Below are 57,671 nucleotides of genomic sequence, written 5' to 3' on the forward strand. Positions count from 1 at the left end.
GGCGGACCGTCCACGGCGGGGTGGCGAGGACCGCCGGGACCGCGCCGGGCGCGGCGACGGGACCGGCGTCGACGTGCAGCAGCGCCCGGACCCGCGCCGCCGCCGGCTCTCCGAGGTCCGGCAGCAGCCGGGTGGCGCGGGCCGGGTCGGCGCGGACGTGCGCGGCGAGGAGCACGTCGACCGTGGGGTGCGCGGGGCCTTCGGCGAGGCGGCGCACCGCCCGGTCCGGGAACCGGCGGATCGCCGCGGCGAGGGCCGGCTGGACCGGCCGCCAGCCGGAGCGCTCCGCCAGCGCGTCGAACGCGGTGTCGGTCGGGAACGCGGCCAGGATCCCGGCCGTCCACGCCACCGGGTCGGCGGACAGCGCCTCGGTGCGCAGCAGGTGGAGCAGGACCGGCTCGAGGTCCGGCCCGATCGCCGCGGCGAGGGTGAGGATCGTCGGCTCGTCCCAGAACAGCCAGTGCGGCGCCACCACCCGCAGCAGGACGTCGAGCTGCCCGCGGGTGCCGGCGGCTGGCAGCAGCAGCCGGCAGAACGTCTCGTCGGTGGCGTCGGCGAATGTCGCGCAGTCCTTGTCGACCCAGGTGGTCACGGTCGGGGCGAGCAGCGACGCCGTCACCCGGCGCAGCGGGCGCGGGTCGTCGCGCAGGGCGGCGAGGTCGGCCACCACCGCCGCGTGCTCGTCGGCGTCGGCGGCGGCGAGGTGCGCCCGCAGCCGCAGCGCGAGCCGGGTCCAGATGTCACGCAGGAACGCCTGCCGGGGGCTGTCGGGGGCGGCCCAGGTGACGAGGTCGGTCGCGCCGGTGCGGCCGGAACCGGCGTACAGCCCGGCGACCTCGGCGACGACCCGCGCCGTGTGCCGCACGCCGGCGCCGGACACCCACACGTCGACCAGCGAGTCGAACGCCGCCTGCGGTGCGCGGGCCGTGCGCCGGGGCAGCGCGGCGACGGCGACGGCCGCCCCCAGCGGTGACGCGGCCGCGGGGCGTGCCACGAACTCCAGGCCGGCGGCCGCGATCGGCGCGGGTGTCTCGGGGTGCCCGAGGACCGCCGGCAGCCGCGCCACGGTCCGGTCGAGCTCCCCGGCGAGGTCGGTGTCGACGGCCGGCGCCACCGTCAGGGCAGGCCCGGGGGCGCCGCGACGCGGGACGACGTGCCGCGACCACGCCGCCGGCACCTCGAACACGTCCTCACCGGAAACGCCTGCCATCACGAGCCCCCCGTCGCTCGAACCCCGACGGCGCCACCATAGCGAGACCCCCCGACAGAAAACGGGGCGTTGTAGCGTACGGATCATGTTCAGTGTTCCACTCGCCGAAGGGGCGGACCTGCGGCCGCTCGAGCCGTGGCAGGCCGCGGAGTTCCTCGCGCACATGGACCGGGCGCGGGCGACCGTGGACCCGTGGATCGCGTGGGCCGGGGTCAGCACCGACCTGGACTCTGCCACGGCGACGCTGCAGCGGTACGCAGATCTCGCCGCCCGCGACGCCGGCAGGCTGTTCGGGATCTGGCTGGACGGGACGCTCGTCGGGGGCACCATGTTCGTGGCGTTCGACGCCGAGGCGGGCACCTGCGAGCTCGGCTGCTGGCTGGAGCCGGCCGGGCAGGGCCGGGGACTCATCACCCGCGCGACGCGGGTGCTCATCGACTGGGCGGTGCACACCCGCGGCATCCACCGCGTCGAGTGGCACTGCCGGCCGGACAACGTCGCCAGCAGTGCCGTCGCCCAGCGGCTCGGCATGCGCCTGGACGGTGTGCTGCGGGAGGTGTACCCGTACCTCGGCGTCCGCCACGACCTGGAGATCTGGTCGCTGCTGGCAACCGAGGCGCGGCAGGCCGGCTGACACAGCGAAGGGCGGCGGCCCGGGTGGACCGCCGCCCCTTTCCAGCTACGGCAAGGACCGCGAGGAACGCTCCACGTCGGAGGACCCCGACGATGACTCCGGCGGCGAACCGGACTCCACCGAAGGCGGCGGCGATTCGGGCTCCGGCGGGTGGCGCAGGCTGAACACCACCGACGCCGCCAGGACGACCACCACGACCGCCAGGCTGACCAGCGACGGGATCTCCGGGATCGCGGTGCTGATCGTCTTGTGCGCGGCCTGCAGGATCAGCTTCACGCCGATGAAGGCGAGAATGATCGCGAGGCCCTTCGACAGGTACCGGAAGCGGTCCAGCATCCCGGCCAGGAGGAAGTACAGCGCTCGCAGGCCCAGGATCGCGAACGCGTTGGACGAGTACACGATGAACGTGTCGTCGCTGACCGCGAGGACGGCCGGCACGCTGTCGACGGCGAAGACCAGGTCGGCGGCCTCGATCGCGACCACCACGACCAGCATCGGGGTGGCGACCCACTTCGCGGCCTTCTTGACGAAGAACCTCGCGCCCACGTATTCGTCCTGCACCGGCAGGATCTTGCGCACCAGCCGGACGGCGACGTTCGTGCTCGGGTCGTAGTCGTCCTCGCTGTCCTTCACCAGCTTGTACGCGCTCCACAGCAGGATCGCCGCGAAGACGAACAGCACGACGGTGAACTTGCTGATGATCGCCACGCCGGCCGCGATGAAGATCGCCCGGAAGATGAGGGCGCCGATGACGCCGTAGAACAGCGCGCGGTGCTGGTACTGCTTGGGCACGGCGAAATAGCCGAAGATGAGCGCGAACACGAACAGGTTGTCGACCGACAGGCTCTTCTCCAGCAGCCAGGCGGTGGTGAACTCGACGCCGGCCTCCGCGCCCAGGGTCGCCCAGACCAGGCCCGCGAACGCGAGTGACAGCGTCACCCAGACCGCGCTCCAGCGGGCCGCCTCGCGGAAGCCGATGACGTGTTCCTTGCGGTGGGCGAAGAGGTCGACGGCGAGCATGACGACGACACCGATGCCGAACGTCGCCCACAGCCAGATCGGCACATCGAGCATGATGCCTCCAGATGGTCACTCGTCTGGGTTCCAGCGTCGCTCGTGATCGGGGTGCCGCGCCGGGTCCGTCACCGGACAATCCGCCCGGCGTACGTTGCCGACGACCGGCAAAGAAGGGCTCAGCCCTCCAGGGCCGTGGCGGGCCAGTCGAGCAGTCTCGCGGCCGTCACCGCGGCGTGCAGGGTGAGCCGCTCGGCAGGGTCGGTCGGGTCTCTCCCGATCAACTCTGCCACGCGCGCCAGGCGGTAGGTGACGGCCCGCACCGACAGGTTCAACCGGGCCGCTGTCTCGGTCGCCACGCAGCCCGTCGCGTAGTACGCGTCGAGGGTCTCGATGAGGTGACCGGCGCCGCCGCGGGCCCGGGTGAGCGGCGTCAGGGTGCTGCGGACCAGGTCGTGGACGGCGGGCAGGTCCTGCAGCAGCACCCGGTAGATGGTGAGGTCCCGCGCGTCGACGACGGGCTGCTCCAGGCCGAGGCGGTCGGCGAGGTCCAGGGCGTACCGGGCCTCGTCGTGGCTGGTGCGCACCGCCGCCGCGCCGATCCTGGGGCTGCTGACCGCGCCCCGCCACGAACGGGTGTCGCGCCCCGCCCTGGTCTGGCTGTCCAGCTCGCGCACGACGACGTCACGCACCGACTGGACCGCGGCGGCGTCGGGCGCGGCGAACACGCAGACGAGATCACCCGACCGGATGAGCACGAGCGGCTGGGCGTCGCCATGGCGGCCCTGCAGCGCCCGTTCGAGGCGCCCCGGGGTGGCGGCCGTGTCGGGGCCGCCGAACCCGGCCGGCCGGCGGACGACGAGCACGGCGACCGGCCCGGACAGCGTCAGCCCGATGTCGGCGGCCGGCCCGGTCGCCTCGATCGCCAGCTGCCCGCCGGCGAGCAGCGCCTCCATCACGTCGTGCTTGACCGACTCCTGCAGCCGGATCACGTCGGCGCGGGCGAGCTGGAACCCCTCCACGAGCGCCGCGACGCCGTCGTCGGCGGCCCGCAGCACGGCGAGGGCGGCACCCCGGACCCGTTCGGCGTCCCCGGCGGCCACTTCCGGCACGTCCCGCCACAGCCGCCACGCCGCCGACAGGTACAGGTCCACCAGCGCGCGCAGCGCCACCCCCTGCACCGCCGCCCGCCGCCCGGACGCCGCGCACGCCTCCAGCTCCCTGCGCCGCAGCCGCCGGGAGGCGTCGGTCGCCGCGACGACCGCGGGCAGGAACCCACCGAGCAGCGCCGGGTCGACCCCACCGGCGTCACCGGACGCGGCGGCGGCGATCCGGTCCAGGTCGGGCACGTCGCCGTGCGACCGACGGGCACCCACCATCCGCTCACCCCACAAACCGTCCGCCCGGGCGAACCAGGCGCAGAAGCCCGGGCGAACCAGGCCCAAGAAGCCCGAGCGGCCAGGCCCAAGCAGCCTGAGCAATCAGGCTACAAGCCGGTCAGCCGCGGGCGACGCCGATGCCGAAGAGGACGGCGATGCCGAGGGCGCTGCGCGGGGCGTACGGCCCTCGCCACAGGCCGCCGTGCGCCGCCGCGTACGCCTCCTCCTGCCACGGGTGGGTGCCGGCGGGGCGCGGGGCGTGCAGGTCGTGCACGAGCAGTGCGGCCATCAGCGTGTTGCTGGTCGCCGGTTCGAAGATCTCGATGCCGAAGCGGTGCGCGCCCGCGTACGCGGCGGCCAGGAGCCGGTTCTTCAGCACGCTGCGGGTGCGGGTGGCCGGGGCGACCGTCAGCGACACCGTGGCCCCGGCGGCGCGTTCGTGTGCCGCCCGCCACCGCTGGAGCCGTTTGGCAAGGGCGTAGTTGGGGCCCTGCTGCGGCACGAGGCTGTCGTTGATCCCCGGGTACCGGCCGGCGGGGTAATTGGGGGCGAGCAGCCGGCCGCCGCTGAGGACCCGCAGCGGGCCACGGAGCCGGCCGACGCCTTTCGCGCCCGCGTACCGGCGGCCGGACTCGTCGACGGCGTCGTCGGGCACGGCGAACACGTCGGTCGGCGTGGCCAGGAACGCGAGGGCCAGGTCGGGGCGCAGCGAGCGCAGCCGCACGGTGAGCGCGTCGACGGCCATCGCGACCCGGACGTTGAGCGGGCCGTCGGCGTACACGTAGTTGCCCAGCACCGGCGCGCCGTCGACGTCGCCCAGCCAGTCCGCGACCCGGCGCAGGTCGTGCAGCAGGTCCGCGCCGGCCCGCTGGTGCAGTTCACCTTCCGCAGCGCCGGCGACGGGCACGTGCAGCCGGCCGCCGGAGCGGTGCGCGGTCTCCAGGAGCCGCTGCCAGATCGCGGGCCGGGGCAGGTCGACGGCGACGACGTCGGCACCCCAGCGCAGTAGCGCCGTCAGCGGCCCCATCTCCGCGCCGGCGCCGAGCACCACGACCGGCCGGCCCTCCAGCGCCAGCCACTGCGGGTTGGCGGCGACGGTGCGCAGCGCCTCCGCGCACGACACCTCGATGACGCCGCCGGCGACCCAGGCGTCCAGTTGCCGCTCGAGGCTCGCGCCGTGCAGTCGTTCGCCCCGGTACGGCACGACGAGCTCGCGCCGCACCTCCCCCGACCCCGCGACGGTGACCGTCCGCAACGGGTCACCGGCCGGCGCGTCGAACGCGGCTTCCAGGGGTTGCTCGGCGGTGTCGGGGCTCATCCGGTACCGCATCCGCGAACGCAGCGCCGCGAGCCCGTCGGCGGCCACGGTGAGTGCCGCCTCGCGCGAGGGCAGCCCGGCCTCGACGAGCCGGTGGAAGTGCCGCAGGTAGTCGCCGCGCCAGTCCCTGGTGGCCGCGGCGTCGGCGGCCCAGTCGGGTGCCACGGACCGCAGCGCGTCGGCGACGACCGCCCGGCCCAGCGCCGACGTGCTCGGTTTCCCGTCGACAGTGGGGATGACGACCCCCGTGGGGACCTGCGGCGCGTCGCTCATGGCGGACAGTGTGCACCGCAACCGCGAAGGCCGCCCAGGACGGGGGTCCTGGACGGCCTTCGGCACCGGGGGGTGGCTTACTTGACGGTCACGTGCAGCGCCGGGGGTGGCTACTTGACGGTGACGGCGAAGCGCGGGTCGGCGGCGATGCGCTGGAACGCGGTCAGCGCCTGCGGGGTGTCGTCGACGCGGATGTCGTGGCCGGACTGGTCGCGGGCGGTCTCGAAGTACACGAGGCCCTTGATCGCGGGCATCGCGGCCAGGTCACCCAGCACCGTGTCGAACACATTGGCCTTGTTGACGCCGGCGACCTTGGCGGACGAGTCGTACACGCCCCACTCGGCGACCATGACGGGCTTGCCCGGGTGCTTCGTGGTGGCCCACGTGTAGAAGCCGGGGTACTTCGAGGTCTGGTTGCCGGTGGTGCGGTTCATCAGCGAGGTGAAGTCACCGCTGTGGAAGCCGCCGGGCTGCGCGTTGAGGTAGGAGTCCACGCCGATCCAGTCGATGACGTCGTCGCCCGGGTACAGGTCGGCCCACCACGGCGAGTTGTTCCACTTCTCGTAGTTCATGTACGCGATCGTCGACACGGCGTTGGTGACGCCCGCGGCGCGCAGGCGCAGGATCGTGTGCCGGTACATGGCGGCGAAGTCCTTGGCGGTCATGCCCGACCCGGCCTTCGGGTTGACGTCGTTCTCCGGCTCGTGGTGCAGCACCAGGAAGAACGGCTTGGTGAAGTTCGCCTTCAGGTAGGCGGCCTCCTTGTCGATCCGGGCGTCCTGGGCGCCGGCGGCGACCTTCGCCCAGGTGCTGCCGTAGGCGACCTTCCAGTTGAGCATCAGGGTGCGGGGCTTCACCGGGTCCGCGGTCATCGCGACCTCGTCCTTGGTCGGGAAGAGCTCGTTGCCCTTGTGGTAGGTGTGGTAGATCGCAGCGGTCCGGCCGGTCTTGCGCTCGAACGTCTTGAGCGCCTCGTCCCGCGCCACGTCGGAGAAACCGCCGGCGGCCGCGCCCCACAGCACCCCGCAGGACGGGACGAGCTTCGCGTTCACCGTGCACTGCGAGCCCGCGGCCGTGGCAGCGTCGGCGGCGAACGCGGCCTGGCCGGTGCCGGCACCGGCGAGCACGCCGGCTGCGAGGACACCGAACGGCAGGAGCCGGCGGACGGCACGACGGATACGGTCGGAGTTCAGCGTGGCGAACGTCAAGTCGAATCTCCCCTGTCTTGGCGTCGGGCCCCGGCGGCCTGACCTCCATAAGATTCCGGGGCGGCCGGAGCGCCCCCGGTTCGCCGCGGGTTGCCGTTGGGGTGCCCGCCCCACGCTCAGACCGTCCACAGTGGACATCCATTCGGGGGACGCCCGAGGGGCCCGGGATGCCCGGAGGTTGCCGGAACGGTGCCGCCACCGGCGGATGTGACCCCGGTGGGGCGTTGCGACCGCGGTGCCCGGATCGAGGTGCCGCGCAGCACATCGGACAAGTGCGCACGCATCCCCACAGACCGGCCGCACGGGCACGCCGGAACGCGGGTGCGGCCCCTACACTCCTCGCGATGATCACCGGCCGGTTGCGACCTGGCCGGCCGCACCGGGGAGGAACATTGACGTTCGCATTGACACGGCGCTCCGCCATGCTCGGCGCCGTGGCCGCCACCGCGGCGGTGGCCGCGCCCACGCTCACGCTGGGGCAGCGGGCGGCGCGGGCGTCGACGGCCGGGCTGCCCGGCCGGATCACCTTCAAGCGCGGCTCGGACATCTGGATCGCCGACGCCGACGGCAAGAACGCCCGCCTGCTCGTGGCGGGCACGCTGATGGGTTCGGGCAACTGGGCACCCGACGGCAGCCGCTTCGTGTACGCGTCGGCGAACCACGGGCCGTCGTCGATCCGGCCGGACGGCACCGGCAACCAGTCACTCACCCCGGGCACCGGCGGCGACTCCGTGTTCGATCCGGTGTACGCCTACGGCGGCCGGTACGTCATCTACAGCAACTTCTCGAAGCTGTCGATCGTCAACGCCGGCGGAACCTCACGAATCGGCGAGCAGCTGATCAGCGTGCCGGATGACGGCAGCTACTACGGCGGCGCCGCAGTCGCGAGCGACGGCACCGTCGTCTTCCACCGGTACTTCGTTGGCAACGGCGTGCCCGACATCTACCGCATCGACGGCTTCACCACGATCACGAAGATCATCGAGCGGGGGATTGAGCCGGACTTCTCGCCGGACAGCACGAAGATCGCGTTCCGCCGCACCACCGACGGCACCCTCGAGAACCAGATCTGGATCGCCAACGCGGACGGCTCGAACCAGGTGCAACTGACCACCGTCGCCAACACCGGCAGCACCGCGAACTCCACCCCGGTCTGGTCGCCCGACGGCCAGTCCATCCTCTTCAGCAGCGACTCGCTGATCAAGCGGATCGACGTGGCCAGCAAGGCCGTCGTCACGATCACCGAGGGCTACGGCCCGTCCTGGCAGCCGGTGACCACCAACGTCGTCGAGCGGGTCTGGGGCCAGACCGCGCTGGAGACCGCGGTCGCCACGTCCCGGTACAACTGGGCCGACCACGGCGTCGACGACGGCCTGCGCGCGCCGGCGAAGGCCGTCGTGCTGTCCCGCGACGACCTGTACTTCGACGCGCTCGGCGGCTCCGCGCTCGCCGTGAACAAGCAGGGCCCGCTGCTCATCACGCCGAGCGACTGGCTGCACCCGTCGACCCAGGCCGAGCTCCAGCGCGTCCTCGGCGGCTCCGGCACCGTCTACCTGCTGGGCGGCACCGTCGCTCTGACGGCGAAGGTCGAGATCCAGGTCAAGGCGCTGGGCTACCAGATCGTGCGGCTCTGGGGCCAGGACGAGTACGCCACGGCGGTCGCGGTCGCGAAGGCGATCACCCCGAACCCGGACGCGGTCATCGTCGCCACGGCGCTGAAGTACTACGACGCCCTCGCCGCCGGCGCCGCCGCGGGCGCGAACCCCGGCACCGTCATCGTGCTCACCGCCGGCGACGCCATGCCCGCGGCGACCGCCGCGTACCTCAACACGCTCAACCCCGACTACCAGGCCGCCGGTGGCACCGCGATGATCGGCGTCGGCGGCCCCGGCGTGCGGGCGCTGCTCGGCGGGTACCAGAACAACCAGATGCCGAGCTGGCCGGACGAAATCGACTACTTCCCCGTCTTCGGCGCCACGGAGTTCGAGACCGCGATCGCGGTCGCCGAGTTCTTCTTCGACCCGCCCCGCACCGCCGCCGTCGCCACCGCGTCGACCTGGTACGACGCCCTCACCGGCGGCGCGATGATCGGCGCGAACCTCGGCCCGCTGCTGCTGTCCACGCCGGGCACGCTCAGCGCCGCGACCCGCGACTACTTCGCCCGCAACTCCTCGTCGCTGAAGTACGCGACGCTGCTGGGCGGCCCGCTCGCGCTGAACGACGCTCTCATCGCCCCGCTGGGCAACGCCATCGGGGTGCCGGGCAACTACGAGTACGTCCAGTACACCGAGACGTTCACGCCGGCGGCCCTGCGGGCGAAGACCCTCACCGCCGGCGGCGCGCAACGCCACGCGCTCGCCGGCGGCAGGTCCGGCACCGCGATCCCCGGCACCAAGCGGCGCAGGCCCGAGACGGCCGGCGGCTGAGCACCCCACCGGGCTGGTGTGTCGTGGACGCGCCGACCCGGTCGGTATCGTTGCCGCCATCACCGACGGCAGGAGACCGCGTGCACATCCGATTCGACGTCCCGGCGGACCCGGCGTACGCCGCCCGGGTCGCCACCGTGCTCAGCGACGTGTACCTGCGCAAGTACCGGTACATCGGCTTCGGGCTGATCGCCGTCGGGCTGGTCGGGTTGTGGGTGCCGATCGGCGGCCGGGACTTCGACGCGAGCCCGATCTTCACGATGATCGTGGTGGTCGGCGTGCTGTCGATGCTGTTCCCGGTCTGGGCGCGGTATGCCGCCCGCAAGCGCCTCGACGGCCTGGCCGTCGACGGCGGCTACGACATCAACGACGACACCGTGACGATGCGCAGCGGCACCGAGCACGGCGACCTCGACTGGGACGACGTCACCCGGGTGACGGAGTTCCGCGGCTTCTGGGTGCTGTTCACCGGCCGGACCCCCTACACGGTCATCCCGCAGCAGTTCATGTCCGCCGCCGACCAGGAGACCCTGCGCGGGTTCCTGGCCGAGCGCGACAACCTCCCCAGCTCCCCCGCCTGACCCACCTGACCGCCTCCGCTGACGTCAGACCCTTCGGGTGCAGGTGAGCGTGATCGTGGTGTCCGTCGGCACCTGCGCGCCGGCGGCCGTCGACTGCCGCGTCACCGTCCAGTTCTGCGGCAGGACCACGTCGGGGTCCCCGGCGTCCTGAGAGCCGAACCGGACGTCGCTGAACCCGAGCCGCTCCAGCTCGATGCGGGCCGCGGCCGCGTTCTTCCCGACCAGGACCGGCACCACCGCCCGCACCGCCGCCCCGGACGTCGCCGTCGCGGCGGGTGCGGTGCCTGCCGCCGGTGGTGTCGTGGCGGGCGTGACCGCGGGCGCCGGGCCCGACGAGGTGGTCGCCGCGCCGCCGGTACCCCCTGAGTCGACCGCTGCGGACGTCGCCGCTCCCGCGGCCCGGTCGCTCCCACCCGGGTCCCGGCCGGCGACCGCCAGCCCGGCCGCGACCGCCACGACCACGATGACCGCGACGACTGCGCCGACGACGACCCGGCGCCGACGCTGCCACGGCGCGTTGGACGGCTGCTCTGGAGAGGTCACCGCCGGATTCTGCCCCGCCCGCGCCGGCACGGCAATCGGGGGACGAGCGGGGCAGCGAAACCGCCGATCCGCGCTCTAAGCTGTGCCGCCCTCATCACTCCACCCCCGGAGGAAACCCCTATGTTCACTGCCGCACCACCGCTCGCCGCGCTCGAGATGAGCGCGGGCACCGAGCTGGCCTACGTCGGCCTGCTCGCGCTGAGCGGCGTGATCCTGCTGATCGTGGGCGCCATCGGCCTCGGCCTCAAGTCGACCGGCCAGCGGGTGCTCAACCTCGTGCTCGGCGTCGCCTTCCTCGGCTACGCCGTGTACATCCTCGGCTTCACCGGACCCGGCGACACGATCATCATCGCCTGGTACGTGTTCGTCGTGCCCGTGCTGCTGATCATCAACGTGGTGAAGGCGGTCCGCGCCCGCAACAACGCGTAGCACGGCACCGGCCGTCCGTCCGGCACGGCGGACGGCCGGCCCGGGCTCAGCCTGCACAACCCGGCCTTTATGACCGGCCGTCACTACCCAGCCTTCACGACCCCAGCCTTCACGACCCGGCCTTCGGCACGGTCAGCGGGAGGTCCTTGCGGTCGGGGGTGCGCAGGTCGCCGTCGAACACGCGCAGCGCGAAGGAACCCTCGCCCGGCACGGGCCACCCGAACACGAACTCGACGGACTGGTCCCGTCGCTCCTCGCCGTCGGCGAGGTGGAACGCCGGATACCGCTCGGGCGCGCGGACGCTGCCGTCCGGCATCACCAGCCGCAGCCCGTCGGGGCCGACACCGGCGTAGCGGGTGCCGCTGTAGGAGACGTTGAACGAGCAGCCGATCGCCCGCTCCTTCGCGCTGACCTGCCGGTGCGCGTCGAGGAAGTCGCCGCGCAGCTCGCAGGTGACGTCGGTGAACGTCAGCCCGTCGGTGACGACCCTGGCTGGTGCCAGGATCTGCGCGGGCGGCAGGGTCGTGACGGCGGCACCGGCCTTGAACGGGACCTGCGAGGTGAGCCGGTCGTTGTCGCCGACGGTCAGCACCCCGTCGGCGAGGCGCACCGCGCCCCTGACCGGGAACGCCATGACGGCGTCGGCGTCCGAGCGGGCGCCGACCCGGCGCGTCTCGACGTAGTTGCCCTCGACCGCCGTGTCGCCGAACCGCACCGTCATCGGGACCGTGATGTGCAGCAGGTCGGCGTCCTCCCGCCCGCGGTTGCCGACCTTCAGCTCGACCCGCACGGGCCCGTCGGCGCCCGGCTCGTAGGTGACGGCGACGAAGTCGATCCGAAACCCGGCGTAGAAGGCGGTCTTGTCCAGTCGCAGGCTCTGCTTGCCGCCGTTGCCGGCGCCGTTGCCCGCGGTGCTGCCGGCCGTGCTGCCGGAGGAGCGGTCGCCCTGCCCGTCGTCGGACCCGTCCCAGTCGTGCTGCCAGGCCAGCAGCAGCGCCACGACGACCAGGACCGCCACCGCCGCGCCGACCGGTCCGGTCCGGCCGCGTCCCGGCGTGACCACGCGGTGCGGCACCGCGGCCGGCGGCGCCCCGTGCCACCCCGGTGCCTGCGGCGGCTGTGTGGACGAGGGCGCGGGCGGCGGCTGCGCGGGCGACGCGAACGGCGGCGGGGTGGTGGTGGTCGTCGTCGTCGCGTGGGTGGCCGGGGGTGGGGCGAGGGGGTGGGCCGAGGTGCTCGGCAGCACGGCCGCGGGCGGCACCGGCTCCGGCACGGCCGGGACGTGCACGCTGCCCAGCGCGACGACCAGCTCCGGCTGCTCGACCAGGGTCGGCGCCACCGCGAAGCGCCGGTGCAGCAGCGTCGCGACGAGGGGGATGCGGCTGGAGCCGCCGACCAGGTACAGCCCGTCGAGCCGGGCCACGCCGGCCTGCGCGGCGAGGGCGGCGAGCACGTCGACCGTCCGTGTCAGCCAGGGCCCGGCGACGGCCTCGAATTCCTCCCGCGACAGGTACGCGTCGACCTCGAACCCGGGCACCCGCACGACCGTCGACGCGGCCCGCGACAGCTGCTCCTTCGCGCCGCGCACGTCGTCGCGGAACGCCTGCAGCACCCGCCGCCCGGCCGGGTCCGCCGGCTCGACGAGCCGCCGCCAGCGGCGGGGTTCGCGGGCACCGACGGTCGCGCCGAGGTGATCGACGAGCGCCGCGTCGAGGTCGATCCCGCCGACGTTCTCCAGGCCGGTGGTCGCCACGACCGACCAGCCCGGCGCGTCGTGCCGCAGCAGGGTGACGTCGAACGTGCCGCCGCCGAGGTCGTACACGGCGACGACCGCGCCCGCACGGACCGGACGGGACAGCCCGGCCGCGTGGTGGACCGCGGCCGCGACCGGCTCGGGGACCAGCGACACGTCCGGCAGCCCGGCCCGCCCCGCCGCCCGCAGCAGCACGTCGCGCCGCCGCGCGGCCCACGACGCCGGATACGTCAGCACCGTGCGGGCCGGCGGCCCGCCGAGCACCCGGGCGGCCTCCGCCGCGACCCGCCGCAGCGGCGCGGCGACGAGCTCCTCGACCTCGTATTCGACGCCGCCGAGCAGCACCCGGCCCTCGTCGACCCGCAGCTTCGGGTTGGGCTCGAACCGGCTCGGGTCCTGCAGCGCGCCACGCTGCGCGTCGCGCCCCGTGAGCAGCCCCCCGTCGGGGGCGGCCGCCACGGCCGAGACCAGCAGCGGCGAGGCGTCGAAGAGCAGCGGCGTGTCACCGAGGACCGCCACCGTGTGCGTGGTGCCGAAGTCGATTCCCAGCACCGTCCCACCCAGAGGTGTCACGGCCCGTGATGCTAGCCGACGCCCACAACCCCGCCGGGGCGCCGAACTGACGTCACGCGCCGGCGGCCGCGGCGGGTCAGGCGCTGATCAGGGTGAGTGTGAGCGTCGCGGTGTACGTGCCCTTCGGTGCCGTGTCCGGCATCCACAGCGCCATGCCGGCGGCGATCTGCTGGACGCCCAGGCCGCTGCCCTGCGGCGCGGCGGCGAGGACCGTGCCGGGCTCGGCGAGGCCGGTGCTCGACGCCTGCTGCAGGGCCGGCGCGGCCGGCGGCCCGGCGACCGGGGCGCCCTCCGCGTCGCTGCCGAGCGGGACCAGCGCGGGCGTCCAGCCGAGGTTGCGGGCCGGCACGGTCGTCGCGCCGTTGACGAAGTCGGTGGCCTGCCCGGCGAGGGTCCACCCGGGCATGCCCGGCCGGCTGTCGTCGACCGAGACGCCGCCGAGGGTACCGGTGAAGACCCACGCGTGCCGGTGACCGGTCGGATCCGTCGCCTGCGCCGGGTGCCCCAGGACGAGGTTCGTCGGCAGCGGCGCGTACCCCTGCACGCCGAGCGCGGCCTGCACGCCGAGCGCGGCCTGCCCGCCGAGCGCGGCCTGCCCGCCGCAGATCGCGTGGTCGAGGAAGTCCGCGAAGGTCTGCCGTTTCTCCGAGGTGATCCGCTGGTCGTTCGCGGCCGTCGGCAGGACGGCGTACGTGTACGACGACAGCGGGTAGGCCCGGCGGTCGGCGTTGGTGTAGACGTCGTCGAGGCGCTGCATCAGGTACTGCGCCACCCCGTCGGACCCGTTGAACGCCACCGCCGCACCGCGCCGCGGGAAGAACTCCGTCGCCGTCGCGTCGCCGCCGTTGAACGGCCCCCACAGCTGCGGGAACCGGGCGGCCAGGTACGCGGTGAACTGGGCGCTCTCGTCGGAGCCCTCGGCGTGCAGCACCGGGATGATCGGCACCGGCGGGAACCGCCGCCCGTTGTTGTCCGCGGTGACCGCCGGGTCGCTCCAGTCGGTGATCTGGTTGGTGAAGGTCTTGGCGATGGTCGCCCCGGACAGGCGGAGGTCACGCACCTGCCGGTCCCCGACGACGAGCCGGTACGACAACGCGGTGCCCCCACCGAACAGCGGCACGTAGGCGTAGGGGCGGCTGCCCGGCCGCACCGGCCCTCCGGTCACCGCGAAGTCGGTGGCGAACGCGCGGACACACACCCCCGCCGGGCCGCCGGGTGGTCAGCAGGGGGCGTTGGACGCGCCGTTGCCGGCCTTGATGAGGTACCGCCCGGCGGGCTGGGACAGCACGTACGTGACGTCCCAGCGGGTGCAGGTCTCCGCCGGCCGGCCGACTGGGCCCTTGCCGGAGTCCTGGCGGCTGCGGAACGTCAGCCGCGCCTGCAGCACGCCCTTGCCGGTCGTGTCGGCCGCCACCGACCGCAGGGTGATGTCGTCGTCGTAGCTGGTGGCGACGTCGTCGCTGAACTTGGCCACCGACTTCGGGTTGTTCGGGTTGACGATGCCGGCCGGGTCGTAGACCGACAGCGCGGCGGCGTAGTCGTGGCTGTTGATCCCGGTGAAGTACGTGTCGAAGACCTGCGCCACGTCCCGCGCGACGGCCGGGTCGAGCCCGTCGGCGACGGTCACCACGCCGACGGACCGGACCGGTTCCGGGGCTGTGGACTGGTACTGCGGCGTGAGCTCGTCCACCGGCGTGGAAGCGGCCCGGGTCCGGGGTGCCGTCGTGACCGGGTCCACCTGGGCCTGCTCCGCGACGGGCGGCGGCCCGGGCTCCTCGTCGTCGCTCCTCGTCGCGACGGCCCGGAACCCGACCGCGCCGACCACGACGACCACGATCGCGAGCAGCGGCACCAGCCAGGGCCGCCGGCGGGTCCGCGGGATGCCCTGCACCGGGACGGGTTGCGCCACGGCGCGCCGCAGGGTGACCGGCTGGTCCGGCACCTGCTCCGGTGGCGGGGCGGCGGCCTCCGGCTCCGGCCACGACGCCGGCTCCGGCCAGGACGCCGACTCCGCCCACGACGCCGGCTCCGCCCACGACGACGCCGGTTGCGGGACGGCGGGCGGCTCCGCCCACGACGCCGGTTGCGCCCACGACGACGCCGGTTGCGGGGCGGCGGGCGGCTCCGGCCACGCCGCGCGTGGGGCGGCGGCGGCCGGCCCCGGCGGCGGCTTCGTCATCACGACGGCCGATGACGGTTGGGGCGCGCCGCAGACCTCGCAGCTTTCGACGCCGGCATTGCGGGTGCCGCAATCCGAACAGGTCCACATGCGCTCAAGGTAAGCGCGAGGTCACGTTGAGCGGGCATCGGTCGCATCGGCAGAGATGGCACGTCGATCGTCGTCGCCGGCACCCGGACGGGCACCGTCACGCACCGTCCGTCCGGGCGCACGAACCGCCACGACGATCTGCGGCCCCGGTCCCCGCACGGCGGCGGGGGCCGGGGCCGGGGCGGCTGCGGCTACTTGGGGGTGGTGGGCGAGTCGAGCCAGGTGTTGATCAGCGCCGTGAAGTCCTTGCCGGTCTGCTTGTTGACGAAGGCGATGAACGACGCCCGGTCCTGCGTGGTGTTGCGGTGCTGCTGCGCCCACTCGCGGGCGAGGGCGAAGAACGCGTCGTCGCCGAGCTGCTTGTGGATCTGGTGCAGCATCAGCGCCGGGCACGTGTAGACGTTGCTCTCCGCGAAGTTCTCCGCCTTCGGGCTGCCGGGCGGGCCGAGCTTCGCGCGCAGGCGGCTGTCGACGCCGCGGGCCCAGTCCTCCCACTGCTTCGCGGTGATCTTGTCCCGTTCGTTGGAGTGCAGGTGCTGGACGTACGTGGCCCAGCCCTCGTTGAGCCACAGGTCCGTCCAGCTGGTCGGGCCGACCGTGTTGCCGAACCAGTGGTGGGCGTACTCGTGCAGCAGGTCGTCCTCGAAGTACCGGGCGATCTCCGCCGTCTTCGTGGTGCCGTAGTCCGGGGTGCCCATGGTGACCATCTGCGCGGTCTCCATCGCGGACGCCGACGGGACCATGACCACGCCGCCGCTGGCGAACGGGTACGGCCCGAACCGCTGCTCCAGCCACGCCAGCAACTGCGGCGACTTCTTGATCACCGGGAGCAGCTTGTCGTCCGTGCCCTGCCGGTACCAGTAGGTGAGCGGGACGCCGCGCGGCCCCTCCGCCGTCTCCTTCTGGTACTTGCCGACGGCGAGCGTCGTCAGGTAGGTCGCGACCGGGTCGGCGGCGACGTACCGGAACGTGTTGCCCTCCTGCGGCTTGGCGGCGCCGGTGGCCACCGCCGACCACCCGGCCGGGACCGTGACGGCGATGTCGTAGAGGGCCTTGTCCGACGGCTGGTCGTTCGACGGGTACCAGGTGGACGCGCCGTACGGCTCCTGCATCGTCCACAGCCCGCCGTCCTTGGCGACGGTGAGCCCGAGCGGCTCGGTGTCCGTGCGGTGCGACGGCATCGGCACGGTGGCCGGCGTCCCGTGATACTTCACGACGAGCGTCGCGTACGCGTCCTTGGCGACGGTGCCGGGCACGGTGAGGTCGTTGTCGGCGATCGTCCCGGCGACGGTGGCGCCGTTGAGCGTGACCCCGTCGAGGGTGTACGCCTGCGTGAAGTCCAGCCGGACCGCCGTCAGGTCGCTCACGGCCCGCAGCCGCAGGGTCGCCGTCCCGGTCAGGGTCTTGGTCTCCGGCGCCCAGTCCAGTTCGAGGCCGTAGTGCAGGACGTCGACGTCGGCGTGCCCGTACGCCGGGTACAGCGGATCGGCGACCGGCGTGGACCGCCCGGCGGCCCAGGCGGTGTAGTCCGGACCGGCGGGGCTGGGGGCGGCCGTGACGCTGGGGCTCGGGTCGGTGGTCGGGGACGGGTCGGGTGAGCAGCCGGCGATGAGGGCAACCAGCGGCACCGCGAACAGAAGGGGTCGGCGCACCGCAAGATCGTAAACACGAGCGGCCCTCGCCTGCTGTCCCGCCGGGTGGCGGTCCTGTGGAGGTTCGGTAACCGTTCGGTGCCGGATCGTCCCGCCGGGTCCGGGACTGGGACTGGGATCGCACGCTCGCCGCGGTGTGCGAGCCGGGAAACCTGCTCGGCCGCTGCGTCGGCGGCCCGCAATGAAACACCGCGCATCAGGTCCTGGACGGTCGCGCACCCGGTGCGGGCCGGGCACGCGACCGCATTTCCGTGGAGGCTTGTGGCCACACCTGGCAATCGGGTATGGTCTTGCCTACGCGGCGTTACTCGCGACTAGAGGAGTTTTATCCAAGTCGTTACTTCGATAATGACGGGCACCACGATGGCCGCTACGTAAGTGGCTGCTGCGAGAAATCCTAAGATCACCGCGCCAATGTAGATCACCGGCGCCCGCAGTCGTCACGTTGCGCAACCACGAGTGGGTTGCAAATGGTTTAGATGAAGTTTAATTCGTCAATTCATTCATGTTTGCAGGAGCCGGCGGCGTAGTTCGCCGACGACCGGGTCGTCGAGGTCCTCGGTGAGCCGGAGACCCTCCACGCGGGCCATTCCCGCCGCGCGGCTCCGGCCCGCCGCCTGCAGGACGTCGGCGAGCACCGCGGAGGCCCGGCAGCGCAGCAGCGGGTCGTCCAGCCCGGCGCCGATGGTCAGCGCGCCGCGGGCGCTGCGCTCCGCCTCGTCGAGCCGTCCCAGCAGGCGTTCGACGTCGGCCGTGGTCGCCAGGATGTCTCCTAGCGCCGCTTCGTCCCTGGTCAACGAGTGCAGGTCCAGGGCGAGCCGGCAATGCCGCAGGGCCGCCTCGTGCCGGGCCGTCTCCAGGTAGAGCGTGGCGAGCGCACCGTGGGTGACGGCCTGCCCGCGAAGGGACTCGAGCCTGACCCGGAGGTCGAGCGCGCGCAGGTAGGCGGTGGCGGCCTCATCCTGCCGGCCGCTCATGCGGTGCGCGTCACCGAGCCGGTGCAGCGCCGCGGCCTCGGTGTGGTGGTCGGCGCGGGTGTGGGCGATGTCGACCACCTGGCCGAGCGTCTCGGTCGCGGCCGCGACGCGGTCCAACTTCAGGTTCACCGTGGCCAGGTTGTGCAGCATGTACGTCACCGCGTCCTGGTCGCCGGCGCGGTGCGCCATCTGCAGCGCCTCCTCGAACAGCGTGAGCGCCTGACGGTAGGCGTGCAGCGCGAAGTGGGCCGACGCGAGGTTGCTGGTCGTGCCGATCCGCCCGACCGGATGGCCGTCCCGCTCCGCGGCGACCTTGGCGTTCGTGAGCAGCTCGAGCATGTCGCTCTGGCGTTCGAAGCGGTCGAGGATCTCGTACATCACGCTCGGCAGCTGCCACGCGTGCCGGTGGAATCCGTTGTCCAGGGCCCACCTTGTCAGCACGGCCACGTTGTCGCGTTCGGCCTCGCACCAGGCCATCGCCTCGGCCGTGGTGCCGAACGACTGCGGTTCGGGGTCGGTGGGGCCGGGCAGGTCCGGGACCGGCGGCGAGTTGGGTTCGAGCCGCGCCGCGGCGTTGGCGGCGGTCAGGACGGTCCAGTCGAGGAGGCGGAGCATGGCGGCCCGGCGCCGCGGTGCGGGCTCCTCCTCCGCGGCCCGGGCGGCCGCGAACCGGCGGACGAGGTCGTGGAACCGGTACCTGCGCACGCGTTCATAGCTGATGAGATGCGTCCTGGCGAGCGCGTCGAGCAGCCGCTGGACCTTCGCCGGCGGCACCCCCAGCAGCGCGCCGGCCGCCTCGGTGGCGATGGTGCGGCCCGGGTGCAGGCCCAGGACGCGGAACGTGCGCGCGAGGTCCGGCGCGAGGGCGGTGTAGGACCAGGCGAACACCACCGCCAGGCTGGCCTCCTCGTCGCCGTCGCTGTCCATCAGGTGCCCGGCGAGGTCCTCGACGAGGTCACCGATCGGCACGCACGGGCGCGCCGCCACGTGCTCGCCGATGATGCGGACCGCCAGGGGCAGGCCGCCGCACAGCCGTGCGAGCGACTGGACCGCGGGTTGCTCCGCCCCGGCCCGCGACGGTCCCACCATGCGGCTGAGCAGGGCGACGCAGTCGGGCTCGGGCAGTGGCGCGACCGTGATCGCGCGGACCCCGTGCCGGACCACCAGGCCGGTCAGCCGGTTGCGGCTGGTGATGACGGTGACGCAGGTGCCGGACGTGCTCAGCAGCGCCCGGGCCTGGTCGGAGTCCAGCACGTTGTCCAGGACGATGAGCATCCGCCGGCCGCTGAGCAGCTGGTTGAGCCGGTCCCGGCGCTGCTCCAGGCCGACCGGGACCCGGTCCGCGGGCACGTCCAGGGCGCGCAGGAACCGTCCGAGGGCCTCGGCCGGGTCGACCGGCGGGGCGTCGCCGTAGGCGTTGGCGTCCAGGTACAGCTGGCCGTCCGGGAACCGGTCGCGGCGGTGATGCCCCCAGTGGATCACCAGGGTGGTCTTGCCGACGCCGGGCATGCCGGAGACCGCGACGACGCTGCCGTGCGCGGTCAGGTCGTCGAGCTCCGCGAGCAGCTCCTGCTGGCCGACGAAGTCGCCGACGTCACCGGGCAGCTGCCGCGGCCCGGCCGCCGGGTCGTGCGGCGCCGGCCCCGCCTCCCGGTCGGCCCGGGCCGGCGCCGGTGACCCGACCGCCGGGTCGGTGCGCATCTCCCGGCGGAACCGGCGGCGGAAACCGGCGATGAACGCGCGCGCGTCGTCGTCGTGCCCGGTGGCGGCGAGGGCGGAGACCCAGTGCCGGGCGAGCACCTCGTCGAGGGGGTTGGCCCGCAGCAGGGGCTCCAGCCGGGCGAGGGCGGCATGGTGCCGGCCGGTCCGGACCTGGCCGCCTGCCAGGGCCTTCTCCGCGTCGAGCAGCTCCTCGCGCATCTGGCGGCGCAGGTGCTCCGACGGCGCGCCGTGCAGGTCGGCGAGCGGCTCGTCGCGCCACATGCCGACCGCCTCCTCCAGCAGGTCGACCGAGCGCTGGGACTCGTGCCCGCTGGCCCGCGCCTCGCGCACCAGCCGGCGGAACCGGTGGAAGTCGATCAGGTCCCGGTCGACCTCCAGCCGGTACGCCTGCATTCCGGCCGTCCTGACCAATGCGCGGGGCAGGTCCACCCGGTTCAGGACCGCCCGGATCCGGCTTGCCATTGAGTAAAGGCTGCCGCGATACTCCTCTGGATCACCGCGATCCCACAAATGCTCCACGATGGTGTCGACGGCGACCGGTTCACCGACGTGATAGAGCAACAGGGCAAGGAGCCCGCGCTGCTTCGCGGCGCCTATCGAGATCCGCTCCCCGCCGGCGTGCAACGCGGTGGAGCCCAGAATCACAAACCGCACCGACCGCCCCCTTTGCTTGCGTCGACCCCCGTTCCATTGTGCGGCAACCGTGCAGTTCGTAACCGATGGAATTGGCGTTGCTCAAGATCCGACAAACCGCATCCAGTGGACATTCCTGCGCATTGCAAGTTACCTGCAATGTAACTGCTCATCGCCTGACAACCAATTTCGTCCAGCGTCGTGGTCACCGCTTCCAGATCGAGTTCCGGAGGTTCGAAGTGACCAACTGCGACTGGCTCCCAACGCCCACAGACATCGACGCTCAGAGATGGCAAACTGTCCCGTGCATTCGCACGGTACTCGCCGTCGTGCACACGATGGTGAGCTGCCACCGGATGCTCGACGTGATGGAATGCGTGGAGACCGACACCCGGATCCAGACGGTGTGGACGGTGGCCCCGGACGCCTTCCGGCGCGGGTGCGCCGAGCATCTGGAGCGACTCGGCGCGCTCGTGGTGCCGTGGCAGCAGGCCCAGCGGACCCGGTTCGACCTCGCGGTGGCCGCGTCCTCCGGCGGGCTGCCGGCGTTGCGCGCCCCGCTGCTGGTCATGGCGCACGGCGCCGGCCGGGGCAAACGGGTCCGCCCGGGCGGGCGGGGCACGCCGGCGACCGGCGAGCGGCAGGTCTACGGCCTGGACGCCGGCCGGCTCAGCCACGACGGCGAGGTGGTCGCCTCGGCCCTCGCGCTGGCGCACGAGACGGAGCTGGAGATCGTGCGCCGGCAGTGCCCGGCGGCGCTCGCCGTGACCGTCGTCGTCGGCGATCCGTGCCTGGACCGCCTTGTGGCCAGCGCCGGCCTGCGGGAGCGGTACCGGCGGGCCTTCGGCGTGGCACCGCACGAGCGGCTCCTCGTCGTCAGCTCCACCTGGGGCCGGGACGGGCTGTTCGGCAGCGTGCCCGAGCTGCTGCCCCGGCTGATGCAGGAGGCGGCCGGGTCCCGGTGGCGGGTCGGCGCACTGCTGCACCCGGCGGTCTGGACGGCGCACGGCCACCGGCAGGTCCGGGCCTGGCTGGCCGAGTGCCGGGCGGCCGGGCTGCTGCTGGCGGACCCGGCCGAGGATTGGCGGGCGCTGCTGCTCGCGGCGGACCGGCTCGTCGGCGACCACGGCTCGGTGACCGCCTACGGCGCCGCGCTGGGCCTGCCGACCCTCCGCCTCGCGCCCTCGCCGGGCGGCGCCGGGCTGGACCCGGCCCGGGCCCTGCTGCCCCAGGCCGACGCCGCCCCGCCCGCCGACCCGCGGTCCGCCGCCGCCGCGCTGACCTCGCGGCCCGGTGAGGCGCACCGGTTGCTGCGCGGCACGATGTACCGGCTGCTCGACCTCGACGAGCCCGGCCGGCACCGCAGTCCCGCCCCGGTGGCCGTGCCCGCCTGGGAGCGCCGGTGAACCCGCCGGTCGTCGTGGTGCCCGACGGCCCGGACGACCCGATGCTGCCGCTCGCCGACGTCGTGGTCGCCACCGCCCGGGCGGACTGGTTCACCCGGCTCCCCGGTCTGGCGCTGGTACTGGTGCCGGGGCGGGAGGGGTACACCATCCACCGCCGCGACGGCATGCGGGTGTTGCGGGCCGGGCCGGTCGGCGACCCCACCGCCGCGGCGGGTGCCGCCTACGCGGCCTGGCTGGCGGATCAGGGCGCCGTGAGCAGGTCCAGTTGACGCCGGACCTGGCCGGCCCGGCGGGAACCGGCCGCCTCGAAGATCGCACCGGCCTGCGTGAAATGGCGGATCGCGAGCGCGGTGTCCCCGCGGCGGCGGGCGATGCGGCCCAGCACGTCGAGGGCCGCCGCGAACTCGAACTCGGAGCCCAGCTCCCGCAGCCGCACCGCCGCGCCGGTGGCGATCCGCTCCGCCTGCGCCGGCTCGTCCCGGCCGAGGTGCGCGGCCGCGAGCGCGACGGCGGCCCGCGCCGCGTTGTGGGGATCGGCGTCGGCGAGCGAGTCGTGCGCCTCGCGCAGCAGCGGCAGCGCCTCGTCCGGCCGGCCGGTCCCGGTGAGCACCGAGCCGAGCCTGACCAGGGTGAGGGCGGTGGACCGGTGGTCGGCCAGGATCCGCCGGATGGCCAGGACCTCGGTGTACACCTCGATCGCCGAAGCGGTGTCGCCGGCCTCGGCGCGGATCTCGGCGAGGCCCTCCACGGCGTCGGCGTGGCCCTGTTCGTCGCCGATGCCGCGGTACAGCTCGATCGCCGCGCCGGTGTGCCGCAGCGCCGCCGGCAGGTCCCCGGTGACGGCGCTGACCCGGCCGAGGCGTTTGAGCATGACGGCCTCGGCCCAGCTGTTGCCCCACGCGCGGGCCGCCTCGACGCCGATGCGGTCCACCTCGAGGCGGTCGCGGTAGTACTTGCCGTGCAGGAACAGCGGCCACAGCGCGTACGCGAGGTGCCAGGCGAGCTCGGCGCGGCCGAGGTCGTGCGCGACGCGGACGGCGTCGACGAGCGTGCCGCGCTCGCGTTCCAGCCAGGCCAGCGCCGCGGCGCGCCCGTCGGGCACCGGCACCGCCGGGGCGCCGGACCGGTAGGGCAGCCGCCGCCGGTACGGGGTGAGGACCCCGTCGGCGGCGCCCGCGGCGGCCAGGCACCATTCGAGCATCGCCAGCCGGGCCGCGGCGGGCTCGTCCGCGCCGGACTGCTGCCGGGCATGCAGCCGCACCAGCACGTGGAACCGGAACCGGTCCTGGTCGACCTCCTGGAGCAGGTTGGCGTCCAGCAGCCGCTCCACCCCGCCGCCCGGCGCCAGCGCCGCGGCGAGGTCCGGGCCGAAATCGCGCCCGGGATGCCAGGCGAGGCGGCGGTACAGCGCCGCGGTGGCGGCGTCCAGCGACCGGTAGGACAGGTCGAACGTGGCCCGCACCGACCCGCCGTCGGGCACCGCGAGGGCGCCGAGACGGCCGGGCTCCCCGGCGAGCTCGGCGACGACCCGCCCGACGGACAACGCCGGCCGCGCGGCGAGGCGGGCCGCCGCGACGCTCAGCGCGAGGGGCAGGCCGCCGCACAGGTCCGCCAGTTCGGCCGTCGAGCCCGGCTCCCGGTCGACCCGCTGCCGGCCGGCAGTGGCGGCGAGCAGCGCGACTGCGTCGCCGGCGGGCAGCGTGCCGACCCCGATCAAGTGGGCACCGTCGGCGACCAGCCCGGCCAGCCGGTGCCGGCTGGTGACCACCACCAGGCTCGACGGCGACGCCGGCAGCACGGCCCGCACCTGCGCGGCGGAGAAGGCGTCGTCGAGCAGCACCAGCAGGTCCCGGCCGGCGGTGAGCGACCGGAACAGCGCCGCCTGGTCCCGCAGCGTGGTGGGCACGGCGCGGGGCGGCACGGCCAGGGCCCGCAGGAAGCAGGTCAGCACCTCGGCCGGGTCCGCCGGCCCGGACGCGCCGAACGCGGTGAGGTCGAAGTACAGCTGGCCGGCGTCGAAGCGGCCGGCGACCCGGTGCGCCCACCAGGTGGCGAGCGCGCTCTTGCCGACTCCCCCGGGGCCGCTGAGCACGACCAGGTGCGGGCCGGGACGCTCCAGGAGCAGGTCGAGCTCGGCGAGCTCGGCGGCGCGGCCGGTGAAGTGCGGGGAGGCCGGCAGGAGCTGGCGCGGGACGGAGACCGGCACCGCGGCGGGCGCGGCGAGATAGACGTCGCCGTGGATGCTGCCCGCCTGGACCGCCGGGCCGTGGATCGTCCCGGACAGGTCGTTGCCCCGCTCCGCGCCGAGCCCGCCCGCCTGCGTCATCCGCCGCCTCCAGGTGCCTCTGCCGTGCCTGCCGGGCCGCCGGGCCCGCCGGCGCTTGTGCCGTGCCGGGCCTGCCGGCGCCTGTGCCGGGCCTGCCGGCGCCTGTGCCGGCTCAGAGGTTGACGCCGCCGTGGATGTCGCGCGCCTGCACGACGGTCGACGCCCGCCCGCTGAAGTGGTTGCCGCCGTCGGCCGCGGGGGTCGCGTCCGCCGGCAGGATCTCGCGCAGCCGGTCGGCCAGCGCCGGGTCGTCGGCCATGGCGCTCAGCAGGGCCTCGGCGAGCGCCACGATGCGCTGCTGGTCGTCGGGATGCTCGATCGCGTCCTCCAGGGCCTCCTCGTCGCCGCGGCGCCGCCCGAGCCGCTCCCGGACCAGCCGGACCAGGGCACCGACGGCCCTCCCCCCGGACGCGACCGCGGCCTCGGTGCCCATGGTCGCGACGGCCGCGGCAACCGCCATCGCAAGCTCGTCCGGCGTCATGCGGCCTCCCCTGGTGTCACCCTCGGTACACACAACGATACTGGTCTTCATCAATAGGCCGATACCCGTCGATCCCCGGTTTCCCGTGCCGCACACCACAGGTGTCCGGATGGTGACACTTGGTATCGGCTCCGCTCCTCGGCACGTCTCCATCGCCGCGAATCCACCGAGACGAAGGAGCAAACGCATGCAACCCGACTACCGACTGGCCCCGGGCAATCTGGTCGACCTGTACGCCGACGCCTCCCACACCGGCAATCCGGGCAAGCGGATCGGCACCGCCGAGGTGCACGTCGTCCTCGAGGGCGGAGCGAAGTACAAGGTCCGCGTGCTGACCAGCACCACCGTCGGCTACCAGGCCGGTCAGCTGGCCGACGTCGACGCCACCCTGCTGCACCAGCAGGGCCTGCAGGTCCAGACCGGCGTCCAGCTGTCCGCCAGCAACCCGCACGCCCTGCTCGGCGACCCGCGGGTCACGCAGTACCTGAGCGCCCAGGACCGCGGCAGGCTGGCCGTGGTGGACAAGGACGAGGCGCAGCGGCACGTCTCGGTCCAGGGCAAGATGGCGGTCACCACCGGCGTGCTGGGCGAGATCGTGGCCAACCTCAAGCGCGCCGAGCCGGCGTTGCGGCCCGACCTGGGCGAGGTCGGCACCGTGAGCTGGATGATCATCGACGGCAACCCGTATGCGGGTGTCGGTGGCGGCGCCGGACCGGCCAAGGACCAGCCGCTGACCGTCCGGGTGTTCCTGGACGGGCCGCTGTCGTCGATCCGCACGATCACCACGGCGGAACTGGACCACCAGTTCGAGCTGACCCTGCGGGCGCGGCTGGGACGGATCAACGAGATCGCGGAGCAGCACGTGGCCGAGCCGGTCAACGTGGCGAAGGGCGCCGGGTACGCCGTGGCGCTGCGCTCCGCGCTGGCGAGCTATGCGACCACGCTGTCGTCCCTGCTGGGCGCGCGGCCGGCGCCCGACGCGGCCACGGCGACGGAGCTCGAGAAGGACAACGCCACGATTCGCGAGTCGCTGCGCAAGCACCTCGCCGCGGCCACGAAGGTGTACGACCTGGCCTTCTTCGTGGGCTACCTGTTCCACAAGGGTGCGACCGAGAAGCAGATGTGGGTGTCGATCGGCAGCTACGTCGAGACGCTGCCGGAGCAGGCCGCGGTCGTCGACCTGGTCGCCAGCAAGTTCTCGCGGCAGGGTGACGGCAAGTTCCTGCTCGTGGCCACCCGCCGGTACGCGCACCTCATCAGCCCGAAGGTGCAGTGACCGGGACGACCTGAACCGGCGCCGGGTCCGGGTCCGGGGGCGCTCGCACGGCCGATCCGTCCGGGCCCGGCAACCACTACGGACGCGGCGGCGTCCGGTTCAAACGGCGAGGCGGTATCCGTGCCGGATCACCGTCTGCACCAGCTCGGCGTCCGGCAGCGAACGGCGCAGCCGGGAGACCGCCATCTCGATCGCGTGGTCGTCGACGTCGGTCAGGCCGGGGACCAGGCGCCGGACGTCCGCGCTGGACAGCACCCTGCCCGGCTCCAGCGCGAGGGCCCGCAGCACGTCGATCGGGCCCTGCTGGATCGGGAACAGCTGCCCGTCGAGCAGCGCCGCGTGGCCGCGCACCTCCAGGACCTTGCTGCCGACGGTGGCGTGCACCGCCCGGTCGAGGACGGCGTCGGCCAGCTGCGCGGCCGTCTCCTCGTCGAACGGCAGCGGCGGTGTGCGCGGCCGCACGCCGTGCGCGCGCAGCACGGCGGCGCCGAGCGGGCCGCGGCAGACGGCCGGGATGTGCGTGCCGAGCTGGGCGACGACCGCCGGCAGCCGCCCGTGGTCGGCGGCGAAGCGCAGCACGTGCCCGGCCGCGACCGGGTCGAGCCAGCCGACCGCGTCGACCTGCCGGCGGCTCATCAGCTCGACGATCCGCCGGACCCCGAGGACGTCGTTGGGCGGCTCGGTGACGTAGGTGGGCACCTCGACCACGTCCGCGCCGTGCAGCCGCAGCGACGCGCATCCCTCGGCCTGGATCGGCGCGTCGAGCTGGGCGACGATGCGCCGACCGGCCGGTTGGTGGGTCAGCAGGTACCGGTACAGCTCGTCGGCGGAGCCGGCCGGCGTGGACAGGATGTCTCGCAGCCCGAAGCCCCGCAGCGCGTCGGCGGTGCGGGCGTCCGCGGCCAGGAGGCGGGCCGAGCCCACCAGCGCCAGCAGCCGTTCGGGGTCGGGCACCACGCGCAGCCAGGCCCGCACGCCACCCGCGGAGCCGGCGAGCAGGTCGTCGAGGGGCCCGCCGAGCGCCGCGGTGGCCCGGCGCACCAGGTCCGGGTCCGGCTGCGGCACCGCCCGCACGCCCTGCACGGACACGATCCGGGCGCCGTGCTGTTCGAGCAGGTCGGCGAGGCGGTGCCGGCGCCGGTGACCGATCAGCGCGATGGTGAAGCCGGCCAGCAGCGCCGGGGGAGCTCCCCCGGCGCTGTGCGCCCGTTTCAGAACCACGCCCTCACTACGGACGGCGGACGGAGTCGGGTCACCTCCTACTTCACCGAACCCGCGAGCACGCCCTGCACGAAGTACCGCTGGAAGGCGAAGAACACGATCAGCGGCAGCAGCATCGACAGGAACGCGCCCGGCGCGATCACGTCGACGTTGGAGGAGAACGTGCCCATCTGCTCCTGCAGGACATACGTGATCGGCTTGCTGGACGCCCCGGCGAAGACCTTCGCCACGAGCAGGTCGTTCCAGACGAACAGGAACTGGAAGATGGTCAGCGAGGCCATCGCCGGCCAGGCGATCGGCAGCACCACCCGGGTGAAGATCATGAATTCGGTGCCGCCGTCCATCCGGGCGGCCTCGAGCAGGTCGCGCGGGATGCCGATGAAGAAGTTGCGGAGCAGGAAGATGGCGAACGGCAGGCCGAACGCGACGTGGAACACGACCACGCCGGTGAGCGTGCCGAAGATGCCGAGCGCGCCGAACAGCTTCGCGTCCGGGATGATCGCCATCTGGATCGGCACGACGATGAGCGCGACCACCACGGCGAACACCGTGTCGCGGCCGCGGAAGTCCAGCCACGCCAGGGCGTAGGCGGCCAGCGCCCCGATCGCCACGACCAGGACCGTGGACGGCACGGTGATGAGCACGCTGTTCCACAGCCCGCTGACCATGTCGCGGTTGTCCAGCAGCCTGGCGTAGTTGGCGAAGGTCAGCTCGCCGGGTTTGGTGATCACCTGCCACCAGCCGGTGGCGGCGCTGGCCGACGCCGGGCGCAGGCTGGCCACCAGCAGGCCGAACGTCGGCAGCAGCCAGATCAGCGCGACCAGCACGACGAGGGCGTACAGCACGCCGCCGCCGAGCCGGGTGACCAGCCGGGACACCGCGCTGCGCCGCGGCGGGCCGGTCACGGCGGTGCCGGCGGGTTCGATCGTCGGCACCCTGGCCGTGAACACGGAGCTCATCGGTCCCTGTCTCCTCGCAGTCGGCGGACGTTGTACAACATGGCCGGCAGCACGAGCACGAACAGCAGCACCGCGAGGGCGCTGCCCAGGCCGGTGTCCTGGCGCGCGAAGGCGGTCTGGTACATCTGCAGCGCGACGACGTTCGCGCGGTCCTGGGTCACCGGGTCCGGCGCCAGGATGTACACCAGGTCGAAGATCTTCAGCACGTTGATGACGAGCGTGACCAGCACGACCACCAGCACCGGCCGGACCAGCGGGATGGTCACCCGCCGGAACACCTGCCACTCGGTGGCGCCGTCGACCCGGGCGGCCTCCAGCGCGTCGCGCGGGATGGCCGACAGGCCCGCCGAGATCAGCACCATCGCGAAGCCGGCCCAGATCCAGATGTACGCGGCGATGATCGCGGGTGTCACGACGCTCCCGCCGAGCCAGGTGACGCCGTTGAACGGGGGCGTGAAGTTCGACGCGGCCAGCCGGACCGTGTACCCGTCGCCGGTGAGCTGCGGGAACGCGAACGTCCCCGACCCGGCGGTGCGGGTGGTGGCGAGCACCGTGCCGTCGCGTACCGCCTCCACGAGCATGCCGGGCAGGCCCTTCTCGCCCACGTCGACGGCGCCGGGCCGGCCGCCGCCGCCGTGGCTGAAGTCGAGCCAGACCGTGCCGCGCAGGCCCGTCCCGGACACGTCGGGCGTGGCGTCGACGGCGCCGGCCGGGACCCGGTCCGACGGGAGCCCGACCATCGGCAGCAGGACCGGCGCGGCCGCGGCGGCCGGCGCGGCGGTCTGCACGGCGCCGTCCGCGGTGACCAGGCCGGCGTCCTCGCGCGGGCTCGTCCCGGAGTACTTCGACGGCGGCTTGAACACGTCGTGGATCGACACGATCGCGGCGTTGAGCGCGCCCCGGTCCTTGTCCGCCTCGTACACCAGGGTGAACGTGACGCCGGCCGCGAGGAACGAGATGGCCATCGGCATGAACAGCACGGTCTTGAAGGCGGTGGCCAGCCTGATCCGCTCGCTGAGCACGGCGAACACCAGCCCGAGCGCGGTGACCACCGCCGGTGCCACGACGACCCAGACGACGTTGTTGACGATGGCCCGGCGGGTGGCCGGCCCGGTGAACATCTCGACGTAGTTGGCCAGGCCGACGAAGCGGGTGCTGTCGGCGTTGAAGAAGCTGTACCAGAGCGTGGCGACGATCGGGTACGCCACGACGGCGGCCAGCACGACCAGCGCCGGGCCGAGGAAGAGCGCCGTGACGAGCCCCGGGACCTCCCATCGGCGCTGCCGCCGGGGCACGCCGGGCGCGGCGCCGGGCCGGCGGACGACCGCGACGCCCCGGGCCGGGTCCGCGGTGACCGGGCCGCTGTTCCTCGCCGCCGGTGCCGCGGCCCTGAAGCCGCCCGCGGGTTCGGACGCACGCACCATCAGAAGTCCTTCGCCGCGGCCGCTTCGAGCCTGGCGGCCAGGGCGTTGACGTCCATCGCCGGGTTGCCCAGGAACTCCTGGAGCAGCTTCCACTCGTCGGCGTTCGTGCCGCCGCCGAAGGACGCCGGCGCCAGGTCCGACATGTCGAACTTGATCACGTCGGCGCTGCCGACCAGGGTGGCCAGCCCGCGCACCGTGTCGTCCGGGTACGCCGCCGGGTCCGCGGTCCTGTTCGGGGTGATGAACCCGCCGCCCCGGGCGAAGATCTCGGCCGACTCCTTCGAGGCGAGATACGCCATGAGCGCCATCGTCGCCTTGTCGTCCTTGAGCGCGACCGCCTGGTCGCCGCCCACCACCACGGACCGCTTGGCGCCCCTGATGGTCGGGAACGGCAGGTACCTGGCCGTGACACCGACCTTGTACCGGCCCGCCTTGGTGATCTCCGAGCCGACGAAGTCGCCCTCGCACAGGATCGCCGCCTTCGGCTTCTCGCCGAACACCTCGGCGACGGACTGCGAGAAGTCGATCTTCAGCGCGCCGGCGTTGCCGCCGTCGATCATCCGCGGCGCCGACCACAGCCGGCCGATCAGCTGCAGGGCCTCCACGACCGTCGGGTCCGTCCAGGGGATCTGGTGCGTGGCCAGCCTGTCGTAGTTGTCCGGGCCGCCGACCTGGAGGTAGACGTTCTCGAAGAAGTCGGTCAGCGTCCAGGCCGACCCGCCCGGCACCGCGAACGGCGTGATGCCGGCGTCGGCGAGCGTCCTGGCCGCGGCGACGAACTCCTCCCAGGTCTTCGGCTCCTGCACGCCCGCCGCGGCGAACGCGTCGGTGCGATACCAGCAGATCGACTTCTCGGCGGCCTTCAGGTAGAGGCCGTACACCTTCCCGTCGACCGTGCCGAGGTCCTTCCACGCGGCGCTGTAGTTGGCCGTGACCGCGTCGAGCGCCTCGCCGCCCAGCGGCTTGAGGTTGCCCCTCCGCGCCATTTCCGCGACGGTGCCCGGCTGCGGGACCAGCGCGATCGACGGCGGCGTGCCCCCGGAGATCTTCTGGTTGAGAAACGACGCGACGTCGTCACCGGCGGACGTGTACACGGTCTTGACGCCGGTCTTCTTCTCGAAGCGCTCCAGCACCTTCTTGAAGTTCGCCTGCTCGACGCCCGACCACTTCGCCACGACCTCGACGGTGCCGCTCAGGCCCGACGTGGTGATCGGTGCGGATGTGGTACCCCCACAGCCTGCGGCGGCGGCCGTGACCATCGCGGCGAGCGCCGCGGACAGTCGTGCGGTGCGTATCACGGACGGTCTCCTTCTCCGGAGCCTGGCGCCTCGACCACGTCGATCCGCTCGGTTCGTCTGGACGTCGTTCGGTGTCGCGAATGTTGTCGCGTTCACATGCCGGTGACCAGACCTCGGGACGGTCCGCAACGCGAACGAAAGGGTCCTCACAAGATCGTGGAGAGCAGGGCGATCATGCCGCGCCCCTCGGCGTGCACGATCTGGGAGCCGCTGCCGGTGCGGGCGTGGCAGGTGACCCCGAGCACCTGCGCGGCCCGCAGCAGCAGGCGCACCGACGACCGGTCCCGCGACCGCAGCCGGAGACCGGTCTGCGACACCTTCGGCGCGGCGGTGAGCAGCGCGGCGCGCCACACCGCCGCAGCCCGTCGGCGCTGCGCCGCCTCCTGCGCTGCCTCCTGCCCTGTCCCCTGCGCTGTTCCCTGCGCTGTCCCCTGCGCTGCGCCGTTGCCCAGCAGGAGCCCGACGTTGCACGTCCACTCGCCGGACAGCCGGGCGACCACGACCGCCGGTTCGGCGCCGTCGACCTCGACGATGTACGTCTCGTACCGGCGGCGGATGCCGGCCACCTGGCGGCGCACCCAGCACCTGGCGCCCGGCACCGCCCGCATCACGTCGGCGAACCGTGCCGCAGCCGGCGCCGTCTCGAACTCGGCGCGCAGCCCGCCGGCGCAGTCGCCCACCACGGCCCACACGTCCCGGTCCCGCCCGTCACCCGGACGCTGCAGCCGCGGCGTGCCCGCCAGCAGCATGAGGCTCGCCTCGAACAGGTCGGCGCCGTCATCGGACATGGCCGCCGCCCCGTCGCCGGCTCGGTGGCACGATGCGGAACCAGTAGGAGCCGTGGCCAGGCAGCGTCAGCAGGTACGGTCGCAGGCCGATGCTGGGGAACCGGGTGTCCCCGGTCAGCTCGACCGGGGTGTGCCCGTGGAACCGTGCGCCCAGCGGCAGCTGCACCGGCTGCGGGTGCCGGGACAGGTTGTGCACGCACAGCAGCACCTCGTCGACGTGCTCGTCGCGGTGCTCGCGCAGGAACGCCAGGACCGCGGCGTTGGAGCCGCCCAGGTCGGTCAGCCCGCCGAGCGCGAACGCGACATGCTGCTTGCGGATCGCCAGCATCCTGCGGGTCCAGTGCAGCAGCGACGCCGGCTCCTCCAGCTGGCGTTCGACGTTGACCGACTGGTAGCCGTACACCCAGCCGCTGTTCATCGGCAGGTACAGCTGGCTGGGGTCGCAGCGGGAGAAGCCGCCGTTGCGGTCGACGTTCCACTGCATCGGGGTGCGCACGCCGTCGCGGTCGCCGAGGTACACATTGTCGCCCATGCCGATCTCGTCGCCGTAGTAGATGACCGGCGAACCCGGCAACGACAGCAGCAGCGACGTGAACAGCTCGATCTGGTTGCGGTCGTTGCCGACCATCGGGGCCAGCCGCCGCCGGATCCCGAGGTTGAGCCGCATGCGCGGGTCGCGGGCGTACTCGCTGTACAGGTAGTCGCGTTCCTCGTCGGTGACCATCTCCAGCGTGAGCTCGTCGTGGTTGCGCAGGAACGTGCCCCACTGGCAGCCGTCGGGGATCTTCGGCGTCTGCGCGAGGATCTCCGAGATCGGCACCCGGGACTCCTTGCGCACGGCCATGAAGATCCGCGGCATCAGCGGGAAGTGGAACGCCATGTGGCACTCGTCGCCACCGACCGTGGGGTCGCCGAAGTACTCCACCAGGTCGGCCGGCCACATGTTGGCCTCGGCGAGCAGCACGGTGCCGGGGAACTCGTCGTCGACGACCTTCCGGACGCGTTTGAGGTACGCGTGCGTCTCCGGCAGTCCGGCGCACTCGGTGCCCTCGCGGGCGAACAGGTAGGGCACGGCGTCCAGGCGGAAGCCGTCGATGCCGAGGTTGAGCCAGAACCGCACCACGTCGAGCATCGCCTCGGCGACGGCCGGGTTGTCGTAGTTGAGGTCCGGCTGGTGGTGGAAGAACCGGTGCCAGTAGAACTGCTGCCGGACCGGGTCGAAGGTCCAGTTCGACGGTTCGGTGTCGGCGAAGATGATCCGGGCGTCGGGGTACCCGGTGTCGGTGTCGCGCCACACGTAGAAGTCGCCGTAGGGGCCGGACGGGTCGCGCCGGGACTCCTGGAACCAGTGGTGGGTGTCGGAGGTGTGGTTGAGCACCAGGTCGGTGATGACCCGGATGCCGCGGGCGTGCGCCTCGTCCAGCAGCGTCACGAAGTCCTCGATCGTGCCGTACTCCGGGCTGATCCTGAAGTAGTCGCGGATGTCGTAGCCGCCGTCGCGGCGCGGCGAGTCGTAGATCGGCGGCAGCCAGACGCAGTCGACGCCGAGCCACTGCAGATAGTCCAGTTTGGACACCAGCCCGAGCAGGTCCCCGACGCCGTCGTTGTTGGCGTCGAAGCCGGCCTGGGTCAGGACCTCGTAGAACACCGCGCGCTTGTACCACTCGCGGTCGGCCGGGCGGCGGTCGTCGCCGATCGGGCGGGTCGGGCCGGGTAACGGTGTCGCCTGCGGTGGTGCGGTGTGTTGTTGTGTCATCGACGTGTCCCGTCTGAGGGATGGCGGGGCCGCCGGAGCGCCGGTCGTCGTCGACCGCGATCGCGGGAGCGGGGTGGGTGGTGCGGCTACCGGACCGTGCCGGCGAGCATGCTGTGCTGGAAGAACCGTTGGAACAGGAAGAAGGCCAGCAGCGGCACCGCCATCGACACGAGCGCGCCGGGTGCGATCACGTCGATGTTGGAGGGGAACGAGCGCATCTGCCCCTGCAGGACCGACGTGATCGGCGCGTGGTCCGAGCGGGCGAAGACGAGCGCGACGACGAGGTCGTTCCAGACCCACACGAACTGGAACACCGCCAGCGACGCCAGCGCCGGGGCGCCGAGGGGCAGCACGACCCGCCGGAAGATGGCGAGCTCGCCGCCGCCGTCCAGCCGTGCGGCCTCGATCAGGTCCGGCGGGATCTCGGCGAAGAAGTTGCGCAGCAGGAAGATCGCGAACGGCAGGCCGAACGCGACGTGGAACGCCACCACCGCCGGGATGCTGCCGGACAGGCCCAGCAGCCGGAACACCCGCGCGTCCGGGATGATGGCCACCTGCACCGGCACGGCGATGAGCCCGGCGAGGACCAGCGTGACCACGTGCCGGCCGCGGAACTCCAGCCACGCCAGCGGATACGCGGCGGCGGCGCCGATCGCCACCACGAGCAGGGTCGCCGGCACCGAGATGAGCACGGTGTTCCACAGCGCCCGGGTGATCCGGTCGTCGGCGAGCAGCCCCTGGTAGTTGCGCAGCGTCAGCCGGGTCGGCTCGCCCAGCACCGTCCACCAGCCGGTGTCGGCGTTGTCGGCCGGGCTGCGCAGGCTGGTGACGGCGAGGCCGACGGTCGGCACCAGCCACCACAGGCCGACGGCGACGACCGCGAGCTGCGCGGCGCCGCGACCGAGCCGCCGCGCGGCCCGCACGGCCGGGCCCGGCCCGGGGCGGACGGCCGGTTCGGTGCCGGCGGGCTGCAGCTCCGGCACGGCGACGGGGGCGAAGATGCTCATCGCTGCGCCCTGCGCAGCCGGTGCACGTTGAACAGGACCCCGGGCAGCGCGAGCAGGAGCAGGAGCACACCCAGGGCGCTGCCCCGCCCGACGTGGTCGAACGACGAGCGCCACATCTCCAGCGCCAGGACCGCGGCCGGGCCCTGGGCCGACTCCGGGGCCCCGACGAGCACCAGGTCGAAGACCTTGAGCACGTTGACGGTGAGCGTCAGCAGGACGACCACCACGATCGGGCGCATCAGGGGCACCGTGACCTGCCGCAGGATCTGCCAGTCGCCGGCGCCGTCGATCCGGGCGGCCTCGATCGTCTCCTTCGGGATCGCCGCCAGCCCGACCGTCACCAGTACCATCGCGAAACCCGCCCAGATCCACAGGTAGGCGCCGATCAACGCCGGGGTGACCAGGGACGGGCCGAGCCAGGTCAGGCCCGCGAACGGCGCGGTGAAGTTGCCGGCGGCGAGCCGCACCACGTAGCCCCGGCCGGTCAGCCGCGGCACGGCGAAGCTGCCGTCCGCCCCGGTGCGGGTCCGGGCGACGACCGCGCCGTCGCGCAGCACCTCGACCTCGACGCCGGGCAGGCCGCGCTCGCCGGCGTCGACCGCGCCCGGCGTGCCGCCGACCGCGGTGAAGTCCGACCACACCACGCCGTGCACCCCGGAGCCCGCGCCGCCCGTGCCGGCCTGGGTCGCGGACCCCGGCACCTGCGCCGGCGCCAGCCCGACCAGCGGCAGCAGGACGGGCTGGTCGGCGGCGACCGGAGCGCTGGTCTGCAGGCCGCCGTCGTGCGGCACGAGTGCCCGCGGGTCGCGGGCCCGCGCGCCCGGGTACGGCGACGGGGGCACGAAGACGTCATGGACGCCGACCACGACCGCGTTGAGCACACCCCGGTCGGGGCTCTCGTCGTACACCAGCCGGAACGTGATCCCGGCGCACACCAGCGAGATCGCCATCGGCATGAACAGCACGACCCGGAACGCGGCGGCGCGGCGGACGCGCTGCGCGAGGACCGCGAGCAGCAGCCCGACCGCGGTGACGAGGTTCGGCGCGACGACGATCCAGGCGGCGTTGTTGAGCAGCGCCCGGCGGATCTGCGGTGCCGTGAAGATGTCGGCGTAGTTGGCCAGCCCGGCACCGGCGCGGCCGTCCGCGTCGCCGAAGCTCCACCACAGCGTCTGCCCGATCGGGTACACGACCAGCGTCGTCACGATCAGCACGGCGGGCGCCAGGAACCACGCGGCGGTGCGGGCCGGTGCGGTGCGGGCCATCAGGGGCTCCCGTACGCGACGGCGGCGGCCGCCTCGAGCCGCGCCGCGACGACGGCCGGGTCCGTGTCCGGCGCGGCGAGGAACTCCTGCAGCAGCCGCCACATGCTGGCCCCGTTGCCGCCACCGAAGCTGCTCGGGGCCAGGTCGGACAGGTCGAAGCGCACCGTGGGCGCCGTCAGCAGGGTCCCGGCGAGCGCCCGGGTGGTCGCGTCGGGGTACACCACGGGATCGAGGTCGAGGTTGACGGACAGGAACCCGCCGTCGCGCACCATGATGGCGGCGGCCTCCGGCGACGCGAAGTACGCCATGAGCGCCGTCGTCACCGGCCGGTCGGTGAACGCGACCGCGGCGTCGCCACCGGCGACGACGGCACTGCCGGGGCCGCCGGCGCCGCCGGCACCGTTCAGGGACGGCCAGGCGAAGTACCGCGCGCCGTCCCCCACCCGGTAGAGGCCGAGCTTCGCGATCTCCGTGGCGACGAAGTCCCCCTCGCACAGCATGGCCGAGCCCGGCCTGCGGCCGAACACGTCGGCGACCGAACGGGTGAACGTGGTCTGCAGCGCGCCGGCGGCACCGCCCAGCAGGAACCGCGGCGACGACCAGTACCGGCCCATCACCCGCAGCGTCTCCACCACCGTCGGATCGGTCCAGCGCAGCTCGTGTGCGGCCAGCCGGTCGTACCGCTGCGCGCCGGCGAGCTGCAGGTAGATGTTCTCGAACCAGTCGGTGAGCGGCCAGCCGTCGGCGCCCGGCACCGTCATCGCCGCGACGCCGGAGTCGACGAGCGTCTGCGACGTCGCCGACAGCTCGTCGAGCGTCACCGGCGGCCGGACCCCCGCTGCGGCGAACGCGTCGGCGCGGTACCAGATGACCGACTTGTTCGCGGCCTTGAAGTACACGCCGTACAGCCGGCCGCCGACGCTGCCGAACTGCTGCCACTGCGGGGAGAAATGGGCGCGGACGGCCCGTTCCGCGGTGCCGGTGACCGGTTTCGCCGCGCCGCTGGCCACGTACCGGGCGATCACCCCGGCCTGCGGGATCATCGCGACGTCGGGCGGCGAGCCCGCCGCGACCTGCGCGGAGAGCATCACGTCGAGGTCGCTGCCGCCGGGGGTGTACCGCACCCGGGCACCCGTCCGCTGCCCGAACGCGCGCAGCACCCGCTGGAACTTCGCCTGCTCCTCACCGGTCCAGCTGCCGGCCACCTCGACCGTCTGCCCGGCGTACGGCCGGTCCGGCGACGCGACGGCGGTGCAGCCGGCCGGCGCCAGCAGGACACACCACAGCGCGGCGGCCGCCGCACGGCGCACCGGTCGCGTCGGTTGCGCCGGTTGCGCTGGCCGCGTCGATTGCGCCGGTCGCGTCGATTGCGCCGGTCGCGCCGTGGCGGCGGCACCGTGCACCGAGCTCACCATGGCGGCGTCACCGTGGGCCGTGCCCGGCGTCGAACACCATCAGGTGCCTGGCGTCGACGGCGAGCATGATCGCCCCGCCGACCGCGACGTTCGAGCGGTCGCTCACCCTGGCGACCACCGCCGGCGCGGCCGGCCGGCCGGGGTCCACGTCGGCCAGCTCCACGTGCACGATCCGCTCCGCCCCGGCCGGGCGCAGCTGCCGGACCACCCCGTGCAGCACCAGGACCACCGGCCCCGCGGCGGCGGGGCGGCCGACCACCGCGTCCTGCAGGTGCTCGGGCCGGACCCCCAGGACGATCCGCCGGCCGAGGTGGCGGCGCAGCGACGGGCGCCGGCGCAGCAGCCCCGGCACCGGCACCTGCTGGCCGTACACGGCGAGGACCGGGGTGCCGAGATGCTCCAGCAGCGTCGCCGGCACCAGGTTGATCAGGGGCTCGCCCGCGACCAGCGGGCCGGCGTCCCGGTCCAGCACGATGCTGACGCTCATCGGCATCTCCCAATCGCAGGCACGGCGTGTCAGACGAGTGTTGGCGCTCGGACCGGCAGCACACCAGAGCCGGTCACGACGTGTGACCGTTCTGCAAGACGCCTCACAAGATCACGCCCGGCCGGCGATGCGCCCGAGGGCCGTCGAGGTACGTTGGGCGGGCGCCCGGCAGGCGATGCGGGGCTCCCGAGGGGAGGGTTGCCGTCGTGACGCCCGACCCCGCCCCGGTGCCGCTGCGGGAGTTCGTGCTGAAGCTCGCCGGCCGCTGCAACCTTGCCTGCACGTACTGCTACGTCTACACGGGCGCCGACCAGAGCTGGCGGTGGCGCACGCAGCGCATGCCGCTGGACACCGTCGCCCGGGTCGGTCAGCGGATCGCCGCCCACGCGCAGCAGCACGGCCTCGACCGGGTCCGGGTGGTCCTGCACGGCGGCGAACCCCTGCTGTACGGCGCGGCCGGCCTCGACGCCGCAGGCGACCTGCTGCGCGGGTCCCTGCCCGGTTCGGTCGAGCTGGACCTGACCATGCAGACCAACGGCGTGCTGCTCGACGAGGAGATCCTGGCCGTCGCGCACCGGCACCGGATCCGGATCGGGGTCAGCGTCGACGGCGAGGAGGCGACGCACGACCGGCACCGGGTGCGGCCGGACGGCCGGGGCAGCTACGCGTCGGTGCGGCAGGCGCTGGAGCTGCTCACCCGTGAGCGGCACCGGGCGCTGTTCGCCGGCGTCCTCACCGTCGTCGATCCTGCCGCGGACCCCGTCGCGACCTACGAGTCGCTGCTGGGCTTCGGGCCGCCCGCGATCGACTTCCTCCTGCCGCACGGCCACTGGGGCAGCCCGCCCCCGTCCGGGGGCGCCGGGGCGTCCGGCACGCCCTACGGGGACTGGCTCGTCGCGGTCTTCGAACGCTGGTACGGCGCACCGCGGCAGGAGTGCGAGGTGCGCGTGCTCACCGGCGTGGTCGACTCGCTCCTTGGCGGATTCAGCCGCACCGAGCAGATCGGGCTCTCCCCGGTCGCGCACGTGGTCGTCGACACCGACGGCTCGCTGCAGCAGACGGATGCCCTGAAGCTCTCCTATCCGGGCGCCCCGGAGACCGGGCTCGACGTCTTCCGGCACAGCTTCGAGGACGTCCTGCGCAGCCCGCAGATCGCCGGGCGCCAGGCCGGCGTCGCCGGGCTCGCCGAGCAGTGCCGGCGCTGCCCGGTGCTGGCCGGCTGCGGCGGCGGGCACTACGCCCACCGGTTCCGGCCCGGCCACGGATACCGCAACCCGTCCGTGTACTGCCCCGACCTGTATCACCTGGTCCAGCACGTGGCCCGGCGCCTCGGCGCCGACCTGGCGCGGCTGGAGCAGGCGGGCTCAGCCTGAGGCCGGGCGCCAGTCCTCGTCGACCCGGAAGTGCGGGAGCATGCCCATCCCCTGCAGGAGCTTCCGCACGAACGGCGACGGCCTGGCCAGCCGCACGGTGATGCCGCTGCGCTCGGCCCTGCGGTAGCTGGTGATGAGCACGCCGAGCCCCATCGACTCGATGAACGCCAGGTCGGCCAGGTCCACGACCAGCTCGGCGGGTGCCCGCTGGATGGCCTCGTCGAACACGTCCCGCAGCACGTCGACGTACAACACGTCGATCTCACCGCTGACCACGATCACCCGGGTCGAGCCGGCGTCGTAGGCACTGACCGGTCGCTCGATCGTCATGATCACCTCCGCGCGAACGATCGCTGAGTCCATCTTCTGACATCCATCGGCGATCATGGAGCCGTTCGGGGATCGATTGGTCCGAACAGACGCCGGCGCGCGTCGGACGGCCGGATGGGTTGCCCGACGGTACCAGCAGCGCTTGGAACGGAACGCCAAAGCCGTCCCCACCCGGGTCAACGGGGCTTTTGTGTCACGCAGGGATGGCGTACGGTGACGCCAGCGCACCGGCTTTCGTGCCCCCCAGCCACACCTCGAGCCACCTGCGCTGATCGGGCCGCACGAGCGAGAGAGGCAGGGCGTCGAACTTGGCAGCACCGGCGTCCACCGGGGCCATCGTCAGCGCGCTGCTGGAGATCCCCGACATCAGGCAGCCCGGCCCCCGCGAGACGTATCTCAAAGAGGTCGAACAGCGGCTCGGACACCACATGCCATATGCGCAGGACGCGACGCCGATGCACGCGGTGTGGAACCTTGTCGACGCGTGCCTGCGCTACCCCGGTGCCGTCCAGGCGCTCGTCGAGGTCATCGGATACTTCCACGGCGGCTCCGACGCCTTCGAGCGGCTCCGGGCCGTCGTCGACCACGAGGTGCCGCCGCCCAGGCTGAGCCTGCAGGAGCGGCGCGACCTGCACGCCATCGTGCGCGGGCTCGCCCTGTCCGGCCTGCCGGGTCTCTACCGGGCCACGGTCGGGGCCGGCGCCGGGCGGCTCAGCGCGGACGATCCGGTGTCGGTCCTCGGCCAGCTGGAGGAGCTGTCGATCATCGGTGGCCCGCCGAAGCTGCTGGTGTTCCTGGCCCGGCTCGCCCAGCGCCAGGACGCCGTCACAGCGCAACCGCTGTACGACTGGATCAGCGGCTACCTGGAGGCGCGCAACGAGCCGGCGTCGGCGATGACGGCGGTGCTCGCCGCGGCCCGGCCGGACAGTGTCCTGCTCACCCGCACCTACCTCGTCATCCAGCTGGAACAGGACGGCCCCGACCCCGGGATCTACCGACTGGTGGCCTGGCTCCAGCGCGACAACGGCCCCGGCGAGACGATCGCCCGCGAGGCCCGCACCTGGACGTTCGACGAGGTGCCGGCCGAGGTCGACCGCCTCCTGACCAGGATCCTGGACGACGTCGCACCGGGCACCGAGGACCTGATCGTCGAGTTCATCCTGCCGCGTGAGCTGCTCGGCCAGCCCGTCGAGCAGTGGACCACCGGCGGCGACCCCGACGACATCGAACATCCGCTCGGCATCGACCACGCCGTCGTGCTGCGCTGCCTGGAGCGGCTGCGCAACCCGAGACTGCGCTACCGGCTCCGGCAGAAGTGGGGCTGGCTGCGCTGGCACGGCAGCGCCTACGACGCCGCCGCGTACTACTGGCCGACCGCCGGGGCCGACCTCGACCGGCAGGGCGTGATGGCCGAGATGATGCGCGAGGAACGCCGGGTCTGCCTGGTCCTGTCATACCCCGGCCCGGACACCGCCGGGATCGACGCCGCCCTCTGGGGTGGGATCTGCGCCGGGACGCCCGCCGCGGTCTGGTTCCGCGACGGCCACGACCCGGACCGGTTCCACTCCGAGCTGGAAGGCGCCCTCAGCGGCCGCACGCCGGCGGAACTGCCCCACCTCGCCCTGCAGATCCGCCGCGAGGCGTTCGCCCAGAACACCGCCGAACACTTCGGCAACCATCTCGCGGTGCTGTGGGACGACTTCGACCGGATGCCTGAGCCGTATGTGCTGCACACCGCACCCAGCTGAGAAAAGGATGACACTGTGACGGCGGAGCCGACCCAGGGAGCCCCTTGGCGCATCTACCGGGGCACCGGTGAGCCGCACGACGACATCCGCCGGCTCCCACCGCCGCCGCCGTGGCGCTCGTTTCAAGGCGGTCCCCTGATCGAGCCGGTCGAGGACGACGACGCCGAGGCCGCCGCCCGGCTCGACGTGATCGCCCGCAGCTACCGGCCCGAGGAAGCCACGATCGAGCTAGTCAACGCCGCGCTCTACCTGCGGCGCCCGCTGCTGGTGACCGGGAAGCCGGGCGTCGGCAAGTCCTCGCTGGCCCACAGCATGGCGCGTGAGCTGGGGCTCGGACCGGTGCTGCACTGGCCCATCACGAGTCGCAGCACGCTCGCCGACGGCCTGTACCAGTACGACGCCATCGGCCGGCTCCAGCACGCCAACCTCCGCAAGATCCTGTCCGACCGGCCCGGCGGGCAGCCGGCCGCCGAGGCGGCACAGGACGACGACGCCGCCGACATCGGGCGGTACATCCGGCTCGGCCCGCTCGGCACGGCGCTGCTGCCCGGCGCGCTGCCCCGGGTCCTGCTCATCGACGAGCTCGACAAGAGCGACATCGACCTGCCCAACGACCTGCTCAACATCTTCGAGAACGGCGAGTTCGAGATCACCGAGCTCAGTCGCCTGCCGGTCGGCCCGGCGACGAAGGTGCTGACCGCGTCCGGCGAGCGGCGCGCCGAGGTCCGCCGCGGCAAGGTCCGGTGCGCGGCGTTCCCCGTCGTGGTCATCACCAGCAACGGCGAGCGGGAGTTCCCGGGGGCGTTCCTGCGCCGGTGCATCCGCCTGGACGTGCAGCCACCGGACGAGCGGCGGCTCGCCGAGATCGTGGAGCTCCAGCTCGGCCCGGAGGCCCTGGCGGCGAGCGGGGCGATCATCGGCCGGTTCCTGGAGCGCCGGCTCAAGCACAACGTCGCGACCGACCAGCTGCTCAACGCCATCTACCTGGCCACCTCCCGCCAGGCGGGCGACCAGGGCGGCGGGCTCAACCCGGGTCTGGAGGAGGCGCTGCTGCGGCCGCTCGGTGGCGCCGAGCGATGAGCCGCAGGCAGATCGCCGAGCTGCTCGACGCGCTGCGCGCAGCGCCGACGGCCGACGAGCTCGCCGACGCGCTCTGGCTCGCGCAGCACCTGCCCGAGCAGGCGGTGCAGCTGCTGCCGGCCACCGACACCACGCCGATCGTTCCGCCGGACCCACCGGTCCGGGCACCGCGGGCGACGGCCGAACCGGTGCCGCCGGCGTCCGATCCGGCCGGGACGGGCACGCGCGCCGCCAACGTGTTCGTCCGGCCCCACCCGGCCACCGGGGTCGGCGAGGGACACGCGCCGGTCCCGTTTCAAGTGCCGGGCGCGCCGGCGGTACCGGATGCCCTGACGCTGCTGCGTGCCCTCCGGCCGCTGCGCCGGACCGTCCCGTCCCGCCGGCACGACCGCGTCGACGAGCCCGCGACCGCGCAGTTCGTCGCCCGGACGGGGCTCTGGCTGCCGGTCACCGTGCCGGCCCCCGACCCGGCGCTGGAGCTGGCCCTGGTCGTCGACGCGAACTCGTCCATGACCGTCTGGCGGCGCACCGTCCACGAGCTCCGCGCGCTGATGGGGCAGCTGGGCGCGTTCCGGGACGTGCGGCTGTGGCGGCTCGACACGGGCGCCGCGACGCCGCTGCTGTTCGGCGACACCGGCCTCGGGCTCGGATCGCCGCGCGACCCCGGCGAGCTGGTGGACCCGACCGGTCAGCGGCTGATCCTGGTGGTGTCGGACTGCGTGGGCGTCGCCTGGAGCGGCGCGCTGGCACCGCTGCTGGAACGCTGGGGGCGGGCCGGGCCGCTGGCGATCCTGCACATGCTGCCCCACCGGATGTGGCCCCGCTGCCGCCCCGACTTCCGGCCGGTGACCTTCGCCGGCCCGGCCGGCGCGGCCAACGCCGCGTTGCAGATCCGCGAGCACGACGGAACGCCCGTCCCCGCCGAGGAGGGCATCGGGATCCCGGTCCTGGAGCTCGACGCGCGGTTCATCGGGCCGTGGTCCGCGCTGGTCGCCGGGGCCGCACCGGCGGGCATCAACGGCATCGCCGTCTTCACCGGCCGGCTCGGATACGACGAGGAGCCGGCCGCCGGTCCACCGATCGGGGCGGTCGAACGGGTCCGCCGGTTCCAGGCCGTCGCGTCCCCCGACGCGTTCGAGCTCGTCCGCTTCCTCGCCGCGGCCCCGCTGAGCCTGTCGGTCATGCGCATCGTCCAGGCCGCGATGCTGCCCGACCCGCGGCCCGCCGACCTGGCGGAGGCGTTCCTCGGCGGCCTCATGCGCAGCGACGCCACGGCGCCGGACCTGGCCGCGGACGCCGACGAGGAACGCTACGACTTCCACGAAGGCGTCCGCGACCTCCTGCTCGCCGGGCTCAGCCGCAGCGAGATCCTGCACGTGCTCGGTCAGGTCTCGGCATTCATCAGCAGCCGCCTGGGCGCTACGATCGACTTCAATGCCGTCCTTGCCAGCGGCGACGTTGACGCGGTCCGCCGGCTCGGCCGACCGTTCGCGGAGGTCACACAGCAGGTGTTGCGCGCGCTCGGTGGCGTGCACGCCGCCTTCGCGGACAGTCTCGGCACCCTCGACGATGATGCGGCAAAGCCGCCGGGCGAAGGCACCGGTGGGCGAGGCGGGAGCGACGTGCAGGGCGCCGACGAGCACAGTGCCGTCACACAGCCGATCCCCGGGCTGCCCGGGACCGGCATGGTGCGCCGGGAGCAGCTGCCGCTGCGTGGCGGCGTCCCGGCGGGCAGGCCCGATCTCATCACCCGGCAGAGCCTGCTCGACCGCATCCGCGAGCAGATCGTCAACGGGCCGACGGTGCTGCTGTCGGCCAACGACCACGACATCGGCGGCATCGGCAAGACGCAGCTCGCCGTGCAGTACACGCACCGCTACGGCAACGACTACGACCTGGTCTGGTGGGTGCCGTCCGAGCAGCCGGGGCCGATGCGCTCGGCGCTGGTCGCGCTGGCCGGGGTGCTCAACGTGCCGGAGAGCGTCGACGTCAACCGGACCCTGCTGACGGTCCGGCACGCGCTGGAGCGGCAGTCGCCGTTCCAGCGGTGGCTGCTGGTCTTCGACAACGCGAGCCGGCCGCAGGACCTGGCGCCGTACCTGCCGAGGGTCGGCGGGCACGTGCTGATCACGTCGCGGTACCCGTACTGGACCGGGCTGCAGTCCGTCCCGGTCGGCGTGCTCAGCCGCGCGCAGAGCGTCGAGTTCCTGCGCGGGCGCGTTCCCGGCATCACCAGCACCGACGCCCACCGCGTCGCGGAACGACTCGGCGACGTGCCGATGGCGTTGGAGCAGGCGGCCGCGCTGCAGACCGCGATCAACATGTCGGCGGAGGAGTACCTCGACCGGTACGAAGCATGTCACCGGGCGCTGACCGACTCGCGCCCCGGCGCCGAACCGCCGAGCTCCGTGGTGATCACGTGGACGATGGCGCTGGACGGCGCCCGCGAGACGGCACCGGAGGTCGTGCCCCTGCTCAACCTGTTCTGCTTCCTGGCCTGCGAACCCGTGTCGTGGGAGCTGCTGTGGTCCGGCCGCAACGCCTCGCTGCCGCCGGAGCTGTCGGCCGTGATGCGGCTGAAGCAGCACCTCCGCGCGGCCATCCGCCGGATCGGCCAGTTCGGCCTCGCCCAGGTCGACGCCGCGCACAACACGATCCAGATGCACCGGCTGGTCCAGTTGCTGCTGCTGGGCCAGCTGAGCAACGCGGACGACGCCGCATACAGCCGGGCGGCCCACGACCTGCTCGCCGCCGCCGACCCCGCGGACCCGGACAACCCGCGCACCTGGCCGCAGTACGAGGCGATCGCGCCGCACCTGTTCTACTCGAACCTGCTCTTCTCCCCGGCCGACGAGGCCCGGCAGCTGCTCGTGCACCACATCCGGTACCTCTACGCGCGCGGCGACTACGACAGCAGCCTGCGGCTCGCCACGCAGGCGACCCAGCGGTGGGGCCGCCAGGACACCGACGAGTTCTACCTCGTCGCGTCCTACCACCTCGCCAACGTGCTCCGGTTGACCGGTCAGGCCCGGCAGGCGTACGAGCTCAACGAGCGGACCCTGCGGCGGCAGCGCGAGCTGTTCGGCGAGGACGACGACAACGCCCTCGCGACCGCGAACAGCGTCGGTGGTGACCTGCGCATCGAGGGCCGGTTCGAGGTCGCCCGGCAGCTCGACGACGACAACCTGACCCGGCACCGCCGGCTGTTCGGCCCGGCGAACCCGGCGACCCTGCGCTGCGCCAACAACCTGGCCGTCGACCTGCGCCTGCTGGGCCGGTTCGCCGCGGCGCGGGAGCTCGACGAGGAGACGCTCACGCACCGCCGGCGGATCTTCAACGGCCCGCATCCCGAGCTGTTCTCCTCGATCAGCAGCCTCAGCCGCGACCACTACGGCCTCGGCGAGTACGCGGCGGCCCGCGATCTGCTCGCCAACAGCCTCGAACCGCACCGGGAGGCCCTCGGCCGGGACCACGCGATCGTGCTGATCGCCAGCCGCCACTTCTCCATGGCGCTGCGCAAGAGCGGCATGGTGGGCCGGGCCAGGCTGACCGCCGGTGAGACGGTCCTGCTGTACGAACGCAAACTCGGCGAGCACAACGTCGACACCGTCGCCGCGGCGGTGACGCTCGCCCATTGCCTGCGGGCGGCCGGCGACCGGTCCGCCGCCGAGGTGCTCCAGGGCGCGTACGAGCGGTTCCGGCGCCTGCTCGGCGAGCTCCACCCGTTCACCCTGGCCACGGCCGTCAACCTCGCGATCGGGGAACGCGCCGCCGGGCGGCCGGACGAGGCGATGGCGCTCGACAGCCACGCCTACCCGCACCTGGTGAACGTCCTCGGGCCACGCCACCCGTTCACCCTGGCGGCCGGCAACGGGCTGAGCATCGACCTGGCGGCCGCCGGGCGGCACGACGAGGCCGCGCGGCTGTCCGGGGTGGTGCACACCAACGCGCTCGCGGCGCAGTCCACCCAGCATCCGGACACCCTGGCCTACGCGCACAACCACGCGCTGAACCTGGCAGGCCCCAACGGCGGCGCCGGCACCACGACCAAGGCCCTGCACGACCTGACCGGGCTGCTCGGCGGTCGCCATCCCGACGTCCTCGCGGCGGCCGCGGGCCAGTATCTCGAGTGTGAGATCGAGACTCCCCCGACCTGACGGGTCACCACCGGGGGGCCGGCACCTCCACAGTGGACAGCCACCGGGCCAGCTCCTCCGGTGGCGCCGGACGGCCGCCTGAGTCGAGGACCCGCCGGTGCACCGCCCACAGCAGTTCCGGCGCCACCGGACCGCGGGCGGGCCGGGTCACCAGCCAGCCGGCCCAGGCCGTCAGGTCGCCGGGCGAGTCCTCGATCGCGGTCAGGTACCGGGCGGCCGCCCCGGACCGGTCGCCGCGGACGTACGCGAGGTCACCCGGTGCGACGTCCGCGGGCTCGGCGGCGCCGGCGAGCCGCTGGTGCAGCAGCCGAAGGCGGCCGCTGCGGCCCGGCAGGGCGGCACGGTCCCCGACGACCGTGGTGACGGCCACCCGGGGCACGGCCGCGGGCCGCCGGGCGGTCCAGTCGGCGGCCAGCGAGGCGACCGAGGTCCCGTCGGGCCGGACGTTGCGCAGCCGCCACAGCACGCGGTGCTCGGTCACCATGTCGTGCGCCCGGCGGCGCAGGTCGGCCGGCAACCGCGGCGCCTCCCAGCCGGCCAGCCGGTCCAGCATGCCCGCGGTGAACCGCAGGCCCGCCGGCCGCAGCCGCCCGGACCGCCGCAGCGCGCGGACGGTGCGCCGCACCGACTCCCGGCAGCGGGCGAACTCGAACCCCGCCAGCGCAACCGGGACCGCGCCGGCCCGCGGCCCGCCCCCGGCCGCCTGCAGGCGCCGGTAGTCGGCGACGGCGAGGAACGCGTACGCACCGTGCAGCAGCCCGGCAAGCGGTCGTGGGTCGTCCCGCCAGGGCGAGTAGTGCCGCTGCCCGTCGTCGTCGAACAGGTCGACGAGGTGCAGCAGCCCGTTGAGCTTGCTGTGCTGGAACTCGTGCAACAGGCCGACCGCGAACGCGTCGGCCCCGGCGGGCCCGATCGACAGGCCGCCGAAGCCGTGCTCCGCGGTGGCGCTCGTCCCGTGCCCGTCGGGCTCACCGCGCAGGGGCACGACACACGTCAGGCCCGCCGCGATCGCCGGCGCGTACCCGGGGGCGACCCCGGTGAGCGTGCTCCAGCCGGCGTCGAGCATCGCCTGCCACCGCAGCGCCTGCGACCGGTCGAGCGGGCCGACGGCGCCGAGGCCGTGCCGGTCCCGGAACGGGTCGAGGTCGTCGAGCAGCACGTCGAGGACGTGACCCGCCGAGGTGGCGCGCAACCGGGACGCCGGGTGCCACGTGAAGCCGTCGGGCGCGCCGCCGCCGGGCGCCGCCAGCGTCCCGTCCGGTGTCCGCCGCAGCGGCACCGCCACGCCGTCCACCGCCAGCAGCCACTCTCCGGCCGTGGAGTCGAGGAACGCGGCGGCGGCGCCCGGCGGGACCGAGAGCGCACCGAGCGTCGGCAGGGCGACGCGGCCGTCGATGACGGGCACCGCGATCCTGGCGGCCATCCCGGTCCGGACGGCCACCGCGGCGGCCACCGCGCCCAGATAGGGCACCGCGCTCTGCGCCGCCGACCGGCCGGATCGCAGGCCGGCCAGGCACTGCGCGGCCCAGACCCCGACGTTGGGCGCGGCGAGCACCTGCCGGGCGGTGTGCGGATCCCGGCGGTCGGCGTCGGCCAGCACCGCGAACCACGCCCGCACCTGCGATGCGAGCGCGTCGCCGGGCGCCGAGGCCATCCGGGTGATCTCGACGAACAGCAGCAGCTGCTTGCCGACCTGGCCGTCGCGCAGGAGCCCGATGACGCGCGGGCCGCCGGCGCCGGTGGCGAGCTCGGCGAGATCCTCCGCGGTCAAGCGCAGCAGCCCGGGCGGGTCCGGCACGGGAGCCCTAGATGGCCGAGTTGAAACCGGCGACGGGCGCGGTGTCCCGGTCGACGGCGGCCCTCAGGCGCCGCAGGGTGCCGGCAAGGACGGTGTCGCCGAGCTCCGCCAGCTGACCCAGGGAAACCGCCGACGCGTCGAGCACCAGCGTGCCGACGTCGTCGATGTGGCGCCCTGCGGTGTCCGCCCCGGTCGCACCGTCATCCAAGACCGAGAACCTGCCTTTCAACCCCGTCACCGGGCCCCAGCCAGGCGCAAGTGCTCGGCGATGCGTCGAACGGCGACCAACGGTGGATCCGTCGGCTGCACGACGTGACAATACGGTGTCGGGTCCGAGTTCGCTTGACTATGGATGGTGCCATTGAAGACGACGATCGTGTTCGTGCACGGGACCGGCGTTCGCCAACCACACTACGACGCCACGTTGCGCAGTGTCATTGCGGGAACGGCCGGACTGCGGCAACCCGTCGACGTCGGTGCGTGCTACTGGGGTGAGCCGTTCGGCGCGACGCTGCGCCACGACGGTGCGTCCATTCCGGACGGAACGGTGCCCCGGGGCGACGTGCCGGCCGTGGACCAGGACCCGGACGTCGCGCTGTGGACGCTGCTCGATCGTGACCCGCTGTACGAGCTGCGCCTGTACGCCGCCGCGGGCGGCGAGCGCGGACCGGAGCTGTCTCCCGGTGCGGTGCCGCCGGGCCGGGCGCTGCAGGCCGCCGCCGCCCGCCTCGCCGCCGACGACGAGGTGATCGCGGCCGCCCGCCTCGCCGGTCTGGCCGACCTCGGACCGGCCGTCACCGACGTCCTCGGCGACGTGGCGACGAAGCGGGCCCTCAACGGCGGGACTCCCCCGGCCGAACTGGCCGCGGCCCTGGCCCGTGCGATCGTCTCGCAGGCGCTGGCGGCGGCGGACGACGCCAACGACGGGCCGGTCCCGCTCCTCGGCGACCGGCGCGACGCCCTGCTGCGGGTCCTGGTGGCCCGGTTGCACGGCGACGCCCGGGGCGTGTTCGGGCGGTGGGCAGGGGCCAGTGCCCGGCTCGCCGCGGAGCTCGGCGCGACACGCCCGGTCGAGCGCCGCCGGGCCGCGCTGACCAGTGCGAGCGCGCCGGCCGCCGGCGACATCATGCTGTATCTGGTGCGGGGCGAAGGCATCCGGCGCAAGATCGCGGACACCGTGGCCGCCGTAGCCGGCGACGTGGTCCTGCTGGCCCACAGCCTCGGCGGCATCGCCTGCGTGGACCTGCTCGCGACCAGCGCGCCGGCGAACGTGCGGGCGCTGGTCACCGTCGGCACCCAGGCGTCGTACCTGCACGAGCTCGGGGCGCTGCCGAGCCTCGAACCCGGGGCGGCGCTGCCCGACACGTTCCGGGTGCCGTGGACCAACGTGTACGACCGTCGCGACCTGCTCTCGTTCGTGGCCAGGCCGATCTTCGGCGACCGCGTCCGCGACGTCGAGCTGGACAACAGGGCACCGTTTCCACGCTCGCACAGCGCGTATTTCGCCAACCCGGAGCTCTACCAGCATCTCGGTGACGTCCTTGCCGGGCTCGGCACGTGAGCGAGGCACGGACGGGACTGCGGTGCCTGGTCGTCGCGGTCGAGCGGTACGACATCGGCGCGGACTGGTCGCTGGACGGGCCCGTGCCGGACGCCGTCCGGTTCGTGGAATGGCTGCTCGACCGCGGCGTACCGAGGTCCGCGATCACCCTGGTGGCCTCGCCGCTGCCGAAGAACGAGCCGCTGCTCGCGAAGCTCGGCCTGCCGTGGCGGCCGGCCGGGCAGGCGGTCGTCTACGACATCGTCACCAAGGAGCTGCCGGCGGGGCGGGACGACCTCCTGATCGTCTTCTGGGGCGGCCATGGCGTCGTCGACGGCGACGGCAACCGGCGCCTGTTCGCCGGCGACGCGACCCGCGGCGACAAGCGCAACCTCGACTTCGACTCCTTGTGCCAGGCGCTGCTGACCCCGTACTTCCCGGCCCACCGCCGGCAGCTGCTGCTGGTCGACGCGTGCCAGAACCTGACCAGCGACCTGCAGTTCGTGCCGCGGCTGCCGCGGCAGACCTTTCCCGACGAGCCGGGCCTGGTCCACGGCCGCGAGCAGCACGTGCTGTTCGCGGCCAGCCCGGGCGAGGCGGCACTCAACGACTCGGTCCGGCAGACCGGCGTCTTCTCCCGGGAGCTGCTCGCCGCGCTGCGGGCCTCGACGACCTGGCCGCCGGATGCGGGCGAGCTCGCGGACCTGCTCCAGCAGCGGTTCGAAGCACTGCGAACGGCCGGCGTCACCGAGCAGCGGCCGGCCTACCTCTGGCAGCGCACGCCCACCCGCGACGGCGTCGTGCACCACCGGCCGGCGGCCGCGTCCCCGGCGCCGCCCGTGGGCCGCGACGGCGTGCTCGCCATCGTCACCGTGATGGCGGAATGCCGCGAGCTGGCGAGCATTCCGAACCTGCAGAAGATCATCAGCTTCATGACCGCCGACATCCGCAACGCCGTGCCGCACAGCGACCATCCCAGGATGTATCTCGCGCAGCTGGTGCAGACCTGCGCCGGGTACCCGGCCGGACGCGCCGAGCTCTCCGACGCCCTGCGACTGGGCATGAGCAACCGCGCCGACCTGGCCCTCGTCATGGCCGCCTTCGACCGGCACTGGCCGAACAGGTCCTGACAAACACTGATCCATGCCGTTCTTCCGTCCTTTGTAGACGGTGTTTGCGAGGATTCCTCGAACCCGCCACCGACCAGCCGGACTTCGATGCCGTGTCAGCCATCGGAATGCGCCGGGACAGCCCACGGCTTCCGCCGGGACAGCCCACGGCTTCCGCCGGGCCGTCCGGCCATGATGTGGGCATGCGGTATGCGGTCTTCATCTCATACAGCCATGGCGCCGACGACGAGGCCGCTGCCGCGATCCAATGGGGGCTGCGAAGAATGGCCCGGCCCTGGTATCGGCTGCACGCGCTCAAGGTCTTCCGCGACCGGACCAGCCTGCCCAACAGCGCGTCGCTGATGACGCAGCTCAAGGAGGCGGTCGAGCGGTCGGACTACCTGATTCTGGTGGCCTCGAAGAAGTCCGCCGAGTCAGCGTATGTCAATGCCGAGGTGGAGCATTTCCTCACGCACCGGCCGATGAGTCACCTCTTCATCGCGGTCACCGAGGCGGCCCTGCCGTGGGACGCACGCACGGGACGGTTCGCGCCCGAGGCCGAGGCGTACCTGCCGCCCGTGCTGCGGCAGCGGACCCAGACGGAGCCGCACTGGGCGGACCTCAGGACGATCGAGAACCTGGCGGCACCGTCGTTCGCGAACGAGCCGTTCAAACGGGTGATCGCCGGCCTCGCCGCGCCGGTGCACGGCTGCGAGCTGGAGCAGCTGATCGACCAGGACGTCCGCCAGCACCGGCGGACGATGCGGCTCGCGGTCGGGGTGGCCGCCGGGCTGACCGTGGCGACCGTCCTGGCCGTCGTGGGTCTCGTCTACGGCGTCGGACAGGGCGGCGAGGCGAAACGCCAGCAGCAGCGCGCGCGGGCGAACCAGCTCACCGCGGTCGCCGACCACGTGCGCGCCGAACATCCGGGCCTCGCCGCCCAGTTCGACGTGGCCGCGTACCGGGCGGACCCGGAGTCGCCGGTGGCGTACACGAACCTGCTCATCGACCAGAACACGGCGCTGGAGGTGCCGCTGGTGGCCGACGCCCCCGGCGTGAACGGCGACAAGGGCAACGTGGCGATGAGCGCCGACGGGCGCCTGCTCGCCGCGACCACCGACGGCAACCGCGACGGCAACCGCAGCGGCGTCGAACTGTGGGACCTGAGCCGCCCCGGCGCGCACGTCCTGATCCAGGACGGGCAGCGCGGCAGCACACCGCCGGCACCGCTGGCGTTCAGCCCGGACGGGCAGCGGCTGCTGGTCGGCGGCCCCGGCGGGGTCACGGTGTGGAACGTCGCCGCACCGGCCGCACCGGCCGAGGCCGGCCGGCTGCCGGTGGACGGCGGGGGCCTCGTCACGTCCGTCGCCTTCAACCACGGCGGGACGACGCTCGCGGTCGGCGCGGCCGACGGCCGGTTCGCGCTGTGGACGGCGGCGAACCCGCCGGCACCCCTGGGCCGGGGACCGGCGCCCTCGGCGCCGGTGGGCGGGGTGGTGGCACTCGCCTTCACCGCCGACGACAAGGGCCTGACCACCGGGCACTCCGACGGGTCGTCGACGTTCTGGCACGTGGCGGACCCGGCGCGGCCGGCCCTGGACCAGACCGTGGTCACCGGCACCGGCCAGGCCGCCGACGGGTTCACGATGGCGCTGCGGGCCGACGGGGGGCAGCTGGCCGCCACCGACTCGCACGGCAACCTGGCGATGTGGGCGCTGAGCGACGCGCACATTCCGGGTGTACCGGCCCTCACGCCGTCGACGCCCTTCAGCAACCGCCCCGTCAGGGCCTCGGCGTTCAGCCCCGACGGTGGCATGCTCGCCGTCGGCGCCCCCGACGGCGTGGTGACCCTGTGGAACCTCGCGTTCCGCGGGCCGCTCACCCCGGTCGGCGTGCCGCTGGCGCTGCCCCAGGAGGGGCTCCAGGTCGCCGTGGCGGGCCTCGCATTCAGCGCCGACGGGCACAATCTGGTCGTGCGCATGGCATCCGGCCGCATCGTGGTGTGGCAGCTGCCGCAGCGGTACCGCGTCGCGCGGGACACCGTCATGTACGGCGCGTCGTCCCTGGTCGCGTCGGCCAGTGCGACACAGCTCGCGGTGGCGAACACGGGCAGCGTCCTCGTCGACGTCTGGAACCTGACCGGCGACCCGGGACCGGTCCGGGTCGGCAGGGACCGGGACGGCGCGGCGAGTACCGTCACCGCGGTCGCGCTCGGCCGTGGGCTGCTGGCGGTGGTCACGGAGCACGCCCCGCCGCAGGTCGAGCTCTGGTCGCTCACCGGTGCGGGGGCGGGCCCGGCGACGGCCGCGCTGGCCGGCCGGCTGCCGCTGACCGGCCCGCTGAGTGACCGGCCCGCCGTCGCGTTCAGCGCCGACGGGAGCATCCTCGCCGTCACCGACGACACCTCGGTGTCGCTGTGGAACGTGCGGGATCCGGCCGCGCCCAGCCAGGTCGGCAAGCCACACAAGCTGGCCGGCGCGGCCGGCGCCCGCGGGCCGCTGGTCGTCGGCGCCGACCGGGTCGGACAGCTGTGGGACGCCGCCGACACCGACGCGCCCACGCCGACGGCCGCACTGCCGGAGCTCGCCGGCGAGGCCGGGTACAGCGCCGACGGCATGCTCGCCGCCACCACCGACAAGCACGGCCTGACGATCTGGAGTCTCGCCTCCCGCAAGCCGGCGAAGCTGGGCACCGCGCCGGTCGACATGGCCCCGCAGGGCGGGCCGCCGGCCATGAGCCCCGACGGCCGCACCGTCGCGGTCGGCGAGGCGAACGGCACGGTCGTGCTGTGGGACGTGACCGACCCGGCCCACCCGCAACGCAAGGGCCGCCCGCTGCCGAGCAACATCATCACCACCGACGACTTCGTGACGACCCGCCGCGACGCGCAGGGCATCACGGCCATCCGGTTCAGCGCCGACGGCCGGACCCTGGTCGCGGTGAACAACGACAGCACCATCCGCATGTGGGACACCGACGTGAAGGCGGCCGCCGACGCCGTCTGCGCCCGCACCCACGGCACGATGACGAAGGAGCTGTGGCGGCAGTACGCGGGTTCCCTGGAGTTCCGGGCACCGTGCCCGGCGGGACAGCCGGCCGCCGTCACCACCACCGGTCCGGTGCCGTCGGCCGGGTCCACGGCCGTCGCCGCCGCCTCCACGGGCGCGGTCGCGGCCACGTCCGGCGCCGCGGGCCCTCCGCCGACCGCCGCGGCGACCGGCGGGCCGTGCGTCAAGGCGAGCCTGACCCTCACCTACGGCCCACCGGCGGCCGAGCACCCCGAGGAGAAGGCGCGCCTCGTCATCACGAACACCTCGGCCGCGCCGTGTTCTCTCACCAGCCTGCCGGTGGTGGTCGTGAACGGCCCGGGCGCCGACAAGGAGCTGCGGCGCCTCGGCACCCAGCCGGCGCCGGTGCTGCTCGCACCCGGCGGCGCCGCCCACGTCGACATCATGTTCACCGGACCCCCTGAGGGCAAGCCCGCCTGGGTGCCGGCGACGATCTCGCTCGTCCTGCCCTACGGCGGCGGCACGCTCAGCCTGCCGTGGACGTCCGGCAAACCGGTGGAGATCTACGAGTCGTCATCACATCCGCCGACGTTCTCCACCGCCTTCGTCGCCGGCGCCTAGCGGTCGGTCGCGGACACCGGTGGGCATCCCGTCCCGCGGCCGGCCTCCGTTGCGTGCGGAGGCCGGCCGGACCACTATCTGTCCACTGAGGACAGCTGTGGCGGGGCGGGCGCGGGTGGTGGGGGCGTGGCGGGGTCGTCGTGGGTGTCGAGCATGGTCGCCTCGTCGAAGGGCAGCTCGCCGCCGAGCACCGCGAGTGAGCGCTCCCGGTCGAACTCGCCGGTCCAGGAGCCGACGATCACCGTGGCCACCGCGTTGCCGGCGAAGTTGGTCAGCGCGCGGGCCTCGGACATGAACCGGTCGATGCCGACGATGAGCCCGACGCCGTCGACCAGGTCCGGGCGGTGCGCCTGCAGGCCGCCGGCGAGCGTCGCCAGGCCGGCGCCGGTCACGCCGGCGGCGCCCTTCGAGGCGATCACCATGAACACCAGCAGCGAGATCTGCTGGCTGACCGACATCGGCCGGCCGACCGCGTCCGCGACGAACAGCGACGCCATCGTCAGGTAGATCGCCGTGCCGTCGAGGTTGAACGAGTACCCGGTCGGCACGGTGATCCCGACGACCGTCCTGGATACGCCGAGGTGCTCCATCTTCGCGATCAGCCTCGGCAGCGCCGACTCCGACGACGACGTCGACAGGATCAGCAGGAACTCCCGCGCCAGGTACCGCAGCAGCGCGAACAGGTTCGTCCGGGCGATCACGCGCAGCAGCACGCCGAGGACGAGCACGACGAAGATCACGCAGGTGAGGTAGAAGCCGAACATGATCTGCAGCAGCGCGGTCAGCGCCTTCCAGCCGCTGCCGCCGACGACCGCCGCGATCGCGCCGAACGCGCCGATCGGCGCCAGCCACATGATCATGGCCAGGACGCGGAAGACGAGCCGCTGCAGGTGCTCCACGCCGCGCAGGATCGGCTCGGCGGACCGGCCGAGCGCCAGCAGCGCGAAGCCGACCAGCAGCGCGACGAGCAGCGTCTGCAGCACGGCGCCGGAGGTGAGCGCGGACAGCAGCGTGGTCGGGATGACGCCCAGCAGGAAGTCGACGGTGCCGCCCGAGCCGCCGGCCGCGGCCTTGGCGCCGGCCGCCTTGGTCGCGTCGGTCAGGTGCAGCCCGGCGCCGGGGTGCAGCAGGTTGCCGACGACCAGACCGATGGCGAGGGCGACGGTCGACATCACCAGGAAGTACCCGAGCGCCAGGCCGCCGATCCGGCCGACCTGCGCCGCCCGGCGCACCGAGCCGACGCCGAGCACGATCGTGCAGAAGATCACGGGCCCGATCATCATCTTGATGAGGTTGACGAAGCCGGTGCCGAGCGGCTTGAGCTCGACGGCGGCCTTCGGGGCGAGCAGGCCGACGGCGATGCCGGCGGCGACCGCCACGATGACGGCCAGGTAGAGGTAGTGCGTCCGGTCGCGCCTCGGCGCGACGGCGGCGGCGGGGGTGCCTGCGGAGGTGGACATGTCACGAGGTTGCCGATGCTCGTGACTCAGGTCACTATTTCGTTCATTGCGTACATGTGACCGCGGAAAGGCGGGCGACGTGTTCCACCCGCGGCGATGGAGCCTGGCGCGGCAGCTCCTCGCGCTGCAGACGGTCATCATCAGCGTGCTGATGGCCGGCGGCATCGCGGGCGCGTACCTGCAGGCCAGCCGCAACAGCCTGGCCATCGCGCGGGAGACGGTCCTCGCGGTCGCCCGCGCCGTCGCCGACGACCCGGCGGTGCTCGCCGCGCTCAGCGGGCCCGACCCGGCCGCCGTGCTCCAGCCCATCGCCGAACGCATCCGCGTCGACACCGGCACCACGTTCGTGGTCGTGATGAGCCCGCGCGGCATCCGGTACAGCCACCCCGATCCCGCCCAGATCGGCGGCCAGTTCATCGGGCACATCGAGGGTGCCACAGCCACCGAACCGGTGACGGAGACGTACACCGGCACGCTCGGCCGGTCGGTGCGCGCGGTCGTGCCGATCCTCGACGGCGGTCAGGTGCGCGGCCGGGTCGGCGTGGGGATCCTGCTGGACACCGTCAGCCGCGGGCTGCGGCAGCAGTTTCCGCTGCTGCTCGGCGCCGCGGCGATCGCGCTGCTGCTCGCCGGGGCCGGCTCCTGGCTGGTCGGCCGGTGGATGCGCCGCCAGACGCACGACCTAGGCCCGGCCGAGCTGGCCCGGATGTACGAGTTCTACGACGCGGTGCTGCACGCGGTCCGCGAGGGGCTGCTGCTGCTCGACCGGCAGGGCCGGCTGCAGCTGGCCAACGACGAGGCCCGCCGGCTGCTCGGCCTCGACGGCGACCCCGTCGGCCGGTCGATCGGCGCCGTCGGCCTGCCGGAGTCCCTGGCCCAGGCCCTCGCGGCGGGGCAGGCGCGCACCGACGAGATCCACCTCACCGGCGACCGGGTGCTCGTCGTCAACCAGGCCCCGGCGCGGTGGGACGACGTCGAGCTCGGCACCGTGGTGACCCTGCGGGACCACACCGAGCTGCAGGCCCTCACCGGCGAGCTCGACTCGGTGCGCGGCTTCGCCGAGGCCCTGCGCGCGCAGGCGCACGAGTCGGCCAACCGGCTGCACACGGTCGTGTCGCTCATCGAGCTGGGCCGGGCGCCGCAGGCGCTGCAGTTCGCGGCCGCGGAGATCGCCGCCGCCCAGCAGCTCACGGACCAGGTCGTCGGCGCGGTGCGGGAACCCGTCCTCGCCGCGCTCCTGCTCGGCAAGGTCACGCAGGCCAGCGAGCGCGGCGTGGAGCTGCTCGTCGCCGAGGACGCCGACGTGCCCGAGGGCGCCGTCGCCCCGCGGGACCTGGTGACCATCGTGGGCAACCTGCTGGACAACGCGATCGACGCGGCCGTCGCCGCGGCGCCGCCGCGGTGGGTGCGCATGGGCGGCGAGGTCCGCGACGGCGAGCTGGTGCTGCGGATCAGCGACAGCGGACCCGGCCTGGAGCCGGCCGACGTCACGCGGGCGTTCCGCCGCGGCTGGTCGACCAAGCAGCCGGCCGGCCGGGGGCTCGGGCTGGCGCTGGTCGGCCAGGCGATCGGCCGCAACGGCGGCACGATCGAGGTCGCCGGCTCCGCGTTCACGATCCGCCTGCCGGCGCCGGCAAAGGTGCCACCCGAGGTGCTGCCAGAGGTGCCGGCCGAGGTGCCGCGGTGATCCGGGTCCTGGTCGTGGAGGACGAGCCGATCGCCGCCGACGCGCACGTCGTCTACG

At 73.6% G+C, this 57,671-nt stretch carries 42 protein-coding genes and 1 pseudogene (1 of these 43 running past the window's edge); 16 read left to right on the plus strand and 27 right to left on the minus strand.

Annotation, left to right across the window (positions count from 1 at the left end):
- Positions 1 to 1,210, minus strand: a pseudogene (locus AB0K00_RS44705) (hypothetical protein); the annotation flags it as partial.
- Between the two features lie 85 nt (positions 1,211 to 1,295).
- Between AB0K00_RS44705 and AB0K00_RS44710 the strand changes: the two are divergent.
- Positions 1,296 to 1,844: a GNAT family protein gene (locus tag AB0K00_RS44710; protein ID WP_363534786.1), complete on the plus strand. Its 549-nt coding sequence runs from the start codon at positions 1,296 to 1,298 to the stop codon at positions 1,842 to 1,844.
- A 45-nt stretch (positions 1,845 to 1,889) separates the two neighbouring features.
- Here AB0K00_RS44710 and AB0K00_RS44715 read toward each other — a convergent pair whose 3' ends face one another.
- From AB0K00_RS44715 to AB0K00_RS44730, 4 genes are all read right to left on the minus strand, one after another.
- Entirely contained in the window at positions 1,890 to 2,918 is a 1,029-nt protein-coding gene (locus AB0K00_RS44715; protein WP_363534789.1) for a TerC family protein, read from the minus strand.
- Between the two features lie 119 nt (positions 2,919 to 3,037).
- Positions 3,038 to 4,237 carry a helix-turn-helix domain-containing protein gene (locus AB0K00_RS44720; RefSeq protein WP_363534792.1) on the minus strand — a complete coding sequence of 400 codons (1,200 nt, stop codon included), beginning with the start codon at positions 4,235 to 4,237 and terminating at the stop codon, positions 3,038 to 3,040.
- Between the two features lie 118 nt (positions 4,238 to 4,355).
- Complete coding sequence (locus AB0K00_RS44725) at positions 4,356 to 5,828, minus strand: hypothetical protein (RefSeq protein WP_363534795.1); 1,473 nt, start codon at positions 5,826 to 5,828, stop codon at positions 4,356 to 4,358.
- Between the two features lie 110 nt (positions 5,829 to 5,938).
- Entirely contained in the window at positions 5,939 to 7,036 is a 1,098-nt protein-coding gene (locus AB0K00_RS44730; RefSeq protein ID WP_363534798.1) for an endoglucanase, read from the minus strand.
- A 392-nt stretch (positions 7,037 to 7,428) separates the two neighbouring features.
- On the opposite strand from AB0K00_RS44730, the gene AB0K00_RS44735 reads away from it, so the two are divergent.
- Together AB0K00_RS44735 and AB0K00_RS44740 are read left to right on the plus strand one after the other, a co-directional pair.
- The gene (locus AB0K00_RS44735) at positions 7,429 to 9,462 is read left to right on the plus strand and encodes a cell wall-binding repeat-containing protein (protein WP_363534802.1); all 2,034 of its coding nucleotides are present in this window, start codon (positions 7,429 to 7,431) and stop codon (positions 9,460 to 9,462) included.
- 80 nt (positions 9,463 to 9,542) lie between these two features.
- Entirely contained in the window at positions 9,543 to 10,043 is a 501-nt protein-coding gene (locus AB0K00_RS44740; protein WP_363534805.1) for a YcxB family protein, read from the plus strand.
- 24 nt (positions 10,044 to 10,067) lie between these two features.
- Here the strand turns inward: AB0K00_RS44740 and AB0K00_RS44745 are convergent, their stop codons facing one another.
- Positions 10,068 to 10,586 carry a PASTA domain-containing protein gene (locus AB0K00_RS44745; protein ID WP_363534808.1) on the minus strand — a complete coding sequence of 173 codons (519 nt, stop codon included), beginning with the start codon at positions 10,584 to 10,586 and terminating at the stop codon, positions 10,068 to 10,070.
- A 120-nt stretch (positions 10,587 to 10,706) separates the two neighbouring features.
- On the opposite strand from AB0K00_RS44745, the gene AB0K00_RS44750 reads away from it, so the two are divergent.
- Positions 10,707 to 11,015 (plus strand): hypothetical protein, encoded by a 309-nt coding sequence (locus tag AB0K00_RS44750; protein WP_363534811.1) that lies wholly within the window; start codon positions 10,707 to 10,709, stop codon positions 11,013 to 11,015.
- 109 nt (positions 11,016 to 11,124) lie between these two features.
- Here the strand turns inward: AB0K00_RS44750 and AB0K00_RS44755 are convergent, their stop codons facing one another.
- The 5 genes from AB0K00_RS44755 to AB0K00_RS44775 form a co-directional block, all read right to left on the minus strand.
- The gene (locus tag AB0K00_RS44755) at positions 11,125 to 13,341 is read right to left on the minus strand and encodes an Hsp70 family protein (protein ID WP_363534814.1); all 2,217 of its coding nucleotides are present in this window, start codon (positions 13,339 to 13,341) and stop codon (positions 11,125 to 11,127) included.
- A gap of 76 nt (positions 13,342 to 13,417) precedes the next feature.
- Complete coding sequence (locus AB0K00_RS44760) at positions 13,418 to 14,506, minus strand: hypothetical protein (protein ID WP_363534817.1); 1,089 nt, start codon at positions 14,504 to 14,506, stop codon at positions 13,418 to 13,420.
- Between the two features lie 54 nt (positions 14,507 to 14,560).
- Positions 14,561 to 15,610, minus strand: coding sequence for a zinc finger Ran-binding domain-containing protein (locus AB0K00_RS44765; protein ID WP_363534820.1), 1,050 nt, complete (start codon positions 15,608 to 15,610; stop codon positions 14,561 to 14,563).
- Between the two features lie 191 nt (positions 15,611 to 15,801).
- Positions 15,802 to 17,262 carry a M1 family metallopeptidase gene (locus tag AB0K00_RS44770; protein WP_363534823.1) on the minus strand — a complete coding sequence of 487 codons (1,461 nt, stop codon included), beginning with the start codon at positions 17,260 to 17,262 and terminating at the stop codon, positions 15,802 to 15,804.
- Between the two features lie 503 nt (positions 17,263 to 17,765).
- Positions 17,766 to 20,615 (minus strand): BTAD domain-containing putative transcriptional regulator, encoded by a 2,850-nt coding sequence (locus tag AB0K00_RS44775; protein ID WP_363534826.1) that lies wholly within the window; start codon positions 20,613 to 20,615, stop codon positions 17,766 to 17,768.
- 308 nt (positions 20,616 to 20,923) lie between these two features.
- On the opposite strand from AB0K00_RS44775, the gene AB0K00_RS44780 reads away from it, so the two are divergent.
- Both AB0K00_RS44780 and AB0K00_RS44785 read left to right on the plus strand, forming a co-directional pair.
- Entirely contained in the window at positions 20,924 to 22,000 is a 1,077-nt protein-coding gene (locus AB0K00_RS44780; RefSeq protein ID WP_363534829.1) for a hypothetical protein, read from the plus strand.
- Positions 21,997 to 22,269, plus strand: coding sequence for a hypothetical protein (locus AB0K00_RS44785; protein ID WP_363534831.1), 273 nt, complete (start codon positions 21,997 to 21,999; stop codon positions 22,267 to 22,269). The genes AB0K00_RS44780 and AB0K00_RS44785 overlap by 4 nt, the downstream gene beginning before the upstream one ends.
- On the opposite strand, the gene AB0K00_RS44790 is transcribed toward AB0K00_RS44785, so the two are convergent.
- Together AB0K00_RS44790 and AB0K00_RS44795 are read right to left on the minus strand one after the other, a co-directional pair.
- The gene (locus AB0K00_RS44790) at positions 22,242 to 24,326 is read right to left on the minus strand and encodes a tetratricopeptide repeat protein (protein WP_363534834.1); all 2,085 of its coding nucleotides are present in this window, start codon (positions 24,324 to 24,326) and stop codon (positions 22,242 to 22,244) included. The two genes, AB0K00_RS44785 and AB0K00_RS44790, sit on opposite strands and share 28 nt — an antisense overlap.
- 112 nt (positions 24,327 to 24,438) lie before the next feature.
- Positions 24,439 to 24,807 carry a hypothetical protein gene (locus AB0K00_RS44795; RefSeq protein ID WP_363534837.1) on the minus strand — a complete coding sequence of 123 codons (369 nt, stop codon included), beginning with the start codon at positions 24,805 to 24,807 and terminating at the stop codon, positions 24,439 to 24,441.
- Positions 24,808 to 24,994: 187 nt separating this feature from the next.
- Between AB0K00_RS44795 and AB0K00_RS44800 the strand changes: the two genes are divergently transcribed.
- Complete coding sequence (locus AB0K00_RS44800; protein WP_363534840.1) at positions 24,995 to 26,083, plus strand: hypothetical protein; 1,089 nt, start codon at positions 24,995 to 24,997, stop codon at positions 26,081 to 26,083.
- Between the two features lie 99 nt (positions 26,084 to 26,182).
- Here AB0K00_RS44800 and AB0K00_RS44805 read toward each other — a convergent pair whose 3' ends face one another.
- The 10 genes from AB0K00_RS44805 to AB0K00_RS44850 all read right to left on the minus strand — a co-directional run bounded on the left by AB0K00_RS44805 (position 26,183) and on the right by AB0K00_RS44850 (position 37,703).
- Positions 26,183 to 27,304, minus strand: coding sequence for a uroporphyrinogen-III synthase (locus AB0K00_RS44805; RefSeq protein ID WP_363534843.1), 1,122 nt, complete (start codon positions 27,302 to 27,304; stop codon positions 26,183 to 26,185).
- Between the two features lie 38 nt (positions 27,305 to 27,342).
- Positions 27,343 to 28,263 carry a carbohydrate ABC transporter permease gene (locus AB0K00_RS44810; RefSeq protein WP_363534846.1) on the minus strand — a complete coding sequence of 307 codons (921 nt, stop codon included), beginning with the start codon at positions 28,261 to 28,263 and terminating at the stop codon, positions 27,343 to 27,345.
- Complete coding sequence (locus AB0K00_RS44815) at positions 28,260 to 29,687, minus strand: ABC transporter permease subunit (RefSeq protein ID WP_363534849.1); 1,428 nt, start codon at positions 29,685 to 29,687, stop codon at positions 28,260 to 28,262. The genes AB0K00_RS44810 and AB0K00_RS44815 overlap by 4 nt, the downstream gene beginning before the upstream one ends.
- Positions 29,687 to 30,985: an extracellular solute-binding protein gene (locus AB0K00_RS44820; protein WP_363534852.1), complete on the minus strand. Its 1,299-nt coding sequence runs from the start codon at positions 30,983 to 30,985 to the stop codon at positions 29,687 to 29,689. The genes AB0K00_RS44815 and AB0K00_RS44820 overlap by 1 nt, the downstream gene beginning before the upstream one ends.
- A 146-nt stretch (positions 30,986 to 31,131) precedes the next feature.
- On the minus strand, positions 31,132 to 31,773 hold the full coding sequence (locus AB0K00_RS44825) for a hypothetical protein (RefSeq protein ID WP_363534855.1): 642 nt from the start codon (positions 31,771 to 31,773) through the stop codon (positions 31,132 to 31,134).
- Complete coding sequence (gene treS, locus AB0K00_RS44830; RefSeq protein WP_363534858.1) at positions 31,763 to 33,529, minus strand: maltose alpha-D-glucosyltransferase; 1,767 nt, start codon at positions 33,527 to 33,529, stop codon at positions 31,763 to 31,765. The genes AB0K00_RS44825 and treS overlap by 11 nt, the downstream gene beginning before the upstream one ends.
- Before the next feature lie 86 nt (positions 33,530 to 33,615).
- Positions 33,616 to 34,536, minus strand: coding sequence for a carbohydrate ABC transporter permease (locus AB0K00_RS44835; RefSeq protein WP_363534861.1), 921 nt, complete (start codon positions 34,534 to 34,536; stop codon positions 33,616 to 33,618).
- Entirely contained in the window at positions 34,533 to 35,801 is a 1,269-nt protein-coding gene (locus AB0K00_RS44840) for an ABC transporter permease subunit (RefSeq protein WP_363534863.1), read from the minus strand. The genes AB0K00_RS44835 and AB0K00_RS44840 overlap by 4 nt, the downstream gene beginning before the upstream one ends.
- Positions 35,801 to 37,111 (minus strand): ABC transporter substrate-binding protein, encoded by a 1,311-nt coding sequence (locus AB0K00_RS44845; protein WP_363534867.1) that lies wholly within the window; start codon positions 37,109 to 37,111, stop codon positions 35,801 to 35,803. The genes AB0K00_RS44840 and AB0K00_RS44845 overlap by 1 nt, the downstream gene beginning before the upstream one ends.
- A gap of 112 nt (positions 37,112 to 37,223) precedes the next feature.
- A complete protein-coding gene (locus AB0K00_RS44850) occupies positions 37,224 to 37,703 on the minus strand; it encodes a TOBE domain-containing protein (RefSeq protein WP_363534870.1) in 480 nt (159 codons plus the stop codon).
- Positions 37,704 to 37,909: 206 nt separating this feature from the next.
- On the opposite strand from AB0K00_RS44850, the gene AB0K00_RS44855 reads away from it, so the two are divergent.
- Positions 37,910 to 39,076, plus strand: a complete 1,167-nt coding sequence (locus AB0K00_RS44855; RefSeq protein WP_363534873.1) for an FxsB family cyclophane-forming radical SAM/SPASM peptide maturase — start codon at positions 37,910 to 37,912, stop codon at positions 39,074 to 39,076.
- Here the strand turns inward: AB0K00_RS44855 and AB0K00_RS44860 are convergent.
- Positions 39,068 to 39,406 carry an STAS domain-containing protein gene (locus AB0K00_RS44860; RefSeq protein ID WP_363534876.1) on the minus strand — a complete coding sequence of 113 codons (339 nt, stop codon included), beginning with the start codon at positions 39,404 to 39,406 and terminating at the stop codon, positions 39,068 to 39,070. The genes AB0K00_RS44855 and AB0K00_RS44860 overlap by 9 nt on opposite strands.
- 308 nt (positions 39,407 to 39,714) lie before the next feature.
- Between AB0K00_RS44860 and AB0K00_RS44865 the strand changes: the two genes are divergently transcribed.
- The 3 genes from AB0K00_RS44865 to fxsT are packed head-to-tail and all read left to right on the plus strand — an operon-like array spanning position 39,715 to position 46,391.
- On the plus strand, positions 39,715 to 41,154 hold the full coding sequence (locus tag AB0K00_RS44865; protein ID WP_363534879.1) for a hypothetical protein: 1,440 nt from the start codon (positions 39,715 to 39,717) through the stop codon (positions 41,152 to 41,154).
- A 15-nt stretch (positions 41,155 to 41,169) separates the two neighbouring features.
- Positions 41,170 to 42,234, plus strand: a complete 1,065-nt coding sequence (locus AB0K00_RS44870) for a MoxR family ATPase (RefSeq protein WP_363534882.1) — start codon at positions 41,170 to 41,172, stop codon at positions 42,232 to 42,234.
- The gene (fxsT, locus tag AB0K00_RS44875; RefSeq protein WP_363534885.1) at positions 42,231 to 46,391 is read left to right on the plus strand and encodes an FxSxx-COOH system tetratricopeptide repeat protein; all 4,161 of its coding nucleotides are present in this window, start codon (positions 42,231 to 42,233) and stop codon (positions 46,389 to 46,391) included. Before AB0K00_RS44870 ends, fxsT begins: the two co-directional genes overlap by 4 nt.
- 4 nt (positions 46,392 to 46,395) lie before the next feature.
- On the opposite strand, the gene AB0K00_RS44880 is transcribed toward fxsT, so the two are convergent.
- A complete protein-coding gene (locus AB0K00_RS44880; protein WP_363534888.1) occupies positions 46,396 to 48,162 on the minus strand; it encodes an HEXXH motif domain-containing protein in 1,767 nt (588 codons plus the stop codon).
- 34 nt (positions 48,163 to 48,196) lie between these two features.
- Complete coding sequence (fxsA, locus tag AB0K00_RS44885) at positions 48,197 to 48,397, minus strand: FxSxx-COOH cyclophane-containing RiPP peptide (protein WP_363534891.1); 201 nt, start codon at positions 48,395 to 48,397, stop codon at positions 48,197 to 48,199.
- Positions 48,398 to 48,550: 153 nt separating this feature from the next.
- Between fxsA and AB0K00_RS44890 the strand changes: the two genes are divergently transcribed.
- From AB0K00_RS44890 to AB0K00_RS44900, 3 genes are all read left to right on the plus strand, one after another.
- Positions 48,551 to 49,750, plus strand: a complete 1,200-nt coding sequence (locus tag AB0K00_RS44890) for a hypothetical protein (protein WP_363534893.1) — start codon at positions 48,551 to 48,553, stop codon at positions 49,748 to 49,750.
- Positions 49,747 to 50,859: a hypothetical protein gene (locus AB0K00_RS44895; protein ID WP_363534896.1), complete on the plus strand. Its 1,113-nt coding sequence runs from the start codon at positions 49,747 to 49,749 to the stop codon at positions 50,857 to 50,859. The genes AB0K00_RS44890 and AB0K00_RS44895 overlap by 4 nt, the downstream gene beginning before the upstream one ends.
- 182 nt (positions 50,860 to 51,041) lie before the next feature.
- Positions 51,042 to 54,467 carry a DUF4232 domain-containing protein gene (locus tag AB0K00_RS44900; RefSeq protein ID WP_363534899.1) on the plus strand — a complete coding sequence of 1,142 codons (3,426 nt, stop codon included), beginning with the start codon at positions 51,042 to 51,044 and terminating at the stop codon, positions 54,465 to 54,467.
- Positions 54,468 to 54,541: 74 nt separating this feature from the next.
- Here AB0K00_RS44900 and AB0K00_RS44905 read toward each other — a convergent pair whose 3' ends face one another.
- Positions 54,542 to 55,927 (minus strand): cation:dicarboxylase symporter family transporter, encoded by a 1,386-nt coding sequence (locus AB0K00_RS44905; protein ID WP_363534902.1) that lies wholly within the window; start codon positions 55,925 to 55,927, stop codon positions 54,542 to 54,544.
- Positions 55,928 to 56,006: 79 nt separating this feature from the next.
- On the opposite strand from AB0K00_RS44905, the gene AB0K00_RS44910 reads away from it, so the two are divergent.
- Together AB0K00_RS44910 and AB0K00_RS44915 are read left to right on the plus strand one after the other, a co-directional pair.
- Complete coding sequence (locus AB0K00_RS44910) at positions 56,007 to 57,614, plus strand: sensor histidine kinase (RefSeq protein ID WP_363534905.1); 1,608 nt, start codon at positions 56,007 to 56,009, stop codon at positions 57,612 to 57,614.
- Positions 57,611 to 57,671 carry the 5' end (the start) of a response regulator gene (locus AB0K00_RS44915; protein WP_363534908.1) on the plus strand. Its footprint extends 614 nt past the window's final position, so the window shows 61 of its 675 coding nt (coding positions 1-61); its start codon is at positions 57,611 to 57,613; its stop codon lies off the right edge, out of view. Before AB0K00_RS44910 ends, AB0K00_RS44915 begins: the two co-directional genes overlap by 4 nt.

Origin of the sequence: Dactylosporangium sp. NPDC049525, assembly GCF_040676755.1 — a bacterium.
Classification (GTDB): Bacteria; Actinomycetota; Actinomycetes; order Mycobacteriales; family Micromonosporaceae; genus Dactylosporangium.

Excerpts from the sequence above, each read along its gene's own strand:
- AB0K00_RS44720 (WP_363534792.1), bottom strand. The coding sequence starts at position 4,237 with ATGGTGGGTGCCCGTCGGTCGCACGGCGACGTGCCCGACCTGGACCGG.
- AB0K00_RS44840 (WP_363534863.1), bottom strand. The coding sequence starts at position 35,801 with ATGGCCCGCACCGCACCGGCCCGCACCGCCGCGTGGTTCCTGGCGCCC.
- AB0K00_RS44900 (WP_363534899.1), top strand. The coding sequence starts at position 51,042 with ATGCGGTATGCGGTCTTCATCTCATACAGCCATGGCGCCGACGACGAG.
- AB0K00_RS44810 (WP_363534846.1), bottom strand. The coding sequence starts at position 28,263 with ATGAGCTCCGTGTTCACGGCCAGGGTGCCGACGATCGAACCCGCCGGC.
- AB0K00_RS44800 (WP_363534840.1), top strand. The coding sequence starts at position 24,995 with ATGCAACCCGACTACCGACTGGCCCCGGGCAATCTGGTCGACCTGTAC.
- AB0K00_RS44815 (WP_363534849.1), bottom strand. The coding sequence starts at position 29,687 with ATGGTGCGTGCGTCCGAACCCGCGGGCGGCTTCAGGGCCGCGGCACCG.
- AB0K00_RS44765 (WP_363534820.1), bottom strand. The coding sequence starts at position 15,610 with ATGTGGACCTGTTCGGATTGCGGCACCCGCAATGCCGGCGTCGAAAGC.
- AB0K00_RS44750 (WP_363534811.1), top strand. The coding sequence starts at position 10,707 with ATGTTCACTGCCGCACCACCGCTCGCCGCGCTCGAGATGAGCGCGGGC.
- AB0K00_RS44795 (WP_363534837.1), bottom strand. The coding sequence starts at position 24,807 with ATGACGCCGGACGAGCTTGCGATGGCGGTTGCCGCGGCCGTCGCGACC.
- AB0K00_RS44710 (WP_363534786.1), top strand. The coding sequence starts at position 1,296 with ATGTTCAGTGTTCCACTCGCCGAAGGGGCGGACCTGCGGCCGCTCGAG.
- AB0K00_RS44725 (WP_363534795.1), bottom strand. The coding sequence starts at position 5,828 with ATGAGCGACGCGCCGCAGGTCCCCACGGGGGTCGTCATCCCCACTGTC.
- AB0K00_RS44850 (WP_363534870.1), bottom strand. The coding sequence starts at position 37,703 with ATGAGCGTCAGCATCGTGCTGGACCGGGACGCCGGCCCGCTGGTCGCG.
- AB0K00_RS44835 (WP_363534861.1), bottom strand. The coding sequence starts at position 34,536 with ATGAGCATCTTCGCCCCCGTCGCCGTGCCGGAGCTGCAGCCCGCCGGC.
- fxsT (WP_363534885.1), top strand. The coding sequence starts at position 42,231 with ATGAGCCGCAGGCAGATCGCCGAGCTGCTCGACGCGCTGCGCGCAGCG.
- AB0K00_RS44860 (WP_363534876.1), bottom strand. The coding sequence starts at position 39,406 with ATGACGATCGAGCGACCGGTCAGTGCCTACGACGCCGGCTCGACCCGG.
- AB0K00_RS44715 (WP_363534789.1), bottom strand. The coding sequence starts at position 2,918 with ATGCTCGATGTGCCGATCTGGCTGTGGGCGACGTTCGGCATCGGTGTC.
- AB0K00_RS44905 (WP_363534902.1), bottom strand. The coding sequence starts at position 55,927 with ATGTCCACCTCCGCAGGCACCCCCGCCGCCGCCGTCGCGCCGAGGCGC.
- treS (WP_363534858.1), bottom strand. The coding sequence starts at position 33,529 with ATGACACAACAACACACCGCACCACCGCAGGCGACACCGTTACCCGGC.
- AB0K00_RS44825 (WP_363534855.1), bottom strand. The coding sequence starts at position 31,773 with ATGTCCGATGACGGCGCCGACCTGTTCGAGGCGAGCCTCATGCTGCTG.
- AB0K00_RS44790 (WP_363534834.1), bottom strand. The coding sequence starts at position 24,326 with ATGACGCAGGCGGGCGGGCTCGGCGCGGAGCGGGGCAACGACCTGTCC.